The 53,271-nt window shown below is 69.7% G+C and carries 62 protein-coding genes (2 of these 62 only partly in view); 41 read left to right on the top strand and 21 right to left on the bottom strand.

Annotated elements, in window-relative coordinates; all coding sequences use genetic code 11:
- The 4 genes in view from U742_RS0108560 to U742_RS0108545 are tightly spaced (at most 41 nt apart) and all read right to left on the bottom strand, a layout consistent with a single transcriptional unit that may run on beyond the window.
- On the bottom strand, window positions 1-325 hold the 5' portion of the coding sequence (locus U742_RS0108560) for a YeeE/YedE family protein (protein ID WP_029352038.1). It extends 119 nt beyond the left edge of the window; only the first 325 of its 444 coding nucleotides appear in the window; its start codon is at window positions 323-325; its stop codon lies beyond the left edge, outside the window.
- Window positions 322-660 carry an ArsR/SmtB family transcription factor gene (locus U742_RS0108555; RefSeq protein WP_029352036.1) on the bottom strand — a complete coding sequence of 113 codons (339 nt, stop codon included), beginning with the start codon at window positions 658-660 and terminating at the stop codon, window positions 322-324. Before U742_RS0108555 ends, U742_RS0108560 begins: the two co-directional genes overlap by 4 nt.
- 4 nt (window positions 661-664) lie before the next feature.
- Window positions 665-1,546: an MBL fold metallo-hydrolase gene (locus U742_RS0108550; RefSeq protein ID WP_029352033.1), complete on the bottom strand. Its 882-nt coding sequence runs from the start codon at window positions 1,544-1,546 to the stop codon at window positions 665-667.
- Between the two features lie 41 nt (window positions 1,547-1,587).
- Window positions 1,588-1,791, bottom strand: coding sequence for a YgaP family membrane protein (locus U742_RS0108545; RefSeq protein WP_029352032.1), 204 nt, complete (start codon window positions 1,789-1,791; stop codon window positions 1,588-1,590).
- 239 nt (window positions 1,792-2,030) lie between these two features.
- Here U742_RS0108545 and U742_RS0108540 point away from each other — a divergent pair, with 239 nt between their 5' ends.
- Window positions 2,031-2,360 carry an acyl-CoA thioesterase gene (locus U742_RS0108540; protein ID WP_248310316.1) on the top strand — a complete coding sequence of 110 codons (330 nt, stop codon included), beginning with the start codon at window positions 2,031-2,033 and terminating at the stop codon, window positions 2,358-2,360.
- 76 nt (window positions 2,361-2,436) lie between these two features.
- A complete protein-coding gene (locus U742_RS0108535; protein WP_029352028.1) occupies window positions 2,437-2,994 on the top strand; it encodes a flavin reductase family protein in 558 nt (185 codons plus the stop codon).
- 44 nt (window positions 2,995-3,038) lie between these two features.
- Here U742_RS0108535 and U742_RS0108530 read toward each other — a convergent pair whose 3' ends face one another.
- On the bottom strand, window positions 3,039-3,443 hold the full coding sequence (locus U742_RS0108530) for a transposase (RefSeq protein ID WP_029352026.1): 405 nt from the start codon (window positions 3,441-3,443) through the stop codon (window positions 3,039-3,041).
- A 141-nt stretch (window positions 3,444-3,584) separates the two neighbouring features.
- Complete coding sequence (locus U742_RS23175; protein WP_156034169.1) at window positions 3,585-3,860, bottom strand: hypothetical protein; 276 nt, start codon at window positions 3,858-3,860, stop codon at window positions 3,585-3,587.
- On the opposite strand from U742_RS23175, the gene U742_RS0108525 reads away from it, so the two are divergent.
- From U742_RS0108525 to U742_RS0108500, 6 genes are all read left to right on the top strand, one after another.
- Window positions 3,859-5,109, top strand: a complete 1,251-nt coding sequence (locus U742_RS0108525; protein WP_051660955.1) for a transporter substrate-binding protein — start codon at window positions 3,859-3,861, stop codon at window positions 5,107-5,109. The two genes, U742_RS23175 and U742_RS0108525, sit on opposite strands and share 2 nt — an antisense overlap.
- Before the next feature lie 63 nt (window positions 5,110-5,172).
- Window positions 5,173-6,786, top strand: a complete 1,614-nt coding sequence (urtB, locus tag U742_RS0108520; RefSeq protein ID WP_029352022.1) for an urea ABC transporter permease subunit UrtB — start codon at window positions 5,173-5,175, stop codon at window positions 6,784-6,786.
- Window positions 6,783-7,880 carry an urea ABC transporter permease subunit UrtC gene (urtC, locus tag U742_RS0108515; protein ID WP_029352020.1) on the top strand — a complete coding sequence of 366 codons (1,098 nt, stop codon included), beginning with the start codon at window positions 6,783-6,785 and terminating at the stop codon, window positions 7,878-7,880. Before urtB ends, urtC begins: the two co-directional genes overlap by 4 nt.
- Window positions 7,877-8,617 (top strand): urea ABC transporter ATP-binding protein UrtD, encoded by a 741-nt coding sequence (urtD, locus tag U742_RS0108510; RefSeq protein WP_029352018.1) that lies wholly within the window; start codon window positions 7,877-7,879, stop codon window positions 8,615-8,617. The genes urtC and urtD overlap by 4 nt, the downstream gene beginning before the upstream one ends.
- Before the next feature lie 2 nt (window positions 8,618-8,619).
- A complete protein-coding gene (gene urtE / locus U742_RS0108505) occupies window positions 8,620-9,312 on the top strand; it encodes an urea ABC transporter ATP-binding subunit UrtE (RefSeq protein WP_029352016.1) in 693 nt (230 codons plus the stop codon).
- 30 nt (window positions 9,313-9,342) lie between these two features.
- Window positions 9,343-10,278: an acetamidase/formamidase family protein gene (locus tag U742_RS0108500; protein WP_029352015.1), complete on the top strand. Its 936-nt coding sequence runs from the start codon at window positions 9,343-9,345 to the stop codon at window positions 10,276-10,278.
- A 24-nt stretch (window positions 10,279-10,302) separates the two neighbouring features.
- Here U742_RS0108500 and U742_RS0108495 read toward each other — a convergent pair whose 3' ends face one another.
- On the bottom strand, window positions 10,303-10,518 hold the full coding sequence (locus U742_RS0108495) for a YjiS-like domain-containing protein (RefSeq protein ID WP_029352014.1): 216 nt from the start codon (window positions 10,516-10,518) through the stop codon (window positions 10,303-10,305).
- Between the two features lie 421 nt (window positions 10,519-10,939).
- On the opposite strand from U742_RS0108495, the gene U742_RS0108490 reads away from it, so the two are divergent.
- The 7 genes from U742_RS0108490 (at window position 10,940) to U742_RS0108460 (ending at window position 17,148) form a co-directional block, all read left to right on the top strand.
- Window positions 10,940-12,733, top strand: a complete 1,794-nt coding sequence (locus U742_RS0108490; protein WP_029352013.1) for an ABC transporter ATP-binding protein — start codon at window positions 10,940-10,942, stop codon at window positions 12,731-12,733.
- 180 nt (window positions 12,734-12,913) lie between these two features.
- A complete protein-coding gene (locus U742_RS0108485) occupies window positions 12,914-13,351 on the top strand; it encodes a hypothetical protein (protein ID WP_156034168.1) in 438 nt (145 codons plus the stop codon).
- A 45-nt stretch (window positions 13,352-13,396) separates the two neighbouring features.
- Window positions 13,397-14,086, top strand: coding sequence for a L,D-transpeptidase (locus tag U742_RS0108480; RefSeq protein WP_248310309.1), 690 nt, complete (start codon window positions 13,397-13,399; stop codon window positions 14,084-14,086).
- 183 nt (window positions 14,087-14,269) lie between these two features.
- Window positions 14,270-14,542, top strand: a complete 273-nt coding sequence (locus U742_RS0108475; RefSeq protein WP_029352010.1) for a PepSY domain-containing protein — start codon at window positions 14,270-14,272, stop codon at window positions 14,540-14,542.
- Between the two features lie 2 nt (window positions 14,543-14,544).
- On the top strand, window positions 14,545-15,087 hold the full coding sequence (locus U742_RS0108470) for a cytochrome b/b6 domain-containing protein (protein WP_029352008.1): 543 nt from the start codon (window positions 14,545-14,547) through the stop codon (window positions 15,085-15,087).
- Window positions 15,088-15,124: 37 nt separating this feature from the next.
- Window positions 15,125-15,802: a response regulator gene (locus U742_RS0108465; protein ID WP_029352006.1), complete on the top strand. Its 678-nt coding sequence runs from the start codon at window positions 15,125-15,127 to the stop codon at window positions 15,800-15,802.
- Window positions 15,799-17,148 carry a sensor histidine kinase gene (locus U742_RS0108460; protein WP_038360905.1) on the top strand — a complete coding sequence of 450 codons (1,350 nt, stop codon included), beginning with the start codon at window positions 15,799-15,801 and terminating at the stop codon, window positions 17,146-17,148. Before U742_RS0108465 ends, U742_RS0108460 begins: the two co-directional genes overlap by 4 nt.
- Before the next feature lie 36 nt (window positions 17,149-17,184).
- Here U742_RS0108460 and U742_RS0108455 read toward each other — a convergent pair whose 3' ends face one another.
- The gene (locus U742_RS0108455; RefSeq protein WP_029351998.1) at window positions 17,185-17,886 is read right to left on the bottom strand and encodes a GntR family transcriptional regulator; all 702 of its coding nucleotides are present in this window, start codon (window positions 17,884-17,886) and stop codon (window positions 17,185-17,187) included.
- 210 nt (window positions 17,887-18,096) lie between these two features.
- On the opposite strand from U742_RS0108455, the gene tcuA reads away from it, so the two are divergent.
- Both tcuA and tcuB read left to right on the top strand, forming a co-directional pair.
- Window positions 18,097-19,506, top strand: a complete 1,410-nt coding sequence (tcuA, locus tag U742_RS0108450) for an FAD-dependent tricarballylate dehydrogenase TcuA (RefSeq protein ID WP_029351989.1) — start codon at window positions 18,097-18,099, stop codon at window positions 19,504-19,506.
- Window positions 19,493-20,647 carry a tricarballylate utilization 4Fe-4S protein TcuB gene (tcuB, locus tag U742_RS0108445; protein WP_248310308.1) on the top strand — a complete coding sequence of 385 codons (1,155 nt, stop codon included), beginning with the start codon at window positions 19,493-19,495 and terminating at the stop codon, window positions 20,645-20,647. The genes tcuA and tcuB overlap by 14 nt, the downstream gene beginning before the upstream one ends.
- A 43-nt stretch (window positions 20,648-20,690) precedes the next feature.
- On the opposite strand, the gene infA is transcribed toward tcuB, so the two are convergent.
- Both infA and U742_RS21965 read right to left on the bottom strand, forming a co-directional pair.
- Complete coding sequence (infA, locus tag U742_RS0108440) at window positions 20,691-20,972, bottom strand: translation initiation factor IF-1 (RefSeq protein ID WP_013168254.1); 282 nt, start codon at window positions 20,970-20,972, stop codon at window positions 20,691-20,693.
- 196 nt (window positions 20,973-21,168) lie between these two features.
- The gene (locus U742_RS21965) at window positions 21,169-22,920 is read right to left on the bottom strand and encodes a DEAD/DEAH box helicase (RefSeq protein ID WP_248310307.1); all 1,752 of its coding nucleotides are present in this window, start codon (window positions 22,918-22,920) and stop codon (window positions 21,169-21,171) included.
- A gap of 278 nt (window positions 22,921-23,198) precedes the next feature.
- Between U742_RS21965 and U742_RS0108430 the strand changes: the two genes are divergently transcribed.
- From U742_RS0108430 to U742_RS0108420, 3 genes are all read left to right on the top strand, one after another.
- Complete coding sequence (locus U742_RS0108430) at window positions 23,199-23,939, top strand: methyltransferase domain-containing protein (protein ID WP_029351973.1); 741 nt, start codon at window positions 23,199-23,201, stop codon at window positions 23,937-23,939.
- Window positions 23,940-24,007: 68 nt separating this feature from the next.
- Complete coding sequence (locus tag U742_RS0108425) at window positions 24,008-24,280, top strand: type II toxin-antitoxin system Phd/YefM family antitoxin (protein ID WP_029351972.1); 273 nt, start codon at window positions 24,008-24,010, stop codon at window positions 24,278-24,280.
- Window positions 24,277-24,603, top strand: a complete 327-nt coding sequence (locus U742_RS0108420; protein ID WP_029351970.1) for a type II toxin-antitoxin system RelE/ParE family toxin — start codon at window positions 24,277-24,279, stop codon at window positions 24,601-24,603. Before U742_RS0108425 ends, U742_RS0108420 begins: the two co-directional genes overlap by 4 nt.
- A gap of 12 nt (window positions 24,604-24,615) precedes the next feature.
- Here U742_RS0108420 and metW read toward each other — a convergent pair whose 3' ends face one another.
- The gene (gene metW / locus U742_RS0108415; RefSeq protein ID WP_197028221.1) at window positions 24,616-25,248 is read right to left on the bottom strand and encodes a methionine biosynthesis protein MetW; all 633 of its coding nucleotides are present in this window, start codon (window positions 25,246-25,248) and stop codon (window positions 24,616-24,618) included.
- Window positions 25,249-25,283: 35 nt separating this feature from the next.
- Window positions 25,284-26,474 carry a homoserine O-acetyltransferase MetX gene (locus U742_RS0108410; protein WP_051660954.1) on the bottom strand — a complete coding sequence of 397 codons (1,191 nt, stop codon included), beginning with the start codon at window positions 26,472-26,474 and terminating at the stop codon, window positions 25,284-25,286.
- Window positions 26,475-26,768: 294 nt separating this feature from the next.
- Between U742_RS0108410 and U742_RS0108405 the strand changes: the two genes are divergently transcribed.
- From U742_RS0108405 to U742_RS0108395, 3 genes are all read left to right on the top strand, one after another.
- The gene (locus tag U742_RS0108405; RefSeq protein ID WP_029351965.1) at window positions 26,769-27,635 is read left to right on the top strand and encodes a chorismate mutase; all 867 of its coding nucleotides are present in this window, start codon (window positions 26,769-26,771) and stop codon (window positions 27,633-27,635) included.
- Between the two features lie 79 nt (window positions 27,636-27,714).
- On the top strand, window positions 27,715-28,836 hold the full coding sequence (gene hisC, locus U742_RS0108400) for a histidinol-phosphate transaminase (RefSeq protein ID WP_029351962.1): 1,122 nt from the start codon (window positions 27,715-27,717) through the stop codon (window positions 28,834-28,836).
- Window positions 28,826-29,761 carry a prephenate/arogenate dehydrogenase family protein gene (locus U742_RS0108395; protein ID WP_029351961.1) on the top strand — a complete coding sequence of 312 codons (936 nt, stop codon included), beginning with the start codon at window positions 28,826-28,828 and terminating at the stop codon, window positions 29,759-29,761. Before hisC ends, U742_RS0108395 begins: the two co-directional genes overlap by 11 nt.
- A 15-nt stretch (window positions 29,762-29,776) precedes the next feature.
- Here U742_RS0108395 and U742_RS0108390 read toward each other — a convergent pair whose 3' ends face one another.
- Window positions 29,777-30,829: a DUF2125 domain-containing protein gene (locus U742_RS0108390; RefSeq protein ID WP_029351959.1), complete on the bottom strand. Its 1,053-nt coding sequence runs from the start codon at window positions 30,827-30,829 to the stop codon at window positions 29,777-29,779.
- Window positions 30,830-31,115: 286 nt separating this feature from the next.
- Between U742_RS0108390 and U742_RS0108385 the strand changes: the two genes are divergently transcribed.
- Window positions 31,116-31,670 carry a gamma-glutamylcyclotransferase gene (locus U742_RS0108385; protein ID WP_029351957.1) on the top strand — a complete coding sequence of 185 codons (555 nt, stop codon included), beginning with the start codon at window positions 31,116-31,118 and terminating at the stop codon, window positions 31,668-31,670.
- A gap of 52 nt (window positions 31,671-31,722) precedes the next feature.
- On the opposite strand, the gene U742_RS0108380 is transcribed toward U742_RS0108385, so the two are convergent.
- The 4 genes from U742_RS0108380 to ftsE are packed head-to-tail and all read right to left on the bottom strand — an operon-like array spanning window position 31,723 to window position 34,449.
- The gene (locus U742_RS0108380; RefSeq protein ID WP_248310306.1) at window positions 31,723-32,037 is read right to left on the bottom strand and encodes a hypothetical protein; all 315 of its coding nucleotides are present in this window, start codon (window positions 32,035-32,037) and stop codon (window positions 31,723-31,725) included.
- Window positions 32,038-32,084: 47 nt separating this feature from the next.
- Window positions 32,085-32,783: a YdcF family protein gene (locus U742_RS0108375; protein WP_051660953.1), complete on the bottom strand. Its 699-nt coding sequence runs from the start codon at window positions 32,781-32,783 to the stop codon at window positions 32,085-32,087.
- A 12-nt stretch (window positions 32,784-32,795) separates the two neighbouring features.
- Window positions 32,796-33,797 (bottom strand): cell division protein FtsX, encoded by a 1,002-nt coding sequence (locus tag U742_RS0108370; protein WP_029351951.1) that lies wholly within the window; start codon window positions 33,795-33,797, stop codon window positions 32,796-32,798.
- Window positions 33,790-34,449 carry a cell division ATP-binding protein FtsE gene (gene ftsE, locus U742_RS0108365; protein WP_029351949.1) on the bottom strand — a complete coding sequence of 220 codons (660 nt, stop codon included), beginning with the start codon at window positions 34,447-34,449 and terminating at the stop codon, window positions 33,790-33,792. The genes U742_RS0108370 and ftsE overlap by 8 nt, the downstream gene beginning before the upstream one ends.
- A 186-nt stretch (window positions 34,450-34,635) precedes the next feature.
- Between ftsE and hpt the strand changes: the two genes are divergently transcribed.
- Window positions 34,636-35,202 (top strand): hypoxanthine phosphoribosyltransferase, encoded by a 567-nt coding sequence (hpt, locus tag U742_RS0108360; protein ID WP_029351947.1) that lies wholly within the window; start codon window positions 34,636-34,638, stop codon window positions 35,200-35,202.
- A 120-nt stretch (window positions 35,203-35,322) separates the two neighbouring features.
- On the opposite strand, the gene U742_RS0108355 is transcribed toward hpt, so the two are convergent.
- Window positions 35,323-36,996, bottom strand: a complete 1,674-nt coding sequence (locus U742_RS0108355) for an acyl-CoA dehydrogenase family protein (RefSeq protein WP_029351945.1) — start codon at window positions 36,994-36,996, stop codon at window positions 35,323-35,325.
- 310 nt (window positions 36,997-37,306) lie between these two features.
- Between U742_RS0108355 and U742_RS0108350 the strand changes: the two genes are divergently transcribed.
- The 5 genes from U742_RS0108350 to U742_RS0108330 all read left to right on the top strand — a co-directional run bounded on the left by U742_RS0108350 (window position 37,307) and on the right by U742_RS0108330 (window position 40,037).
- Window positions 37,307-38,140 carry a YihY/virulence factor BrkB family protein gene (locus U742_RS0108350; protein WP_029351943.1) on the top strand — a complete coding sequence of 278 codons (834 nt, stop codon included), beginning with the start codon at window positions 37,307-37,309 and terminating at the stop codon, window positions 38,138-38,140.
- A 91-nt stretch (window positions 38,141-38,231) separates the two neighbouring features.
- A complete protein-coding gene (locus tag U742_RS0108345; protein WP_029351941.1) occupies window positions 38,232-38,690 on the top strand; it encodes a baeRF12 domain-containing protein in 459 nt (152 codons plus the stop codon).
- A gap of 52 nt (window positions 38,691-38,742) precedes the next feature.
- A complete protein-coding gene (locus U742_RS0108340) occupies window positions 38,743-39,228 on the top strand; it encodes a TspO/MBR family protein (RefSeq protein WP_029351939.1) in 486 nt (161 codons plus the stop codon).
- A gap of 15 nt (window positions 39,229-39,243) precedes the next feature.
- Entirely contained in the window at window positions 39,244-39,441 is a 198-nt protein-coding gene (locus U742_RS0108335) for a twin transmembrane helix small protein (RefSeq protein WP_029351937.1), read from the top strand.
- A 5-nt stretch (window positions 39,442-39,446) separates the two neighbouring features.
- Window positions 39,447-40,037, top strand: a complete 591-nt coding sequence (locus U742_RS0108330; protein WP_029351935.1) for a cob(I)yrinic acid a,c-diamide adenosyltransferase — start codon at window positions 39,447-39,449, stop codon at window positions 40,035-40,037.
- A gap of 54 nt (window positions 40,038-40,091) precedes the next feature.
- Here the strand turns inward: U742_RS0108330 and U742_RS0108325 are convergent, their stop codons facing one another.
- Window positions 40,092-41,126, bottom strand: coding sequence for a proline racemase family protein (locus U742_RS0108325; RefSeq protein WP_029351934.1), 1,035 nt, complete (start codon window positions 41,124-41,126; stop codon window positions 40,092-40,094).
- Between the two features lie 276 nt (window positions 41,127-41,402).
- Here U742_RS0108325 and U742_RS0108320 point away from each other — a divergent pair, with 276 nt between their 5' ends.
- From U742_RS0108320 to U742_RS0108305, 4 genes are all read left to right on the top strand, one after another.
- Window positions 41,403-42,140 carry a rhomboid family intramembrane serine protease gene (locus U742_RS0108320; protein ID WP_051660952.1) on the top strand — a complete coding sequence of 246 codons (738 nt, stop codon included), beginning with the start codon at window positions 41,403-41,405 and terminating at the stop codon, window positions 42,138-42,140.
- A gap of 153 nt (window positions 42,141-42,293) precedes the next feature.
- Entirely contained in the window at window positions 42,294-43,046 is a 753-nt protein-coding gene (locus tag U742_RS0108315) for an electron transfer flavoprotein subunit beta/FixA family protein (protein WP_029351930.1), read from the top strand.
- Between the two features lie 2 nt (window positions 43,047-43,048).
- A complete protein-coding gene (locus U742_RS0108310) occupies window positions 43,049-43,993 on the top strand; it encodes an electron transfer flavoprotein subunit alpha/FixB family protein (protein WP_029351928.1) in 945 nt (314 codons plus the stop codon).
- Window positions 43,994-44,039: 46 nt separating this feature from the next.
- Window positions 44,040-44,921: a 3-hydroxybutyryl-CoA dehydrogenase gene (locus tag U742_RS0108305; RefSeq protein ID WP_029351926.1), complete on the top strand. Its 882-nt coding sequence runs from the start codon at window positions 44,040-44,042 to the stop codon at window positions 44,919-44,921.
- Between the two features lie 10 nt (window positions 44,922-44,931).
- Here the strand turns inward: U742_RS0108305 and U742_RS0108300 are convergent, their stop codons facing one another.
- Window positions 44,932-45,915: an aldo/keto reductase gene (locus U742_RS0108300; protein ID WP_029351923.1), complete on the bottom strand. Its 984-nt coding sequence runs from the start codon at window positions 45,913-45,915 to the stop codon at window positions 44,932-44,934.
- 80 nt (window positions 45,916-45,995) lie between these two features.
- On the opposite strand from U742_RS0108300, the gene U742_RS0108295 reads away from it, so the two are divergent.
- Window positions 45,996-46,817 carry a LysR family transcriptional regulator gene (locus tag U742_RS0108295; RefSeq protein WP_029351920.1) on the top strand — a complete coding sequence of 274 codons (822 nt, stop codon included), beginning with the start codon at window positions 45,996-45,998 and terminating at the stop codon, window positions 46,815-46,817.
- 6 nt (window positions 46,818-46,823) lie between these two features.
- Here U742_RS0108295 and U742_RS0108290 read toward each other — a convergent pair whose 3' ends face one another.
- Window positions 46,824-47,717 carry a DMT family transporter gene (locus U742_RS0108290; protein ID WP_029351919.1) on the bottom strand — a complete coding sequence of 298 codons (894 nt, stop codon included), beginning with the start codon at window positions 47,715-47,717 and terminating at the stop codon, window positions 46,824-46,826.
- A gap of 363 nt (window positions 47,718-48,080) precedes the next feature.
- Here U742_RS0108290 and U742_RS0108285 point away from each other — a divergent pair, with 363 nt between their 5' ends.
- From U742_RS0108285 to U742_RS0108260, 6 genes are all read left to right on the top strand, one after another.
- Entirely contained in the window at window positions 48,081-49,322 is a 1,242-nt protein-coding gene (locus tag U742_RS0108285) for a glutamate-5-semialdehyde dehydrogenase (protein ID WP_051660993.1), read from the top strand.
- A gap of 68 nt (window positions 49,323-49,390) precedes the next feature.
- A complete protein-coding gene (locus U742_RS0108280; RefSeq protein WP_081852919.1) occupies window positions 49,391-50,023 on the top strand; it encodes a nicotinate-nucleotide adenylyltransferase in 633 nt (210 codons plus the stop codon).
- Between the two features lie 81 nt (window positions 50,024-50,104).
- Window positions 50,105-50,518 carry a ribosome silencing factor gene (rsfS, locus tag U742_RS0108275; RefSeq protein ID WP_051660951.1) on the top strand — a complete coding sequence of 138 codons (414 nt, stop codon included), beginning with the start codon at window positions 50,105-50,107 and terminating at the stop codon, window positions 50,516-50,518.
- A 22-nt stretch (window positions 50,519-50,540) separates the two neighbouring features.
- Window positions 50,541-51,023 carry a 23S rRNA (pseudouridine(1915)-N(3))-methyltransferase RlmH gene (gene rlmH / locus U742_RS0108270; protein ID WP_029351913.1) on the top strand — a complete coding sequence of 161 codons (483 nt, stop codon included), beginning with the start codon at window positions 50,541-50,543 and terminating at the stop codon, window positions 51,021-51,023.
- Between the two features lie 87 nt (window positions 51,024-51,110).
- Complete coding sequence (locus U742_RS0108265; protein WP_029351910.1) at window positions 51,111-52,499, top strand: murein hydrolase activator EnvC family protein; 1,389 nt, start codon at window positions 51,111-51,113, stop codon at window positions 52,497-52,499.
- Window positions 52,496-53,271 carry the 5' portion of a S41 family peptidase gene (locus U742_RS0108260; protein WP_029351907.1) on the top strand. It continues 571 nt past the right edge of the window, so 776 of the gene's 1,347 nt are visible here — the first part of the coding sequence; it begins with the start codon at window positions 52,496-52,498; its stop codon lies beyond the right edge, outside the window. Before U742_RS0108265 ends, U742_RS0108260 begins: the two co-directional genes overlap by 4 nt.

Below are 53,271 nucleotides of genomic sequence, written 5' to 3'. Positions count from 1 at the left end.
AGGTACAGCCCCCGCCCCAGACCGAGCCGAAGCCGACCAGCAGGCCGGCGGCGATCATCAGCCCGGCATTGGAGGAGACGGTCTGGATCACCGGGACGCCGGCAACAGTGCCGACCAGCAGCGGCGCGGCGACGAGCCCCGCCACGAAGGCCAGCCGGCCGGCGAAGGCCGACCCGTTCTCCGCACCCTCGCGATAGGGCGGCAGCAGGCGGCTGGCGATGCCGCTGATGCCGGCGATGCGTCCCTCGAACAGCATCATCAGCACCGCGGAAAGCCCGATCAGCATTCCGCCGACGAAGGACGCCACAGGCGTGAACTCGGTCATGACCCTGTCTCCCGCGGCTGCGCCCCGGCGCAGAACAGCGCGTGCATGGTGGCGATGAAGGTTTCGACCCGCGGGTCGGCGAGGCGGTAGAAGACCTGCCGGCCATGCTTGCGGCTGACGATGAGCCCCGCCTCGCGCAGCCCGGCGAGCTGCTGGGAGAGCCCCGGCTGGCGGATATCGAGCAGCGCCTCCAGCTCGCGCACGGAACGCTCGCCGTCGACGAGCGCGCAGGCCACCAGCAGCCGGTCGGGATTCGACAGCGTCTTCAGGAAGGCGGAGGCTTCACCCACCCGCGCCTTCATGTCGGCGGCATCGCCAGAGAGCGTGTCGGTCATCGCGTCAGCCCCAGGCTGCTCCCTTCAGGAGATCGAGCGGGATCTTCAGGTAGCGCACCCCGTTCGCCTCCGGCTCGGGCAGGCACCCGCCATTGGTGTTGATCTGCAGCGACTGCAGGATCAGTTTCGGCATCGGCAGGCTGCGGTCGCGCGCCTCGCGGATCGCCACGAAATCCGCTTCGTTCCTGCAGCGCGCCATATGGATGTTCGCCGCCTTCTGCTCGCCGACGGTCGATTCCCACGCCGGCGCGCGCCCGCCCGGCTGGTAGTCGTGGCCGGTGAAGACGCGGGTCTCGTCGGGCAGCGCCAATATGGCCTGGATCGACGTCCACAGCGCCTTCGCGCTGCCGCCGGGGAAATCCGCGCGGGCCGTGCCGCTGTCCGGCATGAACAGCGTGTCGTGAACGAAGGCCGCGTCGCCGATCACATAGGTGATCGAGGCGAGCGTGTGGCCCGGCGAGAACATCACCCGCGCATCGATGCTGCCGAGCCTGAAGGTCTCGCCATCGGCGAATAGGCGGTCCCATTGCGAGCCGTCGGCGGGAAAATCCGGCCAGTTGTAGAAGCCCTTCCAGAGCTTCTGCACATTCTTCACATGCTCGCCGATGGCGGTGGGAGCGCCGGTCTTCTGCTTGAGGTAATGCGCCGCCGAGAAATGGTCGGCATGGGGATGGGTGTCGAGGATCCACTCGACCTCGTAGCCCTTGGCCCGGACGAAATCGAGCAGGCGGTCGGCATTGATCGAGGCGGTCTGGCCCGACTTCTCGTCGAAATCGTAGACGGGATCGACGATGGCGCAGCGCTTCGTCGCCGGGTCGGCGACGACGTACTGGACGGACCAGGTGCGCGGATCGAAGAAGCCGGTGACCTCGGGTTTCTGGGTCATGATGTTCTGTCCTGATGTCGATCCGGTTTCACTTGCCGGCCTCACTTGCGCCCTGCGACGGGGCAGGTCGAGATGCCGAGGAGGGAATAGAGCGGGCAGTTGCCGGCGAGCGCCGTGAGCAGCGGGATGAGGCCGATCAGGCCGATCCAGCGCAGATCGCCGTCCAGCACGAAGAGCAGTGACAGCAAGGCAAGGCCGACGACGACGCGCAGCGTGCGATCAAGGCCTCCGACGTTCCGGGTCATGGCATCCTTCCTCCATCGACGGCAGCTTTGTACCTGCCGCGAGAAGAGATAATTTATTTGCAAAAAAATGCAATCATAAAATCGCAATTATAATTGCGTAGGCGACCGCGGCCGCCGCGCGATACCGCCGTCGCATATCACGCGCTATGGTGCGCCCCATGACCAACACACCTTCCGATGGCGGGGCCGAAGCCGGGGCGACGCCGCCCGCCGAAAGCCCGGTGATCCGCACCATCGCCATGCCGGCCGACACCAACCCGGCCGGCGACATCTTCGGCGGCTGGCTGATGGCGCATATGGACCTCGCCGCCGGCAATGTCGCGACGCGGCGGGCGCGGGGGCGCGCCGCCACGGTGGCGGTGGAGGCGATGAGCTTCCACAAGCCGGTGCTGGTCGGCGACGAGGTCAGCTTCTACGGAACCATCCTGTCTGCCGGGCGTACATCGATGCGCATCCGCATCGAGGCGTGGCGCCGGGCCCGCGAGGAGGAGCAGGCGATGAAGGTGACGGAGGCGATCTTCACCTTCGTCGCCATCGGCGAGGACCGCCGCCCGCGCCCGATCGACTGAGCCGCGCTCCACGGGCGCGGGACGAACCGGCGCGGCAGGCCTCATGGATGCAGGCCTCATGGACGAGGGGAGCGCGATGAAGGACGTCGAGCCGTCGAAGACCTACCGGCTGCTGGAATCCGGCCCGATCGTGCTGGTGACCACCGCACGCGACGGACGCGCCAACGTCATGACCATGGGCTTCCACATGGTCATCCAGCACGGCCCGCCGCTGATCGGCTGCGTCATCGGCCCGTGGGACTTCAGCCACGCCGCGCTCACCGCCACCGGCGAATGCGTGATCGCCATCCCCACCGTCGATCTCGCCCGCACGGTGGTGGACATCGGCAACTGCTCGGGCCGGAGCATCGACAAGTTCGCGCGCTTCGGCCTCACCGCCGAGCCGGCGCGCATGGTCGGCGCGCCGCTGATCCGCGAATGCATCGCCAATCTCGAATGCCGCATCGCCGACGACCGCCTCGCCGCCGACTACAACCTGTTCATCCTCGAGGTGCTGGCGATCCGCTACGACGACGCGCGCGAGGAGCGCCGCTATCTGCATCACAATGGCGACGGCACCTTCACCGTCGACGGCAGGACCCTCGACCTGCGCGAGCGCATGGTGCAGTGGAAGGCGTTCCAGGTCGAACTGTGACGTGTGCCCGTCGCGAAGGTCCCTCGACTTTCACCAAACAGGCTCTAGCGGGTGATCCGCACCGAGGCGAAGCGCCCGACCACGGCACCGCCGCAGCGTTCGGCCGCCAGCACAGAGGCGCGCGCCGGCTGCAGATGCGAGGTCGCGCGGGCGGGGTTGCGCTCGGGCGGATGCGGCAGCTCGCCGGGCAGCGGCGATTCGGCCGGCGCCGGGCGGTGCAGCCGCTCCGAAAGGTTGCTCACCAGCGCGCGCAGCCGCCGGTTCTCTGCCTCCAGCTCCTTCATCTGCATGACCGCCGGCGCGGAGAGCCCCCCGAAGCGCCGCTTCCAGCGATAGAAGGTGCGCAGCGAGACCTGCGCCGTGCTGCAGATCTCGCCCACCGGCACGCCGGAATCGGCCTCGCGGATGAGGTGCAGGATCTCGCTCTCGGTGAACTGCGAACGTCTCATCGGATCGTCCTCAAGAATCGTTGGCGGATCGGACGACGGTCTCGGCGCTGCCGCGGAAGACGGAAAGCTCCCGCGGATCGATGCGATCGCCCGCGACGCGCGACGGCCGTCAGCCGCTCATCGTATGGGCGTGCGATTATTCTAGGCAGCACTATAGACCATCGCGACCGCAGGTGAATGCGCATTCTCGCAGCGCACAAAAAGCCGGCCGGCCGGCGCATGACGGTCGGTGATCGCACCGGAAGGCCGCGACTCGCGTGGCGGCATGCCGGCCGCCGGAATGGCAAATGTGCCAGAATGACCGAAATAGAGCCTCGGATGACGCCGCTTTGGGCAGCGCTGAACATTATATGAAGTTGCGCGCGCAACTCCGCGCACCAGAATTCCCGACATCTCGAACATTGGGGTGTCGTCCATGTCCAGGTTTTCGCGGCGTAGTTTCCTTCAGGCAAGCGGCCTTGCCGCCGCAGGGCTGGCGTCACCCATCGGCATGCCGGCCATCCTGCGCTCGGCGCAGGCGGCGGGGCCGGTGAAGCTCGGCTGCCTGTTCTCCTCCTCCGGCACCATGGCCAATCTCGAAGGCCGGCTGAACTACGTGGTCAAGATGGCCGCCGACGAGCTCAACGCGAAGGGCGGCGTCAACGGCCGCACCGTCGAGGTGCTGGTCTCCGACCCCGCCTCCGACTGGCCGCTCTACGCGCAGAGCGCCAAGCAGATGCTGCAGCAGGAGAAGGTCGCCGCGCTGTTCGGCTGCTGGACCTCGGTCTCGCGCAAGACCGTGCTGCCGGTGGTCGAGCAGGAGAAGGGCCTGCTCTATTATCCGCTGCATTTCGAGGGCGACGAGAACTCCAAGAACGTCGTCTATGTGAACTCGCCGCCGGCGAGCTCGGTGCTGCCGGCCGTCGACTATCTGATGAGCGAGGACGGCGTCTCGGCGAAGCGCTTCTTCATGCTCGGCTCGGACTATGTCTGGCCGCGCACCATCAACAAGCAGCTCAAGGGCTACTGGAAGACCAAGGGCATCCCGGAGAGCGCCTGGAAGGAGGAATACGTCCCCTTCGGCTTCTCCAACTTCCAGACGCTGGTGAACCAGATCCGCGCCTTCGCCGACCAGGGCGGCGGCCAGCCGGTGGTGGTGCTCACCGTGGTGGGCAACTCGATCCCGGACTTCATGCGCGAATTCGCCAACCAGGGCATCAAGGCGACCGACATTCCGGTGCTCGGCCTCGACATGGTGGAGGCCGACCTCGAAGGTCTCGACACCTCCAAGCTGGTCGGCCACCTGAACTGCTGGGCCTATCTGCAGAACGCCAAGGGCGAGGCCAACAAGAAGTTCCTCGCGAGCTGGGCGGACTATGTGAAGGCCAAGAGCGTGCCCTTCAAGGGCGACGTCGCCATCGATCCCATGGTCTCGGCCTATGACGCCGTGCATCTGTGGGCGATGGCCGCCGCCAAGGCCGGCTCCTTCGACGTGCCGGAGGTCTCCAAGGCGTTCGGCGGCCTCTCCTTCGACTGCCCGTCGGGCTACAAGATCGGCATGACCGGCGAGAACAACTACGTCTCGCGCGGCGTGTTCATCGGCTCGGTGAACGACGCCCAGGGCTTCGACATCCTCTGGCAGTCCAAGGACACGCCGAAGCCGGTGCCGTTCAGCCCCTACGGCTGATCCCTCCGCGTGCCCCTCCCCTCAGGGCGGCCGGCTCCCCCGCTGGCCGTCATCGGGTTTTCAATGACGTTCCGCTTCGCCTTCCTCGTCCTTGCCGCAGGCCTCCTCGGCACCGCGCCGGCGCTCGCCGCGCCGCTCGACAGGTCTGCGCTCGTCGCCCGCCTGTGCGGCAGCGCGGCGGAGATGGGTGAAGCGGCTGGAACTCTGATCACGCTCGCCGCGAGCGGATCGGCCGAGGACCGCGCCTTCGCCGCGCCGCTCGCCCGCGCGGCGATGGAGAAGAAGCTCACCTGCGACGAGGCCGGCGCGCTGCTGACGGCCGGCGGCGGCACGCTCGACGCCATCACCAGCGCGCCCCGCGCCGAACAGGGCGCCAGCCGCGCGCCGGTTCTCAGCCTCAAGAACCGCGCCGTCTTCGAGCTCGCCGACGCCGCGCTCGCCCTGCGCAGCGCCGCTTCGCCGGCCGAGCGGGCAAGCGCCCTGCGCACGCTGGAGCGCAAGCCCGGCTCGCTGCCCGACGGGCTGCTCGACGCGGCGGCCGCCGAGGAGACCGACGCCGGCCTGAAGGGGCAGATCGAGACGCTGGCGCAGACCGCCGCGCTCAACGCCTCGGACATCGCGAAGCGGATCACCGCGATAGGCCGCGTCGCCGACAATCCGAGCCGCCGCGCACTGGCGCAGGTCGGCGCGCTGAAGCAAGACCCGGCCTATGCCGGCGACCCGGCCTTCCGGGCGGCGGTCGACGCCGGCATCTCCCGCATCGAGCGCGGCATCGCCATCGGCGACACGCTGGCCGCGCTCTATAACGGCCTTTCCTTCGCCAGCATCCTGTTCATGGCGGCGATCGGCCTCGCCATCATCTTCGGGCTGATGGGCGTCATCAATCTCGCCCAGGGCGAGTTCATCATGATCGGCGCCTATGTCACCTGGCTGGTGCAGGAGGGGCTGCGCCGCGCCGCCCCGGCGCTGGTCGACTGGTATCTCGTCCTCGCCATCCCGGCCGCCTTCCTCGTCACCGCCGCCATCGGCGTCGCGCTTGAGGCGGCGCTGCTGCGCCATCTCTACCGGCGTCCGCTGATGAGCCTGCTCGCCACCTGGGCGGTCAGCCTGTTCCTGGTGAACCTCGTACGCGTCGGCTTCGGCACGCAGAACCTGCAGTTCGAGACGCCGTTCTACGTCACCGGCGGCGTGCCGGTGATCGGCGACTTCATCTTCACCTGGAACCGCATGTTCGCGATTCTCTTCGCGGTCGTCACCCTGGCGCTGACCACGGCGCTGATCCGCTTCACCCCGCTCGGTCTCAACATCCGGGCGGTGACGCAGAACCGCGACATGGCCGCCTGCATCGGCATCCCGACCCGGCGCGTCGACATGATGGCCTTCGGCCTCGGCTCGGGCCTCGCCGGCCTCGCCGGGCTGGCGCTCTCGCCGATCTACAGCGTGAACCCGCAGATGGGGCAGAACTTCATCATCGACAGCTTCATGGTGGTAGTGCTCGGCGGGGTGGGCACCATCGCCGGCACCGTGGTGGCTGCCCTTGGCATCGGCCAGATCAACGTGCTGATCGAGCCGCTCTGGGGAGCGGTGGCCGCCAAGGTGATCGTGCTCTTGATGATCATCGCCTTCCTGCAATGGCGTCCCGAAGGGCTGTTCGCCGTGAAGGGGCGCCGCAAATGAAGCCGCTCTCCACCGACCGTCCGGTGCTCGGCCTCGCCGCGCTGCTGGTGCTGCTGGCGCTCGCCATGCCGTTCGCCGACGGCACGCCGCTCGCGCTCTCGCGCTACCTCGTCAACGCCATCGGCCAGCTCGCCGCCTTCGCCGTGCTGGCGCTGTCGCTCGACCTGATCTGGGGCTATCTCGGCATATTGTCGCTCGGCCACGGCCTGTTCTTCGCCATCGGCGGCTACGTCGTCGCCATGTACCTGCTCAAGCACTCCTTCGAGGTGACGGGCACGGTTCCGGACTTCCTCCAGTTCATGGGCTGGAAGGAATTCCCCTTCTACTGGGCGGGCTTCGAGTTCTTCCCCTATGCCCTCCTCGTCGCCGTGGCGGTGACGAGCCTGATCGCCGGCGTGTTCGGCTATGTCTCGTTCCGCTCGCGGGTGGGTGGCGTCTATTTCGCGATCATCACCCAGGCGCTGGTCTATGTCGCCATGCTGCTGATGTTCCGCAACGACACCGGCTTCGGCGGCAATAACGGCATGACCGGCTTCACCGTGCTGTTCGGCTGGCCTATGGGCTCGACGGGCATGCTGATCGGCATGGCGAGCGCCTCGCTCGTCGTGCTGGCACTGGTGCTACTCGGCTGCCGGGCGCTGGTCGGCTCGCGCTTCGGCGCGCTGATGATCGCCACCCGCGACGACGAGACCCGGCTGCGCACGCTCGGCTACGAGACGCTGCGCCTGAAGCTCGCCGTGTGGTGCCTCTCGGCGCTGATCGCGATGCTCGCCGGCATGCTCTACGTGCCGCAGGTCGGCATCATCAACCCGCGCCTGCTCTCGCCCGAGCTGTCGCTGGAGATCGCGGTGTGGGTAGCGATCGGCGGGCGCGGACATCTGGTCGGCGCGGTGATCGGCGCGCTGCTGGTGAACGCGATCAAGTTCTGGCTGTCCTCCGCCGCGCCGGAGGTGTGGCCCTTCATCCTCTCCGGCCTCATCGTGCTGGTGGTGCTGGTCTTCCCCAACGGCCTCGTCGATCTCGCCAAGCTCAGGCTGGTCCGGCCGATGGGCCCGAAGCGCATGGCCGAGGAGATCGGGGAGGCACGCCCGTGAAACCCGCCGCCGGCCTCACCGCGCTGCTCGTCGACGGGCTCACCGTGCGCTTCGGCAGCTTCCGGGCGATCGACGACCTCTCGCTCGCCATCGACTATGGCGAGGTGCGCGCCGTCATCGGCCCGAACGGCGCCGGCAAGACCACGCTGCTCGACGTCATCTCCGGCATCACCCGCCCGAAGGAGGGACGCGTCCTGTTCGACGGCGCGCTCGACGTGACACGCCAGAGCGAATCCGCCATCGCCCGTGCCGGCATCCGCCGCAAGTTCCAGAAGCCGAGCGTGTTCGAAGGGCTGAGCGTGCGCCAGCACATCGCCATCGGCGCCGATACCGGCTTCCGCGGCGGCCTCGACGGACCAGCATTGGAGGATCGCGTGGGCGAGGTGCTCGACACCGTCGGCCTCGCCGAGCAGGCCGAGCGCATGGCCGGCGCGCTCAGCCACGGCCAAAAGCAGTGGCTGGAGATCGGCATGGTGCTCGCCTCCGATCCGAAGGTGCTGATGCTCGACGAGCCGGTGGCCGGCCTCACCGACGAGGAGACCGAGCGCACGGCGCGGCTGGTCCGCGCGCTGCGGAGGCCGGACCGCGCCATCGTGGTGGTCGAGCACGACATGGACTTCGTCGAGCGCATCGCCGACCGCGTCACCGTGCTCCATGAGGGCCGCACGCTGTGCGAGGGCTCGATGGAGAAGGTGCGCGCCGACGCCGCCGTCATCGACGTCTATCTGGGGCGCTGACCATGCAGTTCCGTGTGGAGGCCCTCGACCAGCATTACGGCTCCGCGCAGGTGCTGCGCCATGTCGGCTTCGAGATCGCGCCGGGCTCCTGCATGGCGGTGCTCGGGCGCAACGGCGCCGGCAAAACCACGCTGCTGAAATGCATCATGGGCGTTCTGGCGCCCTCCTCGGGGCGGGTGCTGCTCGACGGCGCGGACGCCACCGCGTGGTCGCCGAACCGGCGCTCCCGCGCCGGCCTCGCCTATGTGCCGCAGGGCCGCGAGATCTTCTCCGAGCTCACCGTCGGCGAGAACATCGAGGCCGCCGCCCGCGCTCACGGCACGTATGGCACGCCGGCGATGGAGGAGGCGGTCGCGCTGTTCCCGGTGCTGCGCGAGATGTGGAAGCGCTCCGGCGGCGCGCTGTCCGGCGGCCAGCAGCAGCAGCTCGCCATCGCCCGCGCGCTCGTCACGCAGCCGCAGCTCCTCATCCTCGACGAGCCGACCGAGGGCATCCAGCCCAACATCGTCGCGCTGATCAAGACCGTGCTGACCTCACTGAAGGGCCGCATCTCGATCCTGCTGGTCGAGCAGTATCTCGATTTCGCGATCGATGTCGCCGACGCCTTCGTCGTCCTCTCGCGCGGCGCGGTGGTCGAATCCGGCACCGCGCAGGCCATGAGCCGCGAGCACCTCACCCGTCACATCGCCGTCTGAGCGCCATTCCAGTCAGTCGAGGAGTCCCGCATGTCGCGCCGCTTTGAAATCCCCGCCACCCCCGAGAACATGGTGTGGGGCTATCTCGACAGCTCGACCCCGCCGGTGCTGGAGGTCGCCTCGGGCGACGTGGTGACACTGCATTCCTTCCCCGCCGGCGGCAAGGAAGCTTTGCCGGACAACCTCCCCGTGCCGGAGGACTACATGGCGGCGCTCGACACGCTGCCGCAGGGCGCCGGCCCGCATTTCATCACCGGCCCGGTCCATGTGAAGGACGCCCGGCCCGGCGACGTGCTGCAGGTCGACATTCTCGACGTGAAGGTGCGCCAGGACTGGGGCTTCGTCTCCATCCTGCCGCTGCTCGGCACGCTGCCCGACGAGTTCACCGACTACGAGACCATCCACCCGACCGTCGACCATGCGCGCAATGTCTGCGTCATGCCGTGGGGCACGGAGATCCCGCTCGATCCGTTCTTCGGCATCATCGCCACCGCGCCGCCGCCGGCCTGGGGCCGCTGCGGCTCGCCGGTGCCGCGCGCCTTCGGCGGCAACATGGACAACAAGGAGCTGCGCGCCGGGACGACGCTCTATCTGCCGGTGTTCAACGAGGGCGCGCTGTTCTTCGCCGGCGACGGCCACGGCGTGCAGGGCGACGGCGAGGTGTGCATCACCGCGCTGGAGACCGGGGTCACCGGCACCTTCCGCCTCACCGTGCGCAAGGACATGGAGCTGGACTGGCCGTTCGCCGAGAGCGCCACGCATCTGATGTCGATCGGGCTCGACGAGGACCTCGACGACGCCGCCAAGCAGGCGACGCGCGAGATGGTCAAGCATGTCTGCCAGCGCACCAACCTGTCGCGCAACCAGGCCTACATGCTCTGCTCGCTGGCCGGAAACCTGCGCGTCACTCAATTGGTGGACGGCAACAAAGGCATCCACATGCTGCTGGCGAAGTCGCTGCTGTAATCGGCCGGGCGCGCCGGCCGCAGCTCAGCCCTGCCAGCCGGGCACCAGGCGCGCGGAGGCGGCCGGCCGCGCGGGCTGCGGGCGCGGCGCCGCGTCCCGCATCAGGCGGGCGGCGGCATCGAAGCCGTCGAGGCCAAGCCGGCGCAGCTCGCGCTCGTTCATGCGCGCGAGTTCGCGGCGAAGCCGGTGGTAGCGGCGATATTCCGCCACGGCGGAACGGATGAGCGCGACGAGGCGCATAGCGGTCCCCTTTTCGGCCATGCTGCAAAGCAGCAATTCGCTGTGAAACTATTGTGCGCCGCACGCTCGCGGAAGCGCCGCGCATGCATCTCTGCCCTGCGCGGAGCAGGGGTTCCGGGACCGATCTGACCGTGGCGGCAGCGCCGGAGACTTACGCGAGGGCACCCGGCGGATTGCCCGATCGTCTCCGCGATGCTATGTGAACACGTCCAATCGCGAAGAGAGGGAGGGGCATTGATGACATATTCGCACACGCGCCTCCCAGGCTTCCCGGGCCGCAGCAAGGGGCGAATCGCCTAGCGTTCGCCCAGCCGTCCGGAGCCCCGGCAACGGGGTCCGCCATCGCCCGCGGCATCGCAATCCCGGGCCATTTCCGCAAATCTCTTCGCAGGGAGAGGCGCTTTCGAAGCGCCGTTCCGCCATGTCGACATCTTCCGCAAACGGGGCCCGCGCGCTCCGCGACGTCCTGTCGTTCACTGCCCGCCACTGGGCGCGCCGCAAGGGGCTCGCCGGAGCGATCGCACTCGCCACCTGCCTCGCCACGCTGACCGAGGTGTTCGTGCCGCTGTTCGCCGGCCGGCTGGTCGACGCCCTCGCCGCCGGGCCGGGTCAGGCGCGCGCCGCCGTCGAGGCCTTCGCGGTCATGGCCGCGCTTGGCCTCGTCATGGTCGGGCTGCGCCACCTTGCCTGGTGGGGCGTGGTGCCGCTCACCCTCGGCATCATGGCCGACGTGGCGCAGGACACCTTCCGGCGCGTGCAGCGGCTCTCCACCGACTGGCACGCCAACAGCTTCGCCGGCTCCACCGTGCGCAAGATCACCCGCGGCATGTGGGCGATCGACACGCTCAACGACGTGCTGCTGCTGGCGCTGCTGCCCTCGGTGGTGGTGCTGCTCGGCACCGTGCTGCTGCTCGGCCTGCACTGGCCGCTGATGGGCCTCGTCATGGCGGTGGGCTCACTCGCCTATGGCGCGCTCACCGTGTCGCTCGCCACCCGCTACGTCGCGCCCGCCGCGCGGCTCTCCAACGCCTGGGACACCCGCATGGGCGGGCTTCTGTCGGACGCGCTCGGCGCCAATGCGGTGGTGAAGGCGTTCGGCGCCGAGCACCGCGAGGATGCACGGCTCTCCCGCCTCGTCGGGCGCTGGAGCCGGCGCACCGCGCGCACCTGGATGCGCTCGACCTGGAGCAGCACGGCGCAGTTTGCCCTGCTCTGGGCGATGCGCACGGCGGTCACCGGCACCGCGCTGTGGCTGTGGTGGCAGGGCCGGGCGACGCCCGGCGACGTCACCTATGTGCTCACCACCTATTTCGTGGTGCACGGCTATCTGCGCGACATCGGCCAGCACGTCCACCAGCTCCAGCGCTCGGTGAACGAGATGGAGGAGATGGTGCATCTCTACGACGCGCCCTATGGCGTGCCGGACCTGCCGCGGGCCAGGCCCCTGCCGATCCGCGCCGGCGAGGTGCGCTTCGAGCATGTTGGCTTCCATTACGGCGCCCATGCCCTCCCGCTCTATCGCGACCTCAACGTTACGATCGCGCCGGGCGAGCGGGTCGGCCTCGTCGGCCATTCCGGCTCCGGCAAGACCACTTTCGTGAAGCTGATCCAGCGGCTCTACGATGTGACCGAGGGCCGGGTGACGATCGATGGCCACGACGTGCGCGAGGCGACGCAGGCCTCGCTGCGTGGCCAGATCGCCATCGTCCAGCAGGAGCCGATCCTGTTCCACCGCACGCTGGCGGAGAACATCGCCTATGCCCGGCCCGGCGCCAGCGAGGAGGAGATCGTGCAGGCGGCGAAGCTCGCCAATGCGCATGATTTCATTATGCGCCTGCCGCGCGGCTACCAGACGCTGGTCGGCGAGCGCGGGGTGAAGCTCTCCGGCGGCGAGCGCCAGCGCGTGGCGCTGGCCCGCGCCTTCCTCGCCGACGCGCCGATCCTGATCCTCGACGAGGCGACCTCCAGCCTCGATTCGGAATCCGAGGCGCTGATCCAGGAGGCGATGGGCCGGCTGATGGCAGGGCGCACCGCGCTGGTCATCGCGCACCGGCTCTCCACGGTGCGCGCCCTCGACCGCATCCTGGTGTTCGATCAGGGCCGCATCGTCGAGGACGGCGACCATGAGAGCCTATTGGCGAATCCGCACGGCCAGTATCGCCGGCTGTTCGACCGGCAGTCCGGCGCGCTGGAGACGGCGCTCGCCGATTCGTGATGAGGGGCGGCGCGGCATCGCCATGGCCGCGCCGCCCTATGATACCTCCGAGTGTATCGCGCGCGTCACAGCCGCCAGTCGATGCACGCGGGAGCCGTTGTCGCCCCCGATCCGCTCTGGCATCAGGGCGGCAGGCATCGCCGGCCGGTCGTGGCGGCGGTGAGGAGTGCAGGTGGCGTGGTGAGCGTAGGCGCAAAGGACGATCGGCGCTTCGGAGCGGACCGGCGGAGCCGCCGCCCGCGCCTGCTGCGCACGCTGGCGCTCCTGCTGATCCTGATCGGCTGCCTCGCCAAGAGCGTCAGCCCCGTCCGCGCGACGATCATCGCCGGCAGCATCGTCGCCGCCGGTCTGGCGACGGACGGCGCGAAGATTGCCGGGCCGCGCGACGGGGCCGCGCCCGCCCTTGCATCCGCCGCTTCCGAGATGGCCCCCGACACCGCCAGGGACGGCCCGCCGACGGCATGCCTCTATGCGGTGCATTGCGTGCCGCTGATCGTCACCTTCGGCTTCACGCCCCGCCCGGCCACCATGCGCGTCGTCCATGTCATGCCGGAGAGCGCGGTGCCGCCCGGCTGGCAGAGCCACCCGCCGCTGCGTCCGCCGCGCGCCGTCGCCTGACCGGCCCGCCCGGCCTTCAGCGAAACGACGGATCACAACAGGTGGATGATGAACAACTGCATTTCGGATGCGGCCGGCGCCGCCATGCTCTCGCGCCGCGCCTTCCTGCTCTCCGGCACGCTGGCGCTCGCCGGCTGCGCCACCGGCCCGAACCGGCCGGGGCCGATCGCCAGCGCGCTTCCCGGCCCGGCCGGGCAATATGCGGCGATCTACGGCGCGATGGACGACGGCGGCGTCGAGATTCCCGCCATCGACATTTCGGAGATCGACCCGCGCTTCCTGCGCCAGGAGGTGGCTTATACGAGCCGCTACCCGGCCGGCACCATCGTGGTCGACCCGCATGAGCGCTTCGTCTATCTGCTGCGCGGCGGCGGACGGGCGATGCGCTATGGCTGCGGCGTCGGCAAGGCCGGCCTCGCCTTCCAGGGCGAGGCGGTCATCCAGCGCAAGGCGCACTGGCCCGGCTGGACGCCGACCCCCTCGATGATCGCCCGCGAGCCGGAGCGCTACGGCCCCTATGCCGGCGGCCTGCCGGGCGGGCTCGGCAATCCGCTCGGCGCCCGCGCGCTCTATCTCTACCGCGACGGGCGCGACACCTATTACCGGCTGCACGGCACCAACGAGCCGCAGAGCATCGGTCATGCGGTGTCGAGCGGCTGCATCCGGCTGTTCAACCAGGACATCATCGACCTCTACGACCGCACGCCGCCCGGCACGCGGGTGGTCGTGGTGTGAAGCGGGCGGCGGCCGGCAGGACAAGCGGCGAGGCAATTGGCGCGGCGGACAGCATCCTGACAGGCGGGCGCACCTAGACATCGGGGCACCGGCCGATGCGGCCGGATTCGCGGGCCCTCCCGCCCGGACCATCGCGTCCGGCGCGGGGTGCCCATCCGAGACCCATGTTCAGGAGCCTGAAGAATGCGTCATCTCATCGCCGGCCTCGTCGCGGCCGCCGTTCTCTCGCCGCTCGCCGCCCTCGCCGGCCCCGCCTGCACGCAGGAGCCCAAGGACAAGTGGATGTCCGAAGAGGCCATGAAGGCCAAGGTGGCCGAGATGGGCTACCAGAAGATCCGCACCTTCAAGGTCTCCGGTAGCTGCTACGAGATCTACGGCTACACCAAGGACGGCAAGAAGGCAGAGGTCTATTTCAACCCGGTCAGCGGCGCCGTGGTGAAGTCGGAGATCGACTGACCATGGCGACACCCCCAGCGGCCGGCCGGGAATTGCAGGTCCCGGTCTGGGACGTCGTCGTGCGGACGTTCCACTGGACGGTGGTGACCGGCTGCCTGCTCAACCTCTTCATTCTCGAGGATGGCGGGACGGCCCACGAGATCGTCGGCTACATCGTCGCCGGCGTTCTCGCCATCCGCCTGATATGGGGCTTCGTCGGCACGCGATATGCGCGCTTCGCGGATTTCGTGCCGACGCCCCGGCGCCTCGCGGGCTATCTCGCTGCGCTGGCGCAGGGGCGCGAGCCCCGCGTCATCGGCCACAATCCGGCCGGGGCGGTGATGATGGTCGCCCTCATGATCCTGCTCGCCGGCGTCTCGCTGACCGGCTGGATGATGGGCCTCGACGCCTTCTGGGGCGAGGAGTGGCTGGAGGAGCTGCACGAGGGCATCGCCAACGCCATACTGGTCCTTGCCGGGCTGCATGCGGCGGCGGCGCTGTTCGAGAGCTGGCGCCACCGCGAGAACCTCGTCTGGTCCATGGTGACCGGCCGCAAACGGGCGTAAGGCATCAGGCCATGGTGCCGGAGCACGGGTCGCGCAGATGAGGCTGCTTCTGGTGGAGGATAGCGACCGGCTTCGCGAGCTCGTCGGCGAGACGATCCGCGAGGCCGGCTGGCGGCTCGACGCCGTCGGCAGCGCCGGTGACGCCGAGGCGGCCCTCGCCGGCGCCGACTACGACCTCGTGCTGCTCGATCTCGGCCTGCCGGACGGCGACGGGCTCGACCTGCTGCGCGACCTGCGTCGCGCCGGCAAGGCGATCCCGGTGCTGGTGCTCACCGCCCGCGGCGCGGTCGACGAGCGCATCGCCGGCCTCGACGCCGGCGCCGACGACTACCTCGCCAAGCCCTTCAACAATGGCGAGCTGCTCGCCCGCGCCCGCGCCCTGCTGCGCCGTGCCCCGCTCGCCGTGCAGCCGGTGATCGAGGCCGGCGCCCTTCGCTACGACGTCGCCACCCACGAGGTGAGCTGCGCCGGCGAGCCATTGGCGCTCGCCCCGCGCGAGCGGGCGCTGCTCGAAGTGCTGATGCGCCATCTCGGCCGGGTCGCGAAGAAGCGCATGCTCGAGGAGAAGCTCTCCGCCTTCGACGAGGAGGTCAGCGCCAACGCCATCGAGCTTGCGGTCTCGCGGCTGCGGCGCAAGCTCGCACCCTTCCCGACCGGGATCGCCGTCGAGACCGTGCGCGGGGTCGGCTACCTGCTGCGCGAGACGACGCCGTGACGGCGCGCGCATCGCGGCCGCTGGTCGGCATCGTCGCGCGGCGCATCCTGCTGTTCGCCGCCATCGCCATGGTCGCGCAGCTCGCCGCCGTGCTGTGGGAATACGGGCGCGACCCGCAGAACCTCGCCCGCCTCATGCTGGAGCGCGAGACCCACGCCCTCGCCGGCGGGCTGACGGTGCAGGGAAGCCGCCTCGGCTACGAGCTGCCGCCCGCGCTGGCCGAGCGCTACGGGCACGAGGGCTCCGGCTATGTGGCGCGGCTGCGCACGCCGTCCGGCGTCATCCTGTTCTCGCAGTGCGACGCCTCCTGCACCGAGCATTTCCTCCCCCTTGACGTGAATCCGCCGGACTTCTGGCTGCGCAACCTGCCGGCCGGCCCCGCGCTCTCCTTCGCCGGCGGCCAGACCATCGCCACCGGAGGCCATATCGTCTTCATCGAGGTCGCCATCGGCGGCGACCCCGAGCACGCCGTCTGGGGCGTGCTGGCGGACGAGGCGATCGCCCACATGGTGGTGCCGATGAGCCTGACGCTCGTCTTCGTGCTCGGCGCCACGCTGCTGTCGATCCGCTCCGCGCTGGCGCCGGTGGCCGCGGCCGCCGCCGAGGCCGACCGGCTCGACCCGGCGGCATCGCATGCGGCGTTCGACACCGACGGCATGCCGCGCGAGATCGCGCAGTTCGCCCGCGCGGTGAACCGCTCCTATGCGCGGCTGCGCGAGTTGATGCAGTCGCAGAAGCTCTTCACCTCGGCGATCGCCCACGAGATCCGCACCCCGCTCGCCGTCATCAGCCTCGAGCTGGAGCGCATCGACCATCCCCGCGCGCGCTTGGCGCTGGAGGAGGTCGCCGAGCTGTCGCGCTTCGTCGACCAGATCGTCGCGCTGGCGCGGCTGGAGGCGGTGGATACCGCGGAGCGCGCGCCGATCGCGCTCGACGCGCTGCTCGAGGAGGTCGTCGCCTCCATCGCCGGCTGGGTCTACGGGCACGGCGCCAGCATCGCTCTGGAGGCGGGTGCCGGCGGCACGGTGTCCGGCCATGACGCGCTGCTGAAGGATGCGGTCCGCAACCTGGTGGAGAACGCCGTGCGCCATGGCGGGCCCGGCGTCGCCATCGTGGTCGCCGCGCCCGAGCCGGGGCTGATCCGCGTCAACGACGACGGCCGCGGTCCGGCCGCCACCGGGGAAAGGCCGGGCGGGACCGGCTATTACAAGCGCGCCGGTGGTCTCGGCATCGGCCTTGAGATCGTGCGCCGCATCGCCGCGCTGCATGGCGGCAGCTTCGAGCTGCGGCCCGCCCTAGGGCGCGGCGCCGTCGCGGAGATCCGCCTGCCGGCAGTCGAAACCTGAATTCGGACACGGCCTGAATTCGGCGGCGTCCGCCGTTCAACGTGGCGCTGCGCTCTCGACGAGGCCGAGCCGCACCCGCAGCGCCGTGCGGATATGGGCGCGAGCGAGCTGCTCGGCGCGGTCCGCGTCGCGCGCGGCGATGGCGTCGAGGATCGCGGCATGTTCGCCGACCGCCTCCTCCGGCCGCCCGGCGACGCTGAAGGTGGTCACCGTCAGCAGCGCGATGGTGTCCTGAAGCTCGCGCGCCGCGGCGTCGAGATAGGGGTTGCGCGCCGCCCGGTGGATCGAATCGTGGAACTGGCGGTTCAGCCGCGCCAGCTCGCGCTCGTCGCGCGACGCGGCGAAGCGGGCATGCACGTCGGCGAGCGCGGCGAGCTCGGGGGCCGAGGCGTGCTGGGCGGCGAGCCGCGCCGCCGCGCCTTCGATGATCTCGCGCATCACATAGAGGTCGACCACCTCGCCGGCGGCGAGCGTGCGCACTACCAGGCCCCGCCCACCGGACTGCTCAAGCAGGCCCTTGCCGAGCAACCGGCCGAGCGCCTCGCGCACCGGCGTCCGGCTGACTCCCAGCCGCTCGGCGATATCCTGCTCGCGCACGCGGTCACCGGGCTTCAGCTCGCCGCTGCGCACCGCGTCGAGCACGGCGAGGTAGACCCGCTCGCCGAGCGGCGCCTGCGAGCCCGGAGCCGAACCGGCGGCCGGAGCTGTGGCATTCTCCCTGATCCGGCTCTCGCTCATCGCGGCGCGATCCTGTTCCCGGCGCGCGCGGCGGCGCGCTGCCACAGCTTCTACATCAGCCCGGCTCCGCGCAAAGCCGGCGGGCTCAGTTTGGAACCGGTAAAACGCATTGCATCGTTTGGGATGCGATTGTATACGTTCGCATCCGAATATGCCAACGCCCCGCACCGACCCCGGTGCGCGCATCGAGACAGGTGAGCCGTGCTGGCCATGATCGACACCCCCGCCGCCTTCGCCCGGCCATGGGACGTCCTCGTCATCGGCGGCGGCAACGCCGCCTTGTGCGCGGCGATCAGCGCCCGGCGCTCCGGCGCCCGCGTGCTGGTTCTGGAGGGCGCTCCGCGTTTCTACCGCGGCGGCAATACGCGCCACACCCGCAACATGCGCTGCGCCCACGACGCTGCGACCGAGATCCTCACCGGCCCCTATTTCGAGGAGGAGTTCTTCGACGACCTGATGCGCGTCACCGGCGGCCAGACCGACCAGGAACTGGCCCGCCACATGATCCACGAGTCGAAGGAGATGCTGCACTGGATCGTCGAGCAGGGGGTGCGCTTCCAGCCCTCGCTCGGCGGTACGCTGAGCCTCGGGCGCACCAATTCCTTCTTCCTCGGCGGCGGCCGCTCCATGCTGAACGCGCTCTACCGCACGGCGGAGGGGCTCGGCGTCGAGGTCGCCTATGACGCCGAGGTGATCGACCTCGATGTCGATAAGGGGGTCTTCCGCGCCGCCACCGTCCGCCACGGCGGCGCGGTCTTCAAGGTGCGCGCGGCCACGCTGGTCGCTGCCGCCGGCGGCTTCGAGGCCAATATCGAGTGGCTGAAGGAAGGCTGGGGCGACATCGCCGAGAACTTCCTCATCCGCGGCACGCCCTATAACCGGGGCACGGTGCTGAAGATGCTGATCGGCAAGGGCGTCCAGTCGATCGGCGACCCGACGCAGTGCCACGCGGTGGCGATCGACGCCCGCGCGCCGAAATTCGACGGCGGCATCATCACCCGGCTCGACTGCGTGGTGTTCGGCATCGTCGTGAACAAGAACTGCGAGCGCTTCTACGACGAGGGCGAGGACATCTGGCCGAAGCGCTACGCCATCTGGGGCCGGCTGGTCGCCGCCCAGCCCGACCAGATCGCCTACATCGTCTTCGACGCCAAGTCGCTGAAGCTGTTCATGCCCTCGCTCTATCCGCCGGTGCAGGCGCCGAGCCTGCGCGAGCTCGCCGCCAAGCTCGAGCTCGATCCCGGCAAGTTCGCCGCGACGGTGGCGGAGTTCAACGGCGCGGTGCGGCCCGGCACCTTCGACGACAAGATCCTCGACGACTGCCGCACCGAGGGGCTGAGCCCGCCCAAGACCCACTGGGCGCGGCCGCTCGATACCGCGCCCTTCTACGCCTATCCGGTGCGACCCGGCATCACCTTCACCTATCTCGGCGTGCGGGTCGATCACGACGCCCGCATGCAGCTTGCCGACGGCGGCAAGGCCGAGAACATGTTCGCGGCCGGCGAGATCATGGCCGGCAACGTGCTCGGCAAGGGCTACGCCGCCGGCATCGGCATGACCATCGGCTCCGTCTTCGGACGCATCGCGGGCCGGGAGGCCGCCAACAATGCCCGCCAGTGACACCATGCTCGCCGCTGACCCGGTCCACGCCACGAACGCCCTGAAGGAAGCCGACCGGCTGATGACGGTCTGCAATTCCTGCCGCTACTGCGAGGGCCTGTGCGCGGTCTTCCCGGCCATGGAGATGCGCCGCTCCTTCTCGGACGGAGACCTCAACTATCTGGCCAATCTCTGCCATTCCTGCGGCGCCTGCTACTATGACTGCCAGTTCTCGCCGCCGCACGAATTCGACATCAACGTGCCGCGCAACCTCGCGGTGGTGCGCGCCGACAGCTACCGCGCCTATGCCTGGCCCGCCGCGCTGCGCCCGATGTTCGACCGCAACGGCCTCGCCATCAGCCTCGTTGCCGCGCTCAGCGTCGCCGCCTTCATCCTCGGCTTCATAGCCTGGCACGATCCCGCCGTGCTGTTCGGCACCCATACCGGGCCGGGCGCCTTCTACCGGCTGATGCCGCACAACGCGATGGCCGCCCTGTTCGGCGGCGTGTTCCTCTATGCGATTGTCGCGCTGGTGCTCGGTGTGTGCGCCTTCTGGCGCGACATCGGCGCGCCGGGCGCCGAGATCGCCGATCCGCCCTCGCTCTGGCAGGCGATCAAGGATGCCGGGCAGCTACGCTATCTCGACGGCGGCGGGGTCGGCTGCATGAACGAGAGCGAGAAGCCGGACGACAACCGCCGGCTCTACCACCATTTCACCTTTTACGGCTTCATGCTGTGCTTCGCGGCGACCTCGGTGGCGACGCTGTATCACTACCTGCTCGGCCGCGAGGCGCCCTACCCGATCTGGGACCTGCCGGTGCTGCTCGGCACGGCGGGCGGCGTCGGCCTCATCGTCGGGCCGATCGGGCTCTTGGCGGCAAAGTTCCGCCGCGAGAAGGCGATGCAGGACGAGGCGCGCTTCGGCATGGACGTCGCCTTCCTCGGCATGCTGTTCCTGACCAGCCTCACCGGCCTCGCGCTGCTCGCCCTGCGCGCCACGCCGGCCATGGGCGTGCTGCTGGCGCTGCATCTCGGCGTCGTCTTCGCGCTGTTCTTCACCATGCCCTACGGCAAGTTCGTGCACGGCATCTATCGCTTCGTGGCGCTGGTGCGCTACGCGAAGGAGCGCCGCACGCTCGCCGCCGGAGCGGCCGAGGCGTAGGTCCCGGATCGGAAGGAAACAGGCGGGAGGCCGCAGGCCGCGCTCAGCGGCGGCGGCCCGGAGGCGGGCGGCGCTGGCCGGAGCCGATCGGCGGGGTCGGGCCACCGGTCTTGTGGCGGAAGTTGATGCGCCCGCGCTCGAGGTCGTAGGGCGACATCTCGACGACAACGCGGTCGCCGACAATGGTGCGGATGCGGTTCTTCTTCATCTTGCCCGCCGCATAGGCGAGAATTTCATGCTCATTGTCGAGCACGACGCGGAAGTTCCCGTCCGGGAGCACTTCCGTCACCGTGCCGTCGAACTCCAGCAGTTCCTCTTTCGCCATTCCTGGCTCTCCTCACTCAGCGATGCCGGCGATGCGCCGCAAGCGTTCCGCCCCTATCGGGGAACGTCCTTTGCCGCGCCGCGCCGCACTTGTCCATTCCTGAGCCGCCAACCGCGCGACGAACGCGGCCGGGGCTTGGTCGGCTGCCGCAGGGACATACTCCCGCGGCAGCTTTTTGTCTCGCGCGAAGCGCAGGTCAGTTCGCCGGACGGCGGTTGCCGCGGAAGCCCTCGCGACGCGGGGCCTTGCGGGCGTCGGCGCGGCCCGGCTGCATGAAGCGCAGCCCGCCCATCTCGCCGCCGCGCTCCTGCGAGCGCTCGCCGCCGCGATGATCGTTGCCGCGATGCTCGCCGGCCCGGCCCTCATGACGGCCATCGTGACCGCGATGTTCGCCGCGCACCTCGCCGGAGCGATGCTCGGGCCGAGGACCGGAACGCGGCCCGCGATGCTCCGCACGCCCCTCGCCCGCCTCACCGGCCGGACGCGGACCGCGCGGCGGACCGGAGCGGTGATGCCGCTCGCCGTCACGACGTTCCTCACCATGCGGACGCTCACCAGGCACGCGCTCGCCGAAGGGGCGATCGCTGCGCGGACGATCACCGTAGGGGCGGTCGCTATGGGGACGATCCTGGCGCGGACGATCGCCGGCCGGGCGCTCACCGCGGCCTTCGCCGCCGAAGCGACCGCCGCCGTGACGTCCATCCTCACGACGCGCGCCTTCGTGGCGGGGGCGCTCGTGACGACCACCCTCGCGGGCCTCACGCGGGGCACCCTCGCGGCTCTCGCCATCCGCGCGCGGCGGGCGACGCTCGCCACGCGATTCGCCGCGGCGGTCGGTCGAGGGGATCGAAATCTTGATCAGCCGCTCGATGTCGCGGAGAAAGGCGCGCTCCTCGCCGTCGCAGAAGGAGATGGCGATGCCCTCGCGGCCGGCGCGCGCGGTGCGCCCGATGCGGTGAACATAGCTCTCCGGCACGTTCGGCAGGTCGTAGTTCACCACATGGCTGACGCCCGGCACGTCGATGCCGCGCGCGGCGATGTCGGTCGCCACCAGCACCCTCACCTTGCCTTCGCGGAAGGCGGCGAGCGCCCGCTCGCGCTGCGGCTGCGACTTGTTGCCGTGGATCGCCTCGGCGTCGATGCCGGCGGCGGCAAGGCCCTTCACCACCCGGTCGGCGCCGTGCTTGGTGCGGCTGAACACCAGCGCGCGGTCGACGGCCTCGTCGGACAACACCTCGGCCAGCAGGCCGGGCTTGCCGTTGCGGTCGGTGAGGATGACCCGCTGGTCGATCTTGTCGGCGGTCTTGGCGACCGGGGTCACCGCGACGCGGACGGGATCGGTGAGCAACTGGGCGGCGAGCTTCTCGATCTCCTTCGGCATGGTGGCCGAGAAGAACAGGTTGCGCCGCACCGACGGCAGCTTCGCCACGATGGCGCGGATGGCATGGATGAAGCCCATGTCGAGCATCTGGTCGGCCTCGTCGAGGACAAAGACCTCGACCTCGTTCAGCCGCACCGCATCGTTCTCCATGAGATCGACGAGGCGGCCGGGGGTCGCCACCAGCACGTCGACGCCGTTCATCAGCGCCCGCGCCTGACGGCCGAGCGGCACGCCACCGATGGCGAGCGCGGTCGAGGGCCGCACATGCTTGCCGTAGAGGCGGAAGCTGTCGAGGATCTGCCCCGAGAGCTCGCGGGTCGGGCTCAGCACCAGCGCGCGGGCGGTGCGGCGCTCGGGCCGGCGGCGGTGGGTGACGAGATGGTTGAGGATCGGCAGGGCGAAGGCGGCGGTCTTGCCGGTTCCGGTCTGCGCGATGCCGACGAGATCACGGCCGGCGAGCACCTGCGGGATCGCCTCGGCCTGGATCGGGGTGGGGGTGACGTGGTTCGCTTCGGAAAGCGCCTTCAGAATGGGCTCGGCGAGGCCGAGCTCGGAAAAAGTTGTCAAGTAGCGTTCTTTCAAATTGGCACGGTTCGCGGGCGCTGCCGGCTTCTCCGGCGCGCCGCGGTGCGGGGGTTCAAGAGACACCCCGCGTGGCCTGGGACGTCATGGACGATCGGATGATGGGGGCCGAAGACTGCGGCGGTGCGCCTTTGAGGCGAAAACCGAAGCGGAAATCGAGCAACGCGGCCCCGAATGCGGATCGAACATCCGCACGCAGCGCCTATGTGGCCCAGATGCGTGGTGATTTCAAGGCGTCGCGTGCCGCGCTATAAGCTCGTCGCATGTTTCCCGACGTCGTGGACCTGCGCAGCTTCTACGCCCAGCCGCTCGGCGTGGTCACCCGCCGGCTGGTGGGGCGCGCCATCCGTGCGCGCTTCAACGACGTCTCTGGCCTCTCGGTGCTCGGCATCGGCTATGCGACGCCCTATCTCGGCGTGTTCCGCGAGGAGTGCGAGCGGGCGCTCGCCTTCATGCCGGGCGCGCAGGGCGTCACCCGCTGGCCTTCCGCCGCGCCGACGCTCGCCGCCCTCGTCGACGAGACCGAGCTGCCGCTGCCCGGCGGGGTGATCGACCGCGTCATCGCCGTGCACCTTCTGGAGATGACGCCCAACGCCGAGGAGGTGCTGCGGGAGGTCTGGCGCGTGCTGGCGCCGGGCGGGCGGCTGCTCTGCGTGGTGCCGAACCGGCGCGGCGTCTGGGCGCGGGCGGACACCACGCCCTTCGGCCATGGCCGGCCCTTCTCGCGCAGCCAGCTCACCAACCTGCTGCGCGAGGCGCTGTTCACGCCGGTCGGCTGGAGCGAGGCGCTGTACATCCCACCGGTGCCGCGCACCTGGTTCCTGCGCTCGGCGGTGGCATGGGAGCGCGCCGGGGCGACGCTGTCGCTGCCCTTCGCCGGGGTGCATGTGGTGGAAGCGACCAAGCAGGTCTATAAGCCGGTCCAGGCTCGCAAGCGCGCCCGGCTGCGGGTGCTGGAGCCGGTGCTCGACCCCGTGCTCGCGCCGCAGCCGGCGGGCGGGTGAGCCACCCGGCGAGCTACCGGCCGGACTGAATCCGGTCTATATTCGGTCCTCTTATCCGGAGGTCCGCCATGAAGCTTTCCGAACGCATCAAGCCGATCAGCTACCTCAAGGCCAACGCCGCCGAGGTGATCCAGAAGCTGTCCGAGCACGGCCAGCCCTTCATCATCACGGTGAACGGCGAGGCCAAGGCCGTGCTGCAGGACATCGACAGCTACGAGGAGATGCAGGAGGCGATCGCGATGCTGAAGATCGTCGCGATGGGACAGGAGGAGATTCGGGAGGGGAAGTTCGTCACGCTTGAGGAGGTGCGCAAGCGCTTTCAGAAGAAGCACGGCGCATGACGTCCCATGCGGTGCACGTCACCACCGAGGCGGAGAACGATATCGACGCCATTCACGAATATCTGTCGATCAATGAATCGACAGAACGCGCCCACCGCGTCGCCAACGGGCTATTCGATACGATCGAAACGCTCGGCGATATGCCAGCGCGCGGCAATTTTCCGAAGGAGTTGGACTATCTCGGACGACGAGACATCCGCGAACTTCATTGCGGAGCGTATCGAATTTTCTATCAGATCGAGGAGCGGGGCGTATTCGTGATCGCCGTCGCCGATGGCCGGCGCGACATGCGGGAATTCCTGCGCCGGCGGCTGGAGCGGTAGCCGGCCCGCGGCTCACCCCTTCCGCGTCAGCAGGAAGATCGCCTGCTCGCCGAGCAGGTTCCACACCCACCAGGGCATCTTGAAGCGCACCGAATGGCCCGACGCGTCGAGCGCGGCGGCGCGCTCGATCTTCGCCCCCACCTCGCCGGCCAGCTCGACGAAGTCGCGGATCGTGCAGAAATGGATGTTCGGCGTGTCGTGCCAGCTATAGGGCAGGTTCTCGGTGCGCGGCATGCGCCCGTTCATGACGAGGTCGAGCCGCATCCGCCAGAAGCCGAAATTGGGGAAGGAGACGATCGCCCGCCGGCCGACCCGCAGCATCTGCTCCAGCACCCATTTCGGACGGCGCGTCGCCTGGATGGTCTGCGACAGGATCACATAGTCGAAGGCGTCGTCCGGATAGTCGCCGAGATCGACGTCGGCATCGCCCTGGATCACCGCGAGCCCGCGCGCGACGCTGGCGTTCACCCCCTCGCGCGAGAGCTCGATGCCGCGTGCGTCGCAGCCGCGGGTGCGGGCGAGCAGCTCCAGCAGTTCGCCGTCGCCGCAGCCGACGTCGAGCACCCGCGAGCCGGGCGCCACCATCTCGGCGAGCAGCAGCAGGTCGACGCGCTTGCCGGATTCCGCCCGCGCCGCCTCGCGCATGGTGAGGTCGGACGCCCCCCGCTCGGTCAGCGCCATCACGGCACCCCCACGGTGCGGGCGGCGGCGTCGAGGAAGCCGCGCGTGATGGCGAAGAACTCCGGCTCCTCCAGCAGGAAGGCGTCGTGGCCCTTGTCGCTCTCGATCTCGGCGAAGGAGACCGAGGCGCCGGCCGCGTTCAGCGCATGCACCACGGCGCGCGAGTCCGCCGTCGGGAACAGCCAGTCGGTGGTGAAGGAGACGAGGCAGAAGCGCGTGGCGGTGCCGCGGAAGGCCTTGGCGAGCACGCCGCCATAGTCCGCAGCGAGGTCGAAATAGTCCATGGCGCGGGTGACGTAGAGATAGGAATTGGCATCGAAGCGGTCGACGAAGGCCTCGCCCTGATGGCGCAGATAGCTCTCCACCTGAAAATCCGCGTCGAAGGAGAAGGTCCGCCCCTCGCGGTCCTGCAGCCGCCGGCCGAACTTCCGGTGCAGCGAACTGTCGGACATGTAGGTGATGTGCGCCGCCATGCGCGCCACGGCGAGGCCGCGCCGCGGGCTGGTGCTCTCGGCGAGATAGGCGCCGCCGCGCCAGTCGGGATCGGCCATGATCGCCTGCCGGCCGACCTCGTGGAAGGCGATGTTCTGCGCCGAGTGCCGCGCGGCGGTGGCGATCGGCATGGCCGCGAAGACGCGGTCCGGATAGCTCGCCGCCCATTGCAGCACCTGCATGCCGCCCATCGAGCCGCCGACCACGGCGAGCAGCTTCTCGATGCCGAGATGGTCGATCAGCATGGCCTGCGCGCGCACCATGTCGCCGATCGTCACCACCGGCAGGTCGAGCCCGTAGATCTTGCCCTTGCCGTCCGCCGAGGACGGCCCCGTGGTGCCCATGCAGCCGCCGAGCACGTTGGAGCAGATGACGAAGAAGCGGTCGGTGTCGATCGGCTTGCCCGGCCCGACCAGCGTCTCCCACCAGCCCGGCTTGCCGGTCACCGGATGGACGTTGGCGGCATGCTGGTCGCCGGAGAGCGCGTGGCACAGCAGGATCGCGTTGGAGCGCGCGGCGTTCAGCGTGCCATAGGTCTGGTAGGCGATCTGGAACGGCGTGAGCACGCCGCCGGCGTCGAGGCTCAATGGCTTGTCCGGCCCGAAGCGCACCACCGCCGAATGTGGACGGTCCGCCTCGCCCCGCGCCAGCGCTTCCGGCTGGAGAGCCTCCACCGATGCCGTTCCGATGAGTGCCATGGCGACAATGCCTGCTATTCTTCGTTTCCGTCCCGCCGGCGCGTCTTGTCGCCACGCACGGTCCACCCGCCCGAAACCGACTTACCGGACGAATGGTTCGTTATACCGGACGATCCGATGAACCTACAGACGCATCTTGTCAATATCGCGGGAAGGCGGGCCTACCCGGCACGGTCCCGGTTCCGCGCTCCGCTCCGGCCGGGACGAGCGCGGAAGCCGCGTGCGGAGCGCAGGGCGCGGGAACCCGGCCCGCCTCTTCCCTCGGCGATGAAAGGGTTCTAGGACAGTCGCCCGATGGAACCCGCCGCCAAGCCGCAAAGCCAGCTTCCCACCCTTGCCGAGCTGCGCGCCGAGATCGACCGCATCGATGCGGCGATGCACGCGCTGCTGATGGAGCGTGGCGAGATCATCGACACGCTGGTGGCGGTCAAGCGCTCGCGCGGCGCCGAGGGCGGCTCGGCCTTCCGCCCGGCGCGCGAGGCGTCGATGATGCGCCATCTGGTCGACCGCCATCGCGGCCTCTTACCGCTCGACACCGTCGAGGGCATCTGGCGCGTCATCATCTCGACCTTCACCTATGTGCAGGCGCCCTATGCCGTGCATGCCGACGTCGCCTCGGGCGAGGCGGCGATGCGCGATGCCGCGCGCTTCCATTTCGGCTTCACCGTGCCCTTCGAGGCGCATATGGGCGCCGGCGGCGTCGTTGCGGCGGTGGCAGCCTCCAAGGGCGACCTCGGCCTGGTGCCGGCCTTCGCCGCGCCCGGCACCGGCGCCTGGTGGACCGCGCTCGAGCCCGAGGCGGCGCCGAAGATCATCGCCCGCCTGCCCTTCGTCGAGCGGGCCGACCATCCCGCCGGCCTGCCGGTATTCTGCATCTCCCATCCGGTGACCGACGGCGCCGTGACCGAGGTCGAGGTGTGGAGCGTGCGGGTAGCCGGCTGGAGCGCCAACGCCGCCCGCGCCCTCGCCCCGCTCGCCGAGGTCATCGCCGTGCCCGACCGCGGCTTCGACGCCGCCGCGCTGCTGGTGCCGGTTTCCGCGAACGGCACCCACGGGCTGGAGGCGGTGCTCGGCACGCTGCGCGCCGCCGGAACCTCGGTGCGCTCGGCGGCACTCGTCGGCAGCCACGCGAGCCGCTATACCCACTCCCCGCAGGATTGACGGCCGCCTCGTCGCGACCGCACCGACTGCACGGATCGTCCACTCACCACACTGATCGAACACTTCCCGGAGCCGTCCCATGTCGTCCGCCGCGCTGCCGTCCCGCCCCACGCCCCGCCCGAGCGTGATGGCGATCGAGGCCTATGTGCCCGGCAAGGCGCATGCCGGAGGTGGCGGGCGGGTGTACAAGCTCTCCGCCAACGAGAACCCGCTCGGCGCCAGCCCCAAGGCGCTCGAGGCGTTCCGCGCCGCCGGCGGCCATCTGGAGCTCTACCCGGACGGCAGCGCCGTCGCCCTGCGCGCCGCCATCGGCGCGACCTATGGCCTCGACCCGTCGCGCATCGTCTGCGGCACCGGCTCGGACGAGCTGATCGCCGTGCTCGCCCATGTCTATGCCGGGCCGGGCGACGAGGTGCTCTATTCCCAGCACGGCTTCCTGCTCTACCGCGTCGCCGCGCTGGCCGCCGGCGCCACCCCCATTGTCGCCCCGGAGAAGGGCTACGTGACGGATGTGGACGCGATTCTGGCGGCGGTGACGGAGCGTACGCGCATCGTCTTCCTGGCCAATCCGAACAACCCGACCGGCACCTACATCCCGTTCGACGAGGTGAAGCGGCTGCAGCGCGGGCTGCCGGGCAACGTGCTGCTCGTGCTCGACGCCGCCTATGCCGAATATGTCCGGCGCAACGACTACGAATCCGGCATCGAGCTGGTCGCCACCTGCCCGAACGTGGTGATGCTGCGCACCTTCTCGAAGATCTACGGCCTCGCCGCGCTGCGCGTCGGCTGGATGTACGCTCCCGCCGAGGTGGTGGAGGCGGTGAACCGCATTCGCGGCGTGTTCAACGTCAACGCCCCGGCGCTCGCCGCCGCCGCCGCCGCGATCGCCGACACCGCCCATGTGGAAGCTTCGGTCGCCCATAATGCCAAGTGGCTGCAATGGCTGGACGATGAGCTGACCGCTCTCGGCCTGACCGTGCTGCCAAGCGTCGGCAATTTCCTGCTGGTGCTGTTCCCACAGACGCCCGGCCACACGGCCGCCGAGGCGGACGCCTTCCTGTCGGCACGCGGGCTCATCCTGCGTCGCATGGACGGCTACGGGATACCGCAGGCGCTGCGCCTCACCGTCGGCACCGAGGAGGCGAACCGCCTCGTCGTCGCGGCGCTCGCCGAGTTCCTGGGGAAGAGCCATGGTGCTTGATCCCCCGGTCGCGCGCCCGCTCGTCGGGCGCCTCGCCGTGATCGGCATCGGCCTGATCGGCTCGTCGATCCTGCATGCCGTGCGCACCCGCCGCCTCGCCGGCTCGACCGTGGCGACGGATGCCGCGCCGGAGGTGCTGGCGCGCGCGAAGGAACTCGGCCTCGCCGACGAGATCGCGCCTGACGTTGCCGCTGCCGTGAAGGACGCCGACCTTGTCATATTGTGCGTGCCGGTCGGCGCCATCGGCGAGGTCGCGGCGGTGATCGCCCCGCATCTGAAGCCCGGCGCCACCGTGTCGGATGTCGGCTCGGTCAAGGGCGCGGTGCTCGCCGCGCTGAAGGCGCATCTGCCGGAGGGCGTCCACATCGTGCCCGCCCATCCCGTCGCCGGCACGGAATATTCCGGCCCGGACGCGGGCTTCGCGACGCTGTTCAAGAACCGCTGGTCGATCCTCACCCCGCCGGAGGATGCCGATCCCGAGGCCGTCCGCATGGTCTCCGATCTGTGGGCCGCGATGGGCGCCAATGTCGAGGTGATGGCCGCCGATCACCACGATCTAGTGCTCGCCATCACCAGCCATGTGCCGCATCTGATCGCCTACAACATCGTCGGCACCGCCGCCGATCTGGAGACGGTGACGCAGTCGGAAGTCATCAAATACTCGGCCGGCGGCTTCCGCGACTTCACCCGCATCGCCGCCTCCGACCCGACCATGTGGCGCGACATCTTCCTCAACAATCGCGAGGCGGTGATCGAGGTGCTCGGCCGCTTCACCGAGGACCTGATCGCGCTGCAGCGGGCGATCCGCTGGAACGAGGGCGACACGCTGTTCGAGCTGTTCACCCGCACCCGCGCCATCCGCCGCTCGATCATCGAGCTCGGCCAGGAGACCGCCGCGCCGGACTTCGGCCGCGAGCACGACTGACCATTTCGGCCCGCTTTAGTAGAGCGGGCCGATCTTGCCGAGCGGGATGAAGCCGAGGAACACCCGGCCGTCGCGGAACTGGAACGGGAAGGCCGCGCCCTTGCGGCCGTCGACCTGCGTCGGCGTGCCGGCGGCCATCACCATCGGCGCGAATCCGGCGAGGTCCGCGGGCATCAGCCCCGAGGCGCCGAGCGCCGCGACGAGCCGCTCCGGTCCGACCACCGAGAGCTGCGCCTCGCCGGACGGACGGCCGCGGTCGTCGAGGCCGAGATTGCCGGTCGTCACCATCGTACCGCCGCCCGAGGAGAGCTTGCCGAGCACCAGGTTCAGCCGCCCGCCCGCGCCCTGCCAGAGCCGCAGGCGCTCGTCGAGCGGCATGGAGCGGAACTCCGGCACCGCCGTCACCTGCGCCTGCAGCTCGCCGTCGACCGGCGCCGGCGCGGTCCCGCCCAGCGCCGGTCCGGTCGCCGCGTGCATGCCGGCGGCGACGTCGAGCGTCGGCCCGGCATCGCCGGGGTGGTGGCGCACATGCACCTCGACGTGCTTTGCCGCGAACAGCGAGGTGCTGCCCTGCGTCAGCGCGTAGTCGTTCGCCGAGACCGAGACGCGCTCCGGCTTGCCGTTCGCACCGACGCCGCTCGCCTGCAGGAGGCTCCAGTTCGCCGTCAGCTCCTTGCCGGTCGCCGTCTCGACGATGCGGGCGGGGCCCTTGAACTCGGCGATGATGTGCTGCGGGTCCCACACCTGCGCCACCGCATGGGCGCGCGCCGCATCCGCCTTCCATTGCGAGGCGCCGGTAAAAGCGAGGCTCGGCGCCTCGCAGATCAGCTCGAAGCGGAAGGGAAAGCCGCCGAAGCTCAGCGAACCGCAGCTCCAGTTGCGTCCCTGCGCCGCCTCGCGGACGACCCAGTGGTTGATCTCGTCCTGAACCCGGCTCGAGGCGTAGAACCACGCCGCGGTCCAGCCGGCGGCGAGCAGCAGCAATATCGCGACCGGGGCGATGACGATCCAGGGCGCGCGGCGGCGCGGCGTCGACGGACCGGCGAGGCTGGCTTCGGGATGGCTCATGGATGGGCTTTCGCGAGTGGACACGGGAACGGCCGCGACCGGAGGCCGGCCGAAGCTACAGACGTTGCGCCGGCTTGGGAATCCGGCGGCGGCGAGCGCGGCGCTCGGCGTAGACCGGAGACCGGGCGAAAGTCGGGCACGCTGCGGAGACGCGGCGCGCCGCGAGGAGGGCGTAGACACCCGCTTTCGATGTCCACACCGTTGCCTTGGCGCGGCTTAGGCTTATGAAGTCGTCGCAGCCTCGACCCCGCAATTCCGCCCGCCTCCAGCTCCCCGCGATCGCCCGATGAACGCCTCTCCTCTCAGCCCGCCGCGCACCGACCACGAACACCTGTGGGTGTTCGGCTATGGCTCGCTGATGTGGAAGCCCGGCTTCGAGTTCGAGGAACGCCGCACCGCGCGGCTGATCGGCGCGCACCGCTCGCTCTGCGTCCTGTCCGTGCACTGGCGCGGCACGCCGGAGCGGCCGGGACTGGTGCTCGGCCTCGACCAGGGCGGCAGTTGCGTCGGCGTCGCCTTCCGGGTCGGCCCGGCGCAGGCGCCAGCGACGCTAGCCTATCTGCGCGAGCGCGAGCAGGTGACAAACATCTATCGGGAGGCAGTGCGCCGGGTGTGGCTGATGGACGGCAGCGAGCGCACGGTGCCGGCCGTCGCCTTCCTGGTCGATCGCGGCCATGCGCAATATGCCGGCCGGCTGTCGCGCGAGGACAGGCTGCACCTGATCCGGCAGGGCCACGGCCATGGCGGGCCGAACACCGACTATGTGACGCAGACCCGCAGCCATCTCGCCGAGCTCGGCATCCGCGACGCCGAAATGGACTGGCTCGCCGAGCGCCTGTGAGGGCCTGGCGTCCCGCCGCGCGCGACGCGCAAGCTGCGGACGCCCGGGCGGCTCAGCAGGGCGCCAGCGGTCCGCTCTCGGCCTCGGGCAGGATGCGCAGGTGGATCTCCTGCGCGCCGGCGGCGCGGGCCGCCGCGCGGGCTTCCGCCCCCGCCGGCCCGGTCCATATCACCACGCGGCTGCCCTGCATGCGCCAGACGACCAGCGCCACCGCATGCGGATAATCCGGCGCCTCCTCGGCCGCATAGACCGAGTAGACCTGACGGCGGCCGTCGGGACCGCGCCACAGACGGAAGCGCCGCGCCAGCGCCGAATCGGCGGCAGCGGCCAGCGGGCCGTCATCAAGAAGCGATTCGTTGAGCATCATCATGAGAACAAAGTTAGAACATTGCCCCGCGGCGTCAACCGCCGTTCTCATGGTGAATCCGCGGCGACCGCAATTGTTCCGCCGCGCGGCGCGGCTTCCGATGTGGTGGCCGGCCACGGGCGGATCTGCGCGTAGGCGAGCAGGTACTTCACATATTCGAGGAACAGCAGCCGCGCGGTCTGCGGGTCCTGCCACCACGCCTCCTCGCGCAGGCGCTCGCTGACCACCGGATAGGGCACCAGCTCGACCTCCGGAATGGCGCGGCCGAGCTCGACCAGCGCGCGCGGCATGTGCCAGGACGAGGTGACGATGATCAGCGAGCGGAAATGCAACCGGCGCGCCCATTGCGCGGTCTCGATCGCGTTGCCGCGGGTGTTGAGGGCCGAGCGGCCGACATCGACGCAGCATTCCAGCTTGTCGGTCGCGATCGGCACGCTCCGCCCGATCTCGGTGAGCGTCGTGTCGGGATGCACGCCGGTGATGAGCAGCCGCTTCCCGTGACCGCCGGCGAGCAGGTTGGTGGCGTCGACCAGCCGCTCCGAGCCGCCGGTGAGCACCACTATGCCGTCGGCCGAGCGCTCGAGCCCCGCCTCGCGGCGCTGGATGCCGGCGGCGAAGATGACGAAGCCGACCAGCAGCAGCCCGATCGCGCCCACCACCAGCGCCAGCGCCACGCCGATCAGGCGGGAACCCGGACGACGGGGCGCGGGGGCGGCCGGAGACGGCGTGGAGGTCGGGTCGGACACGTGATCGAAGGCCTAGCTGTTGATGCCGCGCAGCGTGCGGTAGACGGTGATGCGGGAGGTCACGGACGTCACCAGCGCCACCAGCACAATGACCCCGAGGATGCCGCCATAGCCGCGCAGATCAAGCGTCGCGCTGCCGATGAGGGTCGCCGACCCGTCGGTCGGGGCGCCGCCGCGCAGCCAGGCCGGCAGCGTCGAGAGCAGGAAGAACATCGCCATCGCCGCGCCCCCGCCGATGGCGCCGCCCTTCAGCCCGACCGAGAGGAAGTGCCGCTGGAACTCGGCGGCGATGAAGCTGTCATGCGCGCCGACGAAATGCAGGACTTCAACGATGGTGCGCGCCGCCGCCACCGCCGCCCGCGTCGCGAACACGACGCTGAGCACCGTCGCCGCCCCGACCAGCGCCAGCACGCCGAGGCCGATCAACACCACCGTGCGGGCGGTGGAGGTCAGCCGCGCGCTCCACTGGCGGTGGTCGTCGAGGCTCGCCGCCGGCACCTCGCGGGCGAGGGCGGCACGCAGCTCGGCGATGGTCGTGGCGGTCGCGTCGGGCGCCAGCGTCACCGCCACGATGCGCGGCACCGGCAGGTTGGAGAGGTCGAGCCCGGCGCCGAGCCACGGCTCGAGCAGCGCCGCCGTCTCGGAGGCGCCGAGCGGCCGGGCGCTGGCGACGCCGGGCGCCTGCCGCGCCACCTCGGTCGCCTTGGCGAGCGCCGCCGCGACGTCGAGCCCGGCGGCGGGGCGGATCTGGATCGTGGTGTCGCGCGCGATCTCGGAGGTCCATTCCGAGGCGAGCCCGCGCACCGCGGCGACCGAGCCGATGGTGAGCCCGGCGAGGAAGGTCATGATCGCCACCACCGCCACCAGCGCATGGCCCGCCACCGTCGCCCCCGGCACGATGGGCGCGCGCGCCCGCGCGGCGGCGGCGGTCGGAGACCCCTCCGCCGGGTCCTCGTCCCGCCGCTCCGACCCGTCATCCGTATCGGACGGCCCGAAGCCGTAGGTCTCAGTCATAGATCCGCAGCCGTCCTTCGGAGAGCACCAGCCGGCGCGCGTCGAACTGGTCCATCAGGGCGATGTCGTGGGTGGCGATCAGCACCGAGGTGCCGGATTTGTGCAACTCGACGAAGAGCCGCAGCAGTCGTCGGGCGAGGCGCGGATCGACGTTGCCGGTCGGCTCGTCGGCCAGCAGTATTTCCGGCCGGCTGATCAGCGCCCGCGCGATGGCCGCGCGCTGCTTCTCGCCGCCGGAGAGCACCGGCGGCAGCACGTCGATGCGCTCGCCGAGCCCGACCCACTGCAGCAGCTCCGTCACTTCCGCGCGATAGGTCGCCTCCTCGCGTCCCTGCACGCGCAGCGGCAGGGCGACGTTCTCATAGGTGGTGAGATGGTCCAGCAGGCGGAAATCCTGGAACACGATGCCGATCCGCCGGCGCAGCGCCGCCACGTCGTCGGGTCCGAGCGCGGCGACGTCGCGGCCGAACAGGCTGATCAGCCCGCGTGTCGGGCGCAGCGACAGGAACATCAGGCGCAACAGCGTGGTCTTGCCGGCGCCCGACGGCCCGGTGAGGAACTGGAAGGAATGCGACGGGATACCGAAGGTCACATCCCTCAGCACCTCTGGACCCATGCCGTAGCGCAGGCCGACATTCTCAAACCGGACCAAGCCTGTGATTCCTCGCCCGCGCCCCGGACGGCACGCTGATTCTCTCTTCGCCCCGGACGACCTCTAGCATAGAGGACGGCAGCCGCGGCAAGAAGGCGGTGGAACCTGCCGAACTGGACGGCAATCGCCGCCCGGTCCATCTTGCCCGCGCCGGACGGCGCAGCGACGAGCGAGGGACGCGACAGCATGAGCGAGACGGTGGAACGCACGAACGTGGAAGTGCTTTTCGATCCGGAGACCATCGCCGAACGCAACCGCGAACTCGCCGCCGAGATCGTCGCAGCCAAGCCGGAGAAGCTGCTGGTCATCGCCGTCCTGAAGGGCAGCTTCGTCTTTGCCGCCGACCTCATCCGTGCCCTGCACGGGGCGGGGCTCGCCCCCGAGGTCGAGTTCATCACCTTGTCGAGCTACCGCAAGTCGACCGCCTCCTCCGGCCAGGTGACGGTGCTGCGCGACGTCGAGACCGACGTGCGCGGGCGCGACGTGCTGCTGATCGACGACATCCTCGAATCCGGCCGCACGCTCGCCTTCGCCAAGGACCTGCTGGCCGCGCGGGGCGCCCGTCGGGTGCTGGTCTGCGTGCTGCTGGAGAAGCCCGAGAAGCGCGCCGTGCAGATCCACGCCGATTTCGTCGGCTTCACCTGCCCGGACTATTTCGTGGTCGGCTACGGCATGGACGTCGCCCATGCCTTCCGGCAGCTTCCCTTCATCGGCTACATCCCGGACGAAGGCGCGAGCGGCACGCCGAGCTAGAGCATGTTCCGCGAAAGTTGGGAGACTTTCGCGATGAGAACATGCTCCAACTTATTGAGAGAGAGCACTTTCCTCTCGATCAGGTGATCCCACCTGATCGGAAAGGGCTCTAGGCGCGCCTCACCCCTCCAAGAGCCGGCGCGCAATCACCTGCGCCTGGATCTCGGCCGCACCCTCGAAGATCGAGAGGATGCGCGAGTCGCACAGCACCCGCGAGATCGCGTATTCCAGCGCGAAGCCGTTGCCGCCGTGGATCTGCAGCGCGTTGTCGGCCGAGGACCAGGCGACGCGCGCGGCGAGCAGCTTCGCCATGCCGGCCTCAAGGTCGGTGCGCCGTCCCTCATCCTTGGCGCGGGCGGCGAAATAGGTGATCTGCCGGGCGATCATGACTTCCGCGGCGATCAGCGCGATCTTGTCCGAGACGCGCGGGAACGCGATCAGCGGCTTGCCGAACTGCACCCGCTGCTCGGCATAGGCGAGGCCGAGCTCCAGCGCGTTCTGCGCCACGCCCACGGCGCGGGCGGCGGTCTGGATGCGGGCGCTCTCGAAAGTGGTCATGAGCTGCTTGAAGCCCTGTCCCTCGACGCCGCCGAGCAGGTTCCCGGCCGGCACCTCGAAGCCGTCGAAGCCGATCTCGAACTCCTTCATGCCGCGATAACCGAGCACCTCGATCTCGCTGCCGCTCATGCCGGACGCCGGGAACGGCTCCTCGTCGGTGCCCCGCGGCTTCTCGGCGAGCAGGATGGACAGGCCGCGATAGCCGGGCTCGTCCGGATTGGTGCGCACCAGCATGGTCATCAGGTCGGCGCGGGCCGGATGGGTGATCCAGGTCTTGGCGCCGTTGACCTTGTAGACGTCGCCCTCGCGCACCGCGCGGGTGCGCAGGCTGGCAAGGTCCGAGCCGGTGTTGGGCTCGGTGAAGACGGCGGTCGTCAGCATCTCGCCCGAGGCGATCTTGGGCAGGAAATGCGCCTTCTGCTCCTCGGTGCCGCCGCCGATGATCAGCTCGGCGGCGATCTCCGAGCGGGTGCCGAGCGAGCCCACCCCGATGAAGCCGCGCGACAGCTCCTCGGTGACGACGCACATCACCTCCTTGGGCAGGCCGAGGCCGCCATGCTCCTCGGGAATGGAGAGCCCGAACACCCCGAGCGCGGCGAGCTTCTCCAGCACGTCGAGCGGGATGTAGTCGTTGGCGAGGTGCCATTCATGCGCGTGCGGCGTCACCTCCTCCTCGACGAAGCGGCGCATCTCGTTGCGCATCGCCTCGCAGGTCTCGTCAAGCCCGGCGTCGCCGATGATCCCGGCCGCGTGACCCTGGCGGATATGGGCGACGAGCGCGGCGCGGGTCGCCGGCGTGTTGCCAGTGGCGACGAGCGACGCCACCGCCGGATCGTTCAGGAAGCCCGCCACCGCGGCCGCGTCGAGGCCGAGATCGGCCGGGCGCACGAACTCGATCTGGCTCATCGGGATGCCGCCGGCAATCTGCGCCAGATATTCGCCGAGGCCGATCCGCACCAGCAGGGACTCGGTGTCGCCGAACCGCCCCTCGGCATCGAGGCGCGCCGCATAGGCGGCCATCTCGCGCACCGCGAACACATAGGTCGCGAGCCAGGCGAGGCCGTGCACGCTGTGCTGGCCGGCCTCAAGCAGCGCGGAATCGAGCTTGCCGTTGCGGCTCACCTGCGCCCGCACGGCGTCGGTCGCGCGGGCCAGCAGGGCTTCGGCCGCTGCGGCGGCTCCGGCCGCCTCGGTGATCAGATCGGGCGGCGGCGTCGTGTCGGCGGCAAGGCTCATGGCGTGGGCTCCCTGTCTCATCTCTTCGGCATGGCGGCTTGCAGGATGCGCCGCTTCATTGTGCATTGCGAAACGTCCACAGGTTGACGCGCCGGCGCGGCACGCGCAACGCTCCCTTCGGCGAAGCCGCCGCATCCAGCGCGGCAGGCCTGCGCGGCAAGTGATCGCAGCACGCGAGCGCAGTTCTCGCGTGGCACCTGCATGGCCGCCGCGGCACGAAGCTGGGCGCAGCAGCGCTCTCCCCGCTTGCCATTTGCGGCGCGACATCCAATGTCACGCGCGGGAAGGACGAACCGCGGAGAGGGCCCGAGTGCTGCGTATCTACGACATCGCCCTCGACGCCTTCTGGCGTTTCGTCGAGGACGACGGCTGGGCGATCGCCAGCCACATCGCGCTCTCGGCGCTGATGTCGCTGTTTCCCTTCCTCATCTTCGTCACCGCGCTCGCCGCCTTCTTCGACTTCCGCAACCTCGCCGAGGAGACCGTCCAGCTCCTGCTGGAAGCCTGGCCGGCGCAGGTCGCCGCGCCGATCGGCGGCGAGATCCGCAACGTGCTCACCCAGGTGCGCACCGACGCGCTGACCATCGGCGTGGTGCTGGCGATCTACTTCTCCTCCAACGGCATCGAGAGCCTGCGCATCGGGCTCAACCGTGCCTATGGGGTGAAGGAGATGCGCTCCTGGTACTGGCTGCGGCTCGAATCGATCGGTTACGTGCTGGTCGCCGCCGCCGGGGTGCTCGCCTTGTCCTTCCTGGTGGTGCTCGGTCCGGTGCTGTGGCTCACCGCCGTGCGGTGGGTGCCGGCGCTCGAGCCGTTCGGCTGGATCATCACCTTCCTGCGCTACGCGGCGACCTCGGTGATCCTGATCGTCGCGCTGGTGGTCGCCCATATGTGGCTGCCGGCCGGCCGCCGGCGGCTCGCCGAGGTGGCGCCGGGCATATTGGTGACGCTGGCGCTTTGGCTGGCCGCCGGCGCCGCCTTCGGGCGCTACCTCGCCGCCTTCGCCGGCAACTACGTCACCACCTATGCCGGCCTCGCCTCCGTCATGGTCGCGCTGGTCTTCCTCTACACCACCGCCTCGATCTTCGTTTACGGCGGCGAGCTCAACGCCGCGATCCGCCGCTACCGCGAGGAGCGCCCCTGACGGGAACCCGCGCCGCCCTGCCGGGCTTGACCCTCGTCAAGGCGCCCGCGGCGCCGCGATGATCGGATGGCGCGTAACGGAGGGAACCAAAATGAGCGGCAACAACGAAAAGGTCAGGATCGAAGCCGGTGCGTGGGTCGCGGTGTGCGACGGCGGCAAGGCGCTCATCCTGTGCAATCAGGGCGACGCCGTTTTCCCCAATCTGCGCACCATCGAGGTGCACGAGCAGGAGAATCCGGCGACGACGGAGCAGGGCACCGACGCGCCCGGGCGCGTGCACCAGTCGGTGGGCAGCTCCCGTTCCAGCGTCGAGCCGACCGACTGGCACGAGGAGGCCGAGCGCAGCTTCCTGCGGCGGCTGCTTGACCGCCTCGATTCGGCGGTGTCGAGCGGCGCCGTGCGCTCGCTGGTCATCGTCGCCCCGCCGCGCGCGCTCGGCATCATGCGTCCGCTCTACAGCCGGGCGGTGAGGGACGCGCTCGCCGCCGAGATCGACCGCGACCTCGTCAAGCTGCCGGTGTACGAGATCGAGAAGCATCTGGCGGCCTGACGCCGCTTCGCGCTTATCATCCCGGCGTCGTCCACGACTTCGGGATTCGCGCATGAAGACGCTGTCGTTCTTCCGGCTGGTGGTTGCGGTCGGGCTGTGCCTCGCCGTCGGGGCCGTCGGGTCCGTGGCCACCACGCCGAAGATTCCGACCTGGTATGCCGGGCTCGCCAAGCCGGCCTTCACCCCGCCGAACGTCGCTTTCCCGGTGGTGTGGACCACGCTCTACGTGCTGATGGCGGTGGCGCTCTGGCGGCTGTGGGACCGCCACCCGCCGAGCAGCGGGCGGGCGCTGGCCATCGGGCTGTTCCTCGTGCAACTGGCGCTCAACGCCCTGTGGTCGCCGGTCTTCTTCGGGCTGGAGGCGCCCGGCGCCGGTCTCGTCGTCATCGTCGCCCTGTGGTTCGCGATCCTCGCGACTATCGCCGCGAGCGTCCGGCTCGACCGCACGGCGGCACTGCTGCTGGCGCCCTATCTCGCCTGGGTCACCTATGCGGCGGCGCTGAATGCCGCCATATATGCGATGAACCCGCCGGCCTGATGTCAGGAGGTCGCCATGCTGACCATCGCCCAGTTCGTCGTCCTGCCGCTGGCGCTCGGCTCGGTCGCCCTCGTGCTGTTCCTCGGGCTCGCCAACATGGCGCGGGGCGGCTCGCCTTTGCTTTCGCAGAAGCTGATGCGCTGGCGCGTCATCCTGCAATTCGTCGCGGTGTGCCTGGTGCTCGCGACCATCGTGATGATGAATCAGGGCTGATTGCGATGGTCGTGCTCAACCGCATCTACACCCGCACCGGCGACGACGGCACCACCGCGCTCGGCACCGGCGAGCGACGGCCGAAGTCGGATCTGCGGATCGAGGCCTATGGCACGGTCGACGAGACCAATGCGGCCATCGGCGTCGCCCGCCTGCACCTCGCCGCCCTGCCTGTGCTAGATGCCGTGCTGGCGCGCATCCAGAATGACCTGTTCGATCTCGGCGCCGACCTCGCCACGCCGGACACCGGCGCCGAGCTCGCCTATGAGCCGCTGCGCATCGTCGACGCGCAGGTCGAGCGGCTGGAGCGCGACATCGACAGGCTCAATGCCGGCCTGAAGCCGCTGCGCTCCTTCGTGCTGCCGGCCGGCGTGCCGGCGGCGGCGCACCTCCATGTCGCGCGCACCGTGTGCCGCCGGGCCGAGCGGCTCGCCGTGGCGCTGGCCGCGGTGCCCGGCGAGCGGGTCGGGGCGCCGGCGGTCCGCTATCTCAACCGGCTCTCCGACCTGCTCTTCGTGATGAGCCGCCTCGCCAATGCCGAGACCGGCGGGGGCGACGTGCTCTGGGTGCCGGCGGCGGGGCGGGAGGCCGATTAGGCGCTCCCCGGGGGCGTCATTCCGGCGCGCGCCATCGCACGCGACACGATCGCACTAGAGGATCTCGTGGACGTAGGGTCCCCAGGTGTCCGACAGGGCGAAGCCCCGGCGAAACGGGTCGGTCGGGTCGAGGCCGATCTGCGAGAAGCCGTAGATCCAGCCGCGGCCGGTGACGCGGGGGATGATCGCAGCGCGGGCGCCGATGGCGATCTCCTCCTTCAGCTCGACGCGGAAGGTCGAGCCGATGATCGAGCGGCTGGTGAAGACGTCGCCCTTCTTCGCGATCCCGCGCGCGTGCAGGCTGGCGAGATTGGCCGATGAGCCGGTGCCGCAGGGCGAGCGGTCGACGCGGCCGGGCTTCAGCACCGTGCAGGTGCGCACCTGCCGATCGCCCTCCATCTGGCGGAACATGACATAGGAGAAATAATTGATCTGCGGCAGCTCGGGATGCTGCACCTTCACCTTCTCTTCGAGCTCGGTGAGCAGATAGGTGCCGGCGCGCACCAGCGCGCTGGCGTTCTCGGGCTCGATGGTCAGCCCGACCTGATGGACGTCGATCAGGCCGTAGAAGCAGCCGCCGAAGGCGACATCGACCTTGATCTTCCCGAATTCGGCGGTGTCGATCTCGCGATCGAGGTCCTGCACGAAGGAGGCGGGCATATCGAGGCTGACGGCGCTGACCCGGCCGTCGCCGCAGGCGGCGGTCACGGTGATCAGCCCGGCGGCGGTATCGAGGCGGAGCACGGTTTCCGGCTCCTTCATCTCGATCATGCCGGTCTCCAGCAGCACGGTGGAAACGCAGATCGCGTTCGAGCCCGACATCGGATGCGCGCGGTCGGACTGCAGCACGATGAAGCCGGCATCGGCATCCGGGCGGGTCGGCGGCAGCAGCAGATTGACCGACATCTGCGCGAAGCCGCGCGGCTCGAAGGCCACCAGGCGGCGGATGCTGTCGTCGACCTCGTTGATGTAGACCAGCTTGTCCAGCACGGTGCTGCCGGGCACGTCGAGCGTGGTCGAGGTGATGACCTTGCCGATCTCGCCCTCGCAATGGGCATCGACAATCTGAAGTGTCTTCTTCCAGCGCATCGCGGTGTCACTCGGAATCGTGGGGCTGCGCGGTGATATCGGTACACCCGGCGCTCCACAATGAGCGTATAGCTGCGATCGCCGGAGACGGCCGCGCGCGCGCGCTTCCCGCGCGGATGCCGGAACCGACGGAGCCGGCCCCGACCTGCCACGATCCATCTGGCGTTTTGCCATCTGGCGTTTTGCCATCTGGCGTTTTCGCGCCGCTCGCCGCAGATTAACCAGAGCGCGCGTCGCCGGAGCGGTGCGCGGCTGCGGCCGACGGGGCGCCCTGCGATGTTCATTCCGCTGAACGACGACAATCCGCTCGAAGGGATGCGCCACGCCTATGTGACGTGGGGCCTCATCGCGGCCAATTTCATCGTCTTCATCTTCTTCCAGCACGGCTATGAGGAGGAGATCAACGCCGCCTTCGTGTTCGGCTACGGCGCCATTCCCGCCGTGGTCAGCCACGCCGCCGTGCTGCCGCCCGAGCTCTCCAAGCTGCCGCCCGAGCTGACGCTCGTCAGCTACATGTTCCTGCATGGCGGCTGGATGCACCTGATCGGCAACATGGCCTTCCTCTGGGTGTTCGGCGACAATGTCGAGGACGCGCTCGGCCATGCCCGCTTCCTCGCCTTCTACCTTCTGTGCGGGATAGCCGGCGCGCTGGTGCACACCTTCGCCCAGCCCGGCTCGGAGGTGCCCCTCGTCGGCGCCTCGGCGGCGATCTCCGGCGTCGTCGCCGCCTATCTGATGCTGCATCCCAATGTAAAGCTGTGGGTGCTGGTGCTGATGCGCATCCCGCTGCGGGTGCCGGCCATCTATCCGATCGGCGCCTGGATCGCCTTCCAGATCTGGAGCGTCGCCACCGTCGCCGAGGACGGCACCGCGTGGTGGGCGCATATCGGCGGGCTCGTCGCCGGCGCGATCCTGGTCGTGTTCATGCGCCGCAAGGGCGTGCCGCTATGGGTGCGCACGCCGAACGGAACGCCGGATGCGACCACCTCCACGCCCGCCGAAACGCCACGTTGACAGGGGTCGGAGCCGCCCATAGTTTGCCCCCCGCCTTCGCGATCACCACCGTTTCGGGCTCGTCTCCGGTCGGCCTCCGGCGGCTGATCGCTTCCCTGCTTGACCGCTGCCCTCGCCGGGCGTCAACCCCCGGCAGGACAGGGAGAATTCGATATGAAGATCCTGGTGCCCGTGAAGCGGGTGGTCGACTATAATGTGAAGATCCGGGTGCGCCCGGACGGTTCGGGCGTCGAGCTCGCCAACGTCAAGATGTCGATGAACCCGTTCGACGAGATCGCCGTCGAAGAGGCACTGAGGCTCAAGGAAGCCGGCAAGGCCACCGAGGTGGTGGCGGTGTCGATCGGCCCCGCCAAGACCGACGAGACCATCCGCACCGCGCTCGCCATGGGCGCCGACCGCGGCGTCTGGGTGAAGACGGCGGACGCCAATGTCGAGCCGCTGGCGGTGGCCAAGCTCTTGAAGGCGGTGGTCGCCGAGGAGGCCCCGGGCCTCGTCATCCTCGGCAAGCAGGCCATCGACGACGACTGCAACCAGACCGGACAGATGCTGGCCGCCCTGCTCGGCTGGCCGCAGGGCACCTTCGCCTCGAAGGTGGTGATCGGCGACGGCTCGCTCGACGTCACCCGCGAGATCGACGGCGGCCTGCAGACGGTGAAGCTGAAGCTGCCGGCCATCGTGACCACTGACCTGCGCCTCAACGAGCCGCGCTACGCCAGCCTGCCCAATATCATGAAGGCGAAGAAGAAGCCGATCGACGAGAAGACGCCGGAAGGCTACGGGGTCGACCTCGCCCCGCGCCTAGCCGTGCTGTCGACCACCGAGCCGGCCGGCCGCAAGGCCGGCGTGAAGGTCGGCTCGGCCGCCGAGCTGGTGGCGAAGCTGAAGGACGAGGCGGGAGTTTTCTGATCATGGCGACCCTGCTCTTCGCGGAACATGACGACGCGACCCTGAACCCGCTCACCGCCAAGGCGCTCACCGCGGCGCTGGCGCTCGGCGCCCCGGTGCACGTGCTGGTGGTCGGCGCCAATGCCCGCCCCGCCGCCGAGGCCGCGGCGAAGCTCGAGGGCGTCGCCGAGGTGCTGCTGGCCGACGATCCGCTCTACGCCCACCGCCTCGCCGAGCCGGTGGCCGCGCTCGGCGTCGCGCTGGCGGGCGAATACGGCGCGCTGATCGCCCCCTCCACCGCGGTGTGGAAGAGCGTGATGCCCCGCATTGCCGCCCTACTCGACGTGATGCAGGTCTCCGACATCATCAAGGTGGTGGCGCCCGACACCTTCGAGCGCACCATCTATGCCGGCAACGCCGTGCAGACGGTGCGCTCCGCCGACCCGAAGAAGGTGATCACCGTGCGCACCGCCTCCTTCGCCGCCGCCGGCGAGGGCGGGAGCGCGCCGATCCGCGCCATCGCCGCCGCCGCCGACCCCGCGCTGTCGGGCTTCGTCGGCGAGGAGATCGCCCATACCGACCGTCCCGAGCTCACCGCCGCCAAGCTGATCGTCTCCGGCGGCCGCGCGCTCGGCTCGGCCGAGAACTTCCACAAGGTCATCGAGCCGCTGGCCGACGCGCTGGGCGCGGCGGTCGGCGCCTCGCGCGCGGCGGTCGACGCCGGCTATGCCCCGAACGACTGGCAGGTCGGCCAGACCGGCAAGGTGGTGGCCCCCGAGCTCTATGTCGCGGTCGGCATCTCCGGCGCCATCCAGCACCTCGCCGGCATGAAGGACTCAAAGGTCATCGTCGCCATCAACAAGGACGAGGAGGCGCCGATCTTCCAGGTCGCCGACTACGGCCTCGTCGGCGATCTCTTCCAGATCGTCCCCGAGCTCACCGCCGAACTTGCCAAGGCAAAAGGCTGACAGCCAAACTAGAGTCGGGACGCAGGACAAGCGGCGGACACAGGCCATGGCATTCGAGATCAAGCGCGTCGGCATCATCGGCGCCGGCCAGATGGGCAACGGCATCGCCCATGTCTGCGCCCTTGCGGGCTACGACGTCATCCTCAACGACGTCTCGGCCGACCGCATCAAGTCGGGCCTCGCCACCATCAACGGCAACATGGTGCGCCAGATCGCCAAGGGGCTCTATGGCGAGGCCGAGAAGCAGGTCGCGCTCGCCCGCATCGAGGGCTCCGACAATATCGGCTCGCTGAGCGAAGCCGATCTCGTGATCGAATGCGCGGTCGAGAAGGAGGAGGTGAAGCGCAAGATCTTCGCCGAGCTCTGCCCGCATCTGAAGCCCGAGGCGATCCTCTCCACCAACACCTCCTCGATCTCGATCACCCGCCTCGCCGCTTCGACCGACCGGCCGGAGCGCTTCATCGGCATCCACTTCATGAACCCGGTGCCGCTGATGCAGCTCGTCGAGCTGGTGCGCGGCATCGCCACCGAGGACGAGACCTTCGAGCTGTCGAAGGAGTTCGTCACCCGCATCGGCAAGACCTATGCGGTGGCCGAGGATTTCCCGGCCTTCATGGTCAACCGCATCCTGCTGCCGATGATCAACGAGGCGATCTACACGCTCTATGAGGGCGTGGGCTCGGTCGACGCCATCGACACCGCCATGCGGCTCGGCGCCAACCACCCGATGGGCCCGCTGCAGCTCGCCGACTTCATCGGCCTCGACACCTGCCTCTCGGTGATGCAGGTGCTGCACGAAGGCCTCGCCGACACCAAGTACCGGCCCTGCCCGCTCTTGGTGAAATATGTCGAAGCCGGCTGGCTCGGCCGCAAGACGCAGCGCGGCTTCTACGACTATCGCGGCGAGAAGCCGGTCCCGACGCGGTAGGTTCGGGCGCTCACCGCGGACGATCCTCCTCGACCGTCCTCGCCAGCAGGCGCTCGATCTCGACCATCGCCTCCTCGGGCAGCGGACCGAAGACGAACGCGCCGGCAAGGCCCTCGATCTGCTCGACCGTGCGCGCGCCGGGAATCGGGATGTTGCGGGCCGATCTGGCCCAGAGCCATGAAATCGCCCCCTGTGCGAGCGTACGCCCGCCGCTGGTCAGCAACTCACGCACCGCATTGAGCTGGGCGAGGTAGCGCGGATTGGGACGGGCATCGCGGAAATAATCCGTCACCGTGTTGGCGGTGGCGCGGATGTCACCCTGCGCCATCATCGCACCGGCGCCGTATTTTCCGGTGAGCAGGCCCATGCCGAGCGGCGAGCGGATGAAGGCGGCAAGATCGAGCTCGCCGACCGCCGCCTGCATCGTGGGGGCGTCGAGAACCACGTTCAAGGCATGCTGGACGGCGGCAAATCCCGGACGCGCCGCGACGGCGCGAAGGCTCGCCGACAGATCCGTGCTCCAGCCATAGGCGCGGATCTTGCCGGCCTCCCGCGCCCGCTCCATCGCCTCGAAGATCGGCTCCGCCAGCGGCACGGCAAGATCGTTAAGGTGCAGGAACAGTATGTCGATCCGTTCCCGCCCGAGCCGCGCCAGGCACCGATCGATCGCCGGCAGGACGGATGCGGGATCGGTGTCCTCGCCGGTGAGCCGCCGGGTCGTCTCGTCGATGGCGATGCCGATCTTGGTGGCGACCAACGCGTCTGCCCGCCCCTTGAGGGCACGCGCCAGCAGGCGCTCGGCATGGCCCGCGCCATAGACCGCGGCGGTGTCGAACAGGGTGATCCCGGCCGCCAGCGCAGCATGGATGGTGCGGATGGATTCGCCGTCATCGGCATTGGCATAGCCGAGCGGCTCATCGCCGGAGAACATCGGGCCTCCGATCGGCCAGCATCCCATGCCCAGCGGGTTGATCTCGGTGTCCAGCAGTCTCATAGCGGCTCTCCTGTTCGCGCGCCGCCATCAGAGCTCCGATGAGCTGTTACAGCCATAGAACGTAATGTAATCTTCATTTCATGAATGAAATGAACTTCGACTGGGACGATTTGCGGCTTTTCCTCGCCGTGGCCCGCCAGGGCGGACTGGGGCCGGCCGCCGCGCTCACCGGAAAGAGCGCACCGACTCTTGGCCGGCGCATGCTCGCGCTGGAACGCCGGCTGGGGCAGGAGCTGTTCGAGCGCCAGCCGCGCGGCTATGCGCTCACCGCGCAGGGACTGGAGCTGCTGCAACGTGTCGCCGGGCTGGAAAGCCTTATCGCGCCGCTCTCCAGCCCGGCCCGCCGCGCGGCGCCGCCACTGGTGAAGGTCTCGGCCGGCGCCTGGGTCACCCGCCTGTTGTGCCGGCATGCCGCCGGTCTCGTCGACCCGGGCAAGGTCGCGCTGCGGTTTATCGCGGCGGACCATGTGCTGGACATTTCCCGCCGCGAGGCGGTGATCGGGATCCGCAACCAGCGTCCAGACCAGATCGGCCTCGCGGGGCGCCGGACCGGCACGGTTCGTTTCGCGGCCTATGCCGCCAATGACGGGATCACCGCATGGGCGCGCGTGATCGGCAACACGCCTTCCGCCCGCTGGGTGCGGGAGCGAACCGGAGAGGACGCCGTCATCGAAGTGACCAACCCGCGCAACGCGCTCGATCTCGCCGTGTCCGGCATGGCGCGTATGGTGCTGCCGACCTTCATCGGCGAGGCCGAGGCCGGCCTGCGGCGCGTCTCACCACCGATCGAGGAACTGGAACACGAGCAATGGCTGGTGACGCATGACGAGGACCGCTTCCTGCCCGAGGTGCGGCGGACCATCGACCGCGTCTATGCGGTGATGCGGGCGGCGCTGGTGTGACGTGCCTCAGGCGCGCCGCACCCACCGCCCCGGCCGCCCGTCGATCGCCGCCAGCCCGGTGCCGATCAGCGCGAAGCCGAGGAACTCGCGGGGTTCCAGCGCCTCGCCGAGGAACAGCGCGCCGAGCAGGATCGCGCTCACCGGCACCAGAAAGGTGACGAGCGAGATGTTCGTCGCCCCGTTTCGGGCCAGCACGCGGAAATACAGGATGTAGGCGATGCCGGTGGACAGCACGCCGAGGCCCAGCAGGGCGCCCCACGCCGTGATCGAGGGCAGGGCGATCTGCCACGGCCGGTCCACCGCCAGCGCCACCGGCAGCAGCAGCGCGCTGGAGGCGGCGAGCTGCAGCAGCGCCACCGCGAGCGGCGGCATCGCCCGGAAGCGCCGGGCATAGACGGCGGCGAAGCCGTAGGAGATCGTCGCGCCGATCGCCGCGAGCTGTGCCGGCAGATGATGCCCGCCGAGCTGGCCGAGCAGCGCCGGCCCCATCATCACCGCCACCCCGAGAAAGCCGAAGACGACGCCCGCGAGCCGCCCGGCGGTCAGCTTCTCGTCGCGGGTGAAGGCCTGCGCCACCAGCACGGTGAAGAGCGGCGTGGCGGCATTGAGGATCGAGGACAGCCCGCTCGGCAGATGCTGCTGCGACCAGGCGATGAGCCCGAACGGGATGATGTTGGCGATGATCGCCATGAACAGGAATTGCGCGACGATCCGGCGATCGAGGCTCACCCGGACGCCGCTCAGCCGCGCGATGACGAGCAGGGCGAGGGCGCCGATGGCGACGCGCCCAAGCACCATGGTGAGCGGCGGGATTTCCTTCACCGCCACCTTGCCGAAGAAGAAGGAGCCACCCCAGATCATCGAGAGCAGCACCAGCGTGCCCCAGTCCAGCGCGTTCATCGGCTGGATCGCGGTCGGCGCCGGGGAGGCGGCGGATGGTGCGCGGCGGAGATCGGACATCGGGAGGGACCAGTGCGCGGGAGGCGCCTGTTACGCCCATATGCGCACGAACACCACCCGTTTCACGCAACGGCAGCGGCGGGAGGTATCGCCGGGCCGGACGGTCCGCGAAGGCGGCACCGCAACGGTGCCCATACGAAACTTGCTGCCTTCGCCGCCGGCTGTGCTAAGAGAAACGCCGTTTTCTTCTGTCCCTGCCGCGAGTTCGCCATGAGCGCCGCCCGTTCCACCTCCGCCGCCAGCACGCACGCGGTCGATGCCGTGCCGCCGGCCGGCGAGGGCGGAGCCGACGTGCCGTCGCTGATGCGCGAGATCGGCCGGCGCGCCCGCGCCGCCGCCCGCACGCTGGCGCTGGCCTCTCCCGAAACAAAGCGCGCGGCTCTGAAGGCGGCCGCGCAAAAAATCCGCGATCATGCCGCCGATATCCTCAAGGCCAATGCCGAGGATGTGCGCGCCGCGAAGGCCGCCGGAATGAGCGGCTCGATGCTGGACCGGCTCACCCTCGACGAGAAGCGCCTCGCCGCCACCGCGAACGGCCTCGCCGAGATCGCCGAGCTGGCCGATCCGGTCGGCACCGTCACCGAGAGCTGGACCCGCCCGAACGGGCTGATGCTGGAGCGGGTGCGCACGCCGCTCGGCGTCGTCGGCGTCATCTATGAGAGCCGGCCGAACGTCACCGCCGATGCCGGCGGGCTGTGCCTGAAGGCCGGCAATGCGGTGATCCTGCGCGGCGGCTCGGACAGCTTCCATTCCAGCCGGGCGATCCACGCCGCCATGGTCGAGGGCCTGGTCTCCGCCGGCCTGCCGGCCGACGCCGTGCAGCTCGTGCCGACCCGCGACCGCGCGGCGGTCGGCGAGATGCTGGCCGGTCTCGACGGAAACATCGACGTCATCGTGCCGCGCGGCGGCAAGAGCCTCGTCGCCCGCGTGCAGACCGAGGCGCGGGTGCCGGTCTTCGCCCATCTGGAAGGCATCGTGCACATCTATGTCGACCATACCGCCGAACTGGCCAAGGCGCTCGACATCGTGCGCAACGCCAAGCTCCGGCGCACCAGCGTCTGCGGCGCCGCCGAGACGCTGCTGGTCGAGCGCGACGCCCGCGACAGCCATCTGAAGCCGCTGGTCGCCATGCTGCTTGACGCCGGCTGCGAGGTGCGCGGCGACGAGGCGACGCAGGCGCTCGATCCGCGCGTGAAGCCGGCCAATGCCGAGGATTGGGACACCGAATATCTTGACGCCGTCATCTCCGCGCGGCTGGTCGAGGGCCTCGACGCCGCCATCGACCACATCGAGACGCACGGCTCGCACCACACCGACGCCATCCTCACCGAGGACGAGGCAGCGGCGGCGCGCTTCCTCTCCGAGGTCGATTCGGCGATCGTGGTGCACAACGCCTCGACCCAGTTCGCCGATGGCGGCGAGTTCGGCTTCGGCGGCGAGATCGGCATCGCCACCGGGCGCATGCATGCGCGCGGGCCGGTCGGCGCCGAGCAGCTCACCTCCTTCAAGTACCGGGTGCACGGCACCGGCCAGACGCGGCCGTGAACCGCGCGGCCGTGACTTCCGCCACGGTGACCTCGCCGGACCTGCGCATCCCCCCGTTGGCGCCCGGCATGCGGATCGGCCTCTATGGCGGCAGCTTCAACCCGCCGCATGCCGCCCATCGCGCCGCGAGCCTGCTGGCGGCGCGGCGGCTGCGGCTCGACCGCGTGTGGTGGCTGGTCTCGCCCGGCAACCCGCTGAAGAACAATTCCGGCCTGCCCCCGCTCGGCGAGCGGATCGAGCTCTGCCGGGAGGTTGCGCGCCATCCGGCGCTGGTGCCGACCGGTCTCGAGGCCGGGCTCGGCACCCGCTACAGCTACGACACGGTGGCTGCGCTGGTCACCCGCTTCCCCGCCGTGCGCTTCGTCTGGCTGATGGGCGCCGACAATCTGGCGAGCTTTCACCGCTGGCAGCGCTGGCGCGACATCGCCGGTCTGGTGCCGATCGCGGTGATCGACCGCATGGGCGACACCTTCGAGGCCATGGCCTCGCCGGCCGCCTCGGCGCTCGCCCGCTGGCGCATCGACGAGACCGACGCACCGCGCCTCGCGAGCCTTCCCGCGCCCGCCTGGGTCTATCTGCACGGCCTCAAATCGCCGCTCTCCTCGACCGCGATCCGGGCCGCAGAACGGCCCCCGAACGGGGCCGGCGCGAAAACAGCTTTTCCACCAGTTGAAAAAACAGGGTCAAACACCTTATCTTAACGTCAGTGCCGGTGGCGCCGGATTTGACAACCTGCCGGTGGCGCCGGCCGAACGACGAGAGGATAAGGACCCCTGTCCACATTGGCGCTCTCTGCAGCTGCCTCCATCCCGGCGACTGCACCGGTCTCCGACGCGCGTATCGACGCCGAGGAGATTCTCGCCCTCGTCCTGGCCCAGCTTGAAGACGACAAGGCTGAGGACATCGTTTCCATCGAACTGCGCGGCAAGACGACGATCGCCGATCACATGGTGGTCGCCTCCGGCCGCTCGCAGCGCCATGTCGGCGCCATTGCCGAGCACCTCGTCGAGGCGCTCAAGGCGCGCGGCGTGAAAGGCATCCGGGTCGAGGGCCAGCCGGCCTGCGACTGGGTGCTGATCGATGCCAGCGATGTCATCGTCCACGTCTTCCAGCCGGACGTACGCAGCTTCTACAACATCGAGAAGATGTGGTCGGGCCTGCGTCCGGAGGCGGCGTCCCGCTCGGCGCGCGGCTGACGCCAAACCTGGGACTGACGGGGTGCGATTGCTGATCCTTGCCGTCGGGCGGCTGAAGGCCGGGCCCGAGCGTGAATTGTGCGACCGCTATGTCGACCGCGCCCGCAAGGGCGGCCGCGCGCTCGGCTTCACCGGTCCCGACATCGTCGAGATCTCCGAAAGCGCCGCGCGCCGGCCGGCCGATCGCATGGTGGAGGAGGGCGCCGGCCTTCTCGCCGCCCTGCCGGAGGAGACCGCCGTGCTGGCGCTCGATCCCGGCGGCGTCGCGCTGTCCAGCGAGCAGATCGCCGGCGACATGGCGGCGTTGCGCGACCGCGGTGTGCGGACCTTCTCCTTCCTCATCGGCGGCGCCGACGGGCTGAGCAACGAGGCGCGCGAGCGGGCCGACCGGCTGATCGCCTTCGGGACGGCGACCTTCCCGCACCAGTTGGTGCGGGTGATGCTCGCCGAGCAGATCTACCGCGCTACCACCATCCTGTCCGGGCATCCCTACCATAAGGCGTGACAGACAGGCGCGCGCCACCTGCGCTATGCTGGCGGCGTTACGCGTTCTTCACCGCGCATTAACCCTGTTCGCCGTCTTCTGGGACTTATGCCTCCGCGCCCCCTGCGTCCGATCCGCCGGCTTAACCCCCTCGCCGCCGCGCTGTGCGGCGCGGGCGTTCTGCTGCCGCTGCTCGCCGGGCCGCTCGCCGGCCAGCAGGCCGAACAATCGAGCGGGAAAACCGTCGGCCAGCAGGCCGACGATCCGGCCGGCAAGGTGGCCGAGCAGCAGCGCAAGATCGAGGAGATCGACAGCCAGATTCAGGGCAGCGCCGCCGAACAGGCCCGGCTGCAGGCCGAGATCGCCGCCATCAGGGGCGACCGCGCCAAGCTGGCGAGCGCGCTGATCGACACCGCCACCCGCATCCGCGAGGTCGAGGGCAAGCTCGACGCCAGCGAGAACCGGCTGCGCGAGCTCGCACGCGAGGAGAAGGGCATACGCGCCTCGCTGGACGGGCGCCGCGACGTCATCGCGCAGGTGCTCGGCGCGCTCGCCCGGCTCGGCCGTCAGCCGCCCCCGGCGCTGCTGGTGCGCCCCGACGACGCGCTCGAATCGGTGCGCTCGGCGATGCTGCTCGGCGCCGTGCTGCCCGAGCTGAAGGAAGAGACCGAGATCCTGATCGGCGAGCTCACCTCGCTCGACCGCGTGCGCAAGGAGGCAAGCGCCCAGCGCGACGCTCTCGCAGAATTGAAAACCTCGATCGGCGAGGACCGCCGGCGCATCGCCGCCTTGATCGACCAGCGCCAGCGCAACCAGGAGGCCGGCGAGGCGGCGCTCACTCAGGAGCGCCAGCGGGCCGAGACGCTCGCCGCCCAGTCGCGCAACGTGCGCGAGCTGATGGACCGGATGGAAACCGAGATCGCCGCCGCCAAACGCGCGGCGGAAGCCGCCCAGCGGGCCGCCGAGGCCGCCCAGGCGGCAGAAAACAAGCCCGCGCAAGGCCCTCGCGAGCGGCTCGCGGCGCTGAAGGATCCCGGCCGGCTTTCACCCAGCGTCGCCTTCGTGGACGCCAAGGGCCTGCTGCCGCCGCCGGTCGGCGGCGCCGTGCTCAAGCAGTTCGGCATGCCGGACGGCTATGGCGGCGCCGAGAAGGGCACCTCCTTCGGCACCCGCTCGGAGGCGCAGGTGTCGGCTCCGGCCGATGGATGGGTGGTCTATGCCGGCCCGTTCCGCTCCTATGGCCAACTCTTGATCATCAATGCCGGCGGCGGATACCATATTCTTCTGGCGGGAATGGATAAGATAACGGTGGAGTTGGGGCAGTTCGTGCTGTCGGGCGAACCGGTGGCGGTCATGGGTCAGGGACCGCAACTTGTTTCCTCGGTCGGCCTTGGAACCGCCCAACCCATTCTTTACGTCGAGTTCCGTAAGGATGGGAACTCGATCGACCCGACACCCTGGTGGGCGACGAGCGAGAGCGAGAAGGCACGCGGATGATGCGTAGGACGTCAGTATTTCTCATGGGCGTGGCGGCCGGCGCCTTGATCGCCGTCGGGGCCTCGCAGCCGCGGCTGCTGGAGCCGGGCGCGGCGGTCGCCGCGGCGTCCGACACCTATCGGCAGCTCAACCTGTTCGGCGACATCTTCGAGCGCGTGCGCGCCGACTATGTCGAGAAGCCGGACGACGCCAAGCTGATCGAGTCGGCGATCAACGGCATGCTGTCCTCGCTCGACCCGCACTCGACCTACATGGACGCGAAGAACTTCCGCGACATGCAGGTGCAGACGCGCGGCCAGTTCGGCGGCCTCGGCATCGAGGTCACCATGGAGGACGGTCTCGTCAAGGTGGTCTCGCCGATCGACGATACCCCGGCCTCCAAGGCCGGCGTCCAGGCCGGCGACCTCATCGCCAAGCTGGACGGCGAGGAGGTGAAGGGCATGACGCTGAGCCAGGCGGTCGAGAAGATGCGCGGCGCGGTGTCGACCCCGATCAAGCTCACCATCATCCGCAAGGGCTCGGACAAGCCGATCGAGCTGACGCTGGTGCGCGACGTCATCAACATCAAGTCGGTGCGCGGCCGCGTCGAGAGCGACGACATCGCCTATATCCGCATCACCTCCTTCAGCGAGCAGACCGCCGACGCGCTCAAGAAGTCGATGGAGGATCTCGCCAAGCAGATCGGCGAGGACAAGCTGAAGGGCTATATCGTCGACCTGCGCAACAATCCGGGCGGCCTGCTCGACCAGGCGGTGGAGGTGTCCGACACCTT

The organism is Allobosea sp. 117 (assembly GCF_000702305.1).
Taxonomy (GTDB): domain Bacteria; phylum Pseudomonadota; class Alphaproteobacteria; order Rhizobiales; family Xanthobacteraceae; genus Ancylobacter.
This window is presented reverse-complemented; position numbering and strand designations above follow the sequence as displayed.

Excerpts from the sequence above, each read along its gene's own strand:
- U742_RS0108555 (WP_029352036.1), bottom strand. The coding sequence starts at position 660 with ATGACCGACACGCTCTCTGGCGATGCCGCCGACATGAAGGCGCGGGTG.
- U742_RS0108550 (WP_029352033.1), bottom strand. The coding sequence starts at position 1,546 with ATGACCCAGAAACCCGAGGTCACCGGCTTCTTCGATCCGCGCACCTGG.
- U742_RS0108545 (WP_029352032.1), bottom strand. The coding sequence starts at position 1,791 with ATGACCCGGAACGTCGGAGGCCTTGATCGCACGCTGCGCGTCGTCGTC.
- U742_RS0108540 (WP_248310316.1), top strand. The coding sequence starts at position 2,031 with ATGCCGGCCGACACCAACCCGGCCGGCGACATCTTCGGCGGCTGGCTG.
- U742_RS0108535 (WP_029352028.1), top strand. The coding sequence starts at position 2,437 with ATGAAGGACGTCGAGCCGTCGAAGACCTACCGGCTGCTGGAATCCGGC.
- U742_RS0108530 (WP_029352026.1), bottom strand. The coding sequence starts at position 3,443 with ATGAGACGTTCGCAGTTCACCGAGAGCGAGATCCTGCACCTCATCCGC.
- U742_RS0108525 (WP_051660955.1), top strand. The coding sequence starts at position 3,859 with ATGTCCAGGTTTTCGCGGCGTAGTTTCCTTCAGGCAAGCGGCCTTGCC.
- U742_RS23175 (WP_156034169.1), bottom strand. The coding sequence starts at position 3,860 with ATGGACGACACCCCAATGTTCGAGATGTCGGGAATTCTGGTGCGCGGA.
- urtB (WP_029352022.1), top strand. The coding sequence starts at position 5,173 with ATGACGTTCCGCTTCGCCTTCCTCGTCCTTGCCGCAGGCCTCCTCGGC.
- urtC (WP_029352020.1), top strand. The coding sequence starts at position 6,783 with ATGAAGCCGCTCTCCACCGACCGTCCGGTGCTCGGCCTCGCCGCGCTG.
- urtE (WP_029352016.1), top strand. The coding sequence starts at position 8,620 with ATGCAGTTCCGTGTGGAGGCCCTCGACCAGCATTACGGCTCCGCGCAG.
- U742_RS0108500 (WP_029352015.1), top strand. The coding sequence starts at position 9,343 with ATGTCGCGCCGCTTTGAAATCCCCGCCACCCCCGAGAACATGGTGTGG.
- U742_RS0108495 (WP_029352014.1), bottom strand. The coding sequence starts at position 10,518 with ATGCGCCTCGTCGCGCTCATCCGTTCCGCCGTGGCGGAATATCGCCGC.
- U742_RS0108490 (WP_029352013.1), top strand. The coding sequence starts at position 10,940 with ATGTCGACATCTTCCGCAAACGGGGCCCGCGCGCTCCGCGACGTCCTG.
- U742_RS0108480 (WP_248310309.1), top strand. The coding sequence starts at position 13,397 with ATGATGAACAACTGCATTTCGGATGCGGCCGGCGCCGCCATGCTCTCG.
- U742_RS0108475 (WP_029352010.1), top strand. The coding sequence starts at position 14,270 with ATGCGTCATCTCATCGCCGGCCTCGTCGCGGCCGCCGTTCTCTCGCCG.
- U742_RS0108470 (WP_029352008.1), top strand. The coding sequence starts at position 14,545 with ATGGCGACACCCCCAGCGGCCGGCCGGGAATTGCAGGTCCCGGTCTGG.
- U742_RS0108465 (WP_029352006.1), top strand. The coding sequence starts at position 15,125 with ATGAGGCTGCTTCTGGTGGAGGATAGCGACCGGCTTCGCGAGCTCGTC.
- U742_RS0108455 (WP_029351998.1), bottom strand. The coding sequence starts at position 17,886 with ATGAGCGAGAGCCGGATCAGGGAGAATGCCACAGCTCCGGCCGCCGGT.
- tcuA (WP_029351989.1), top strand. The coding sequence starts at position 18,097 with ATGATCGACACCCCCGCCGCCTTCGCCCGGCCATGGGACGTCCTCGTC.
- tcuB (WP_248310308.1), top strand. The coding sequence starts at position 19,493 with ATGCCCGCCAGTGACACCATGCTCGCCGCTGACCCGGTCCACGCCACG.
- infA (WP_013168254.1), bottom strand. The coding sequence starts at position 20,972 with ATGGCGAAAGAGGAACTGCTGGAGTTCGACGGCACGGTGACGGAAGTG.
- U742_RS0108430 (WP_029351973.1), top strand. The coding sequence starts at position 23,199 with ATGTTTCCCGACGTCGTGGACCTGCGCAGCTTCTACGCCCAGCCGCTC.
- U742_RS0108425 (WP_029351972.1), top strand. The coding sequence starts at position 24,008 with ATGAAGCTTTCCGAACGCATCAAGCCGATCAGCTACCTCAAGGCCAAC.
- U742_RS0108420 (WP_029351970.1), top strand. The coding sequence starts at position 24,277 with ATGACGTCCCATGCGGTGCACGTCACCACCGAGGCGGAGAACGATATC.
- metW (WP_197028221.1), bottom strand. The coding sequence starts at position 25,248 with ATGCGCGAGGCGGCGCGGGCGGAATCCGGCAAGCGCGTCGACCTGCTG.
- U742_RS0108410 (WP_051660954.1), bottom strand. The coding sequence starts at position 26,474 with ATGGCACTCATCGGAACGGCATCGGTGGAGGCTCTCCAGCCGGAAGCG.
- U742_RS0108405 (WP_029351965.1), top strand. The coding sequence starts at position 26,769 with ATGGAACCCGCCGCCAAGCCGCAAAGCCAGCTTCCCACCCTTGCCGAG.
- hisC (WP_029351962.1), top strand. The coding sequence starts at position 27,715 with ATGTCGTCCGCCGCGCTGCCGTCCCGCCCCACGCCCCGCCCGAGCGTG.
- U742_RS0108395 (WP_029351961.1), top strand. The coding sequence starts at position 28,826 with ATGGTGCTTGATCCCCCGGTCGCGCGCCCGCTCGTCGGGCGCCTCGCC.
- U742_RS0108390 (WP_029351959.1), bottom strand. The coding sequence starts at position 30,829 with ATGAGCCATCCCGAAGCCAGCCTCGCCGGTCCGTCGACGCCGCGCCGC.
- U742_RS0108385 (WP_029351957.1), top strand. The coding sequence starts at position 31,116 with ATGAACGCCTCTCCTCTCAGCCCGCCGCGCACCGACCACGAACACCTG.
- U742_RS0108380 (WP_248310306.1), bottom strand. The coding sequence starts at position 32,037 with ATGATGCTCAACGAATCGCTTCTTGATGACGGCCCGCTGGCCGCTGCC.
- U742_RS0108370 (WP_029351951.1), bottom strand. The coding sequence starts at position 33,797 with ATGACTGAGACCTACGGCTTCGGGCCGTCCGATACGGATGACGGGTCG.
- hpt (WP_029351947.1), top strand. The coding sequence starts at position 34,636 with ATGAGCGAGACGGTGGAACGCACGAACGTGGAAGTGCTTTTCGATCCG.
- U742_RS0108355 (WP_029351945.1), bottom strand. The coding sequence starts at position 36,996 with ATGAGCCTTGCCGCCGACACGACGCCGCCGCCCGATCTGATCACCGAG.
- U742_RS0108345 (WP_029351941.1), top strand. The coding sequence starts at position 38,232 with ATGAGCGGCAACAACGAAAAGGTCAGGATCGAAGCCGGTGCGTGGGTC.
- U742_RS0108340 (WP_029351939.1), top strand. The coding sequence starts at position 38,743 with ATGAAGACGCTGTCGTTCTTCCGGCTGGTGGTTGCGGTCGGGCTGTGC.
- U742_RS0108335 (WP_029351937.1), top strand. The coding sequence starts at position 39,244 with ATGCTGACCATCGCCCAGTTCGTCGTCCTGCCGCTGGCGCTCGGCTCG.
- U742_RS0108330 (WP_029351935.1), top strand. The coding sequence starts at position 39,447 with ATGGTCGTGCTCAACCGCATCTACACCCGCACCGGCGACGACGGCACC.
- U742_RS0108325 (WP_029351934.1), bottom strand. The coding sequence starts at position 41,126 with ATGCGCTGGAAGAAGACACTTCAGATTGTCGATGCCCATTGCGAGGGC.
- U742_RS0108320 (WP_051660952.1), top strand. The coding sequence starts at position 41,403 with ATGTTCATTCCGCTGAACGACGACAATCCGCTCGAAGGGATGCGCCAC.
- U742_RS0108315 (WP_029351930.1), top strand. The coding sequence starts at position 42,294 with ATGAAGATCCTGGTGCCCGTGAAGCGGGTGGTCGACTATAATGTGAAG.
- U742_RS0108310 (WP_029351928.1), top strand. The coding sequence starts at position 43,049 with ATGGCGACCCTGCTCTTCGCGGAACATGACGACGCGACCCTGAACCCG.
- U742_RS0108305 (WP_029351926.1), top strand. The coding sequence starts at position 44,040 with ATGGCATTCGAGATCAAGCGCGTCGGCATCATCGGCGCCGGCCAGATG.
- U742_RS0108300 (WP_029351923.1), bottom strand. The coding sequence starts at position 45,915 with ATGAGACTGCTGGACACCGAGATCAACCCGCTGGGCATGGGATGCTGG.
- U742_RS0108295 (WP_029351920.1), top strand. The coding sequence starts at position 45,996 with ATGAATGAAATGAACTTCGACTGGGACGATTTGCGGCTTTTCCTCGCC.
- U742_RS0108290 (WP_029351919.1), bottom strand. The coding sequence starts at position 47,717 with ATGAACGCGCTGGACTGGGGCACGCTGGTGCTGCTCTCGATGATCTGG.
- U742_RS0108285 (WP_051660993.1), top strand. The coding sequence starts at position 48,081 with ATGCGCGAGATCGGCCGGCGCGCCCGCGCCGCCGCCCGCACGCTGGCG.
- U742_RS0108280 (WP_081852919.1), top strand. The coding sequence starts at position 49,391 with ATGCGGATCGGCCTCTATGGCGGCAGCTTCAACCCGCCGCATGCCGCC.
- U742_RS0108265 (WP_029351910.1), top strand. The coding sequence starts at position 51,111 with ATGCCTCCGCGCCCCCTGCGTCCGATCCGCCGGCTTAACCCCCTCGCC.